At 44.5% G+C, this 57,671-nt stretch carries 49 protein-coding genes; 20 read left to right on the top strand and 29 right to left on the bottom strand.

The window, feature by feature from the left end; all coding sequences use genetic code 11:
* Nucleotides 1-291: 291 nt before the first annotated feature.
* The 3 genes from hpf to ACED45_RS10395 all read left to right on the top strand — a co-directional run bounded on the left by hpf (nucleotide 292) and on the right by ACED45_RS10395 (nucleotide 1,930).
* Entirely contained in the window at nucleotides 292-648 is a 357-nt protein-coding gene (hpf, locus tag ACED45_RS10405; RefSeq protein ID WP_146490352.1) for a ribosome hibernation-promoting factor, HPF/YfiA family, read from the top strand.
* 238 nt (nucleotides 649-886) lie between these two features.
* A complete protein-coding gene (locus ACED45_RS10400) occupies nucleotides 887-1,042 on the top strand; it encodes a DUF3012 domain-containing protein (protein ID WP_081090158.1) in 156 nt (51 codons plus the stop codon).
* A gap of 99 nt (nucleotides 1,043-1,141) precedes the next feature.
* A complete protein-coding gene (locus tag ACED45_RS10395; protein ID WP_146490351.1) occupies nucleotides 1,142-1,930 on the top strand; it encodes an HAD family hydrolase in 789 nt (262 codons plus the stop codon).
* 162 nt (nucleotides 1,931-2,092) lie between these two features.
* On the opposite strand, the gene phnE (ACED45_RS10390) is transcribed toward ACED45_RS10395, so the two are convergent.
* The 12 genes from phnE (ACED45_RS10390) to ACED45_RS10335 form a co-directional block, all read right to left on the bottom strand.
* The gene (gene phnE / locus ACED45_RS10390) at nucleotides 2,093-2,896 is read right to left on the bottom strand and encodes a phosphonate ABC transporter, permease protein PhnE (RefSeq protein ID WP_371713954.1); all 804 of its coding nucleotides are present in this window, start codon (nucleotides 2,894-2,896) and stop codon (nucleotides 2,093-2,095) included.
* The gene (gene phnE / locus ACED45_RS10385) at nucleotides 2,896-3,720 is read right to left on the bottom strand and encodes a phosphonate ABC transporter, permease protein PhnE (protein WP_327784507.1); all 825 of its coding nucleotides are present in this window, start codon (nucleotides 3,718-3,720) and stop codon (nucleotides 2,896-2,898) included. The genes phnE (ACED45_RS10390) and phnE (ACED45_RS10385) overlap by 1 nt, the downstream gene beginning before the upstream one ends.
* Nucleotides 3,708-4,478 (bottom strand): phosphonate ABC transporter ATP-binding protein, encoded by a 771-nt coding sequence (gene phnC, locus ACED45_RS10380; protein WP_146490348.1) that lies wholly within the window; start codon nucleotides 4,476-4,478, stop codon nucleotides 3,708-3,710. Before phnC ends, phnE (ACED45_RS10385) begins: the two co-directional genes overlap by 13 nt.
* Before the next feature lie 129 nt (nucleotides 4,479-4,607).
* Nucleotides 4,608-5,648 (bottom strand): phosphate/phosphite/phosphonate ABC transporter substrate-binding protein, encoded by a 1,041-nt coding sequence (phnD, locus tag ACED45_RS10375; protein WP_008216587.1) that lies wholly within the window; start codon nucleotides 5,646-5,648, stop codon nucleotides 4,608-4,610.
* Nucleotides 5,649-5,903: 255 nt separating this feature from the next.
* Nucleotides 5,904-7,124, bottom strand: coding sequence for a glycerophosphodiester phosphodiesterase family protein (locus ACED45_RS10370; RefSeq protein ID WP_215402906.1), 1,221 nt, complete (start codon nucleotides 7,122-7,124; stop codon nucleotides 5,904-5,906).
* 258 nt (nucleotides 7,125-7,382) lie between these two features.
* Entirely contained in the window at nucleotides 7,383-8,735 is a 1,353-nt protein-coding gene (locus tag ACED45_RS10365) for a sigma-54-dependent transcriptional regulator (RefSeq protein ID WP_285954712.1), read from the bottom strand.
* A complete protein-coding gene (locus ACED45_RS10360) occupies nucleotides 8,732-10,705 on the bottom strand; it encodes an ATP-binding protein (protein ID WP_371713966.1) in 1,974 nt (657 codons plus the stop codon). Before ACED45_RS10360 ends, ACED45_RS10365 begins: the two co-directional genes overlap by 4 nt.
* A 299-nt stretch (nucleotides 10,706-11,004) precedes the next feature.
* A complete protein-coding gene (gene dgcA, locus ACED45_RS10355; protein ID WP_371713953.1) occupies nucleotides 11,005-11,991 on the bottom strand; it encodes an N-acetyl-D-Glu racemase DgcA in 987 nt (328 codons plus the stop codon).
* A gap of 57 nt (nucleotides 11,992-12,048) precedes the next feature.
* Nucleotides 12,049-13,056, bottom strand: a complete 1,008-nt coding sequence (gene dgcN, locus ACED45_RS10350; protein ID WP_371713952.1) for an N-acetyltransferase DgcN — start codon at nucleotides 13,054-13,056, stop codon at nucleotides 12,049-12,051.
* Between the two features lie 91 nt (nucleotides 13,057-13,147).
* Entirely contained in the window at nucleotides 13,148-14,053 is a 906-nt protein-coding gene (locus tag ACED45_RS10345) for a LysR family transcriptional regulator (RefSeq protein WP_371713951.1), read from the bottom strand.
* 96 nt (nucleotides 14,054-14,149) lie between these two features.
* Complete coding sequence (locus tag ACED45_RS10340) at nucleotides 14,150-14,986, bottom strand: SGNH/GDSL hydrolase family protein (RefSeq protein ID WP_371713950.1); 837 nt, start codon at nucleotides 14,984-14,986, stop codon at nucleotides 14,150-14,152.
* 87 nt (nucleotides 14,987-15,073) lie between these two features.
* Nucleotides 15,074-15,586 carry an RNA methyltransferase gene (locus ACED45_RS10335; RefSeq protein WP_371713949.1) on the bottom strand — a complete coding sequence of 171 codons (513 nt, stop codon included), beginning with the start codon at nucleotides 15,584-15,586 and terminating at the stop codon, nucleotides 15,074-15,076.
* Nucleotides 15,587-15,861: 275 nt separating this feature from the next.
* Between ACED45_RS10335 and ACED45_RS10330 the strand changes: the two genes are divergently transcribed.
* Nucleotides 15,862-17,523 carry a methyl-accepting chemotaxis protein gene (locus ACED45_RS10330; RefSeq protein ID WP_146490331.1) on the top strand — a complete coding sequence of 554 codons (1,662 nt, stop codon included), beginning with the start codon at nucleotides 15,862-15,864 and terminating at the stop codon, nucleotides 17,521-17,523.
* 114 nt (nucleotides 17,524-17,637) lie between these two features.
* On the opposite strand, the gene ACED45_RS10325 is transcribed toward ACED45_RS10330, so the two are convergent.
* The gene (locus tag ACED45_RS10325) at nucleotides 17,638-18,507 is read right to left on the bottom strand and encodes a LysR family transcriptional regulator (protein WP_060981068.1); all 870 of its coding nucleotides are present in this window, start codon (nucleotides 18,505-18,507) and stop codon (nucleotides 17,638-17,640) included.
* Between the two features lie 264 nt (nucleotides 18,508-18,771).
* Here ACED45_RS10325 and ACED45_RS10320 point away from each other — a divergent pair, with 264 nt between their 5' ends.
* A complete protein-coding gene (locus ACED45_RS10320; RefSeq protein WP_017111515.1) occupies nucleotides 18,772-19,119 on the top strand; it encodes a DUF3316 domain-containing protein in 348 nt (115 codons plus the stop codon).
* Nucleotides 19,120-19,272: 153 nt separating this feature from the next.
* Here the strand turns inward: ACED45_RS10320 and ACED45_RS10315 are convergent, their stop codons facing one another.
* Nucleotides 19,273-20,910: a methyl-accepting chemotaxis protein gene (locus ACED45_RS10315; protein WP_371713948.1), complete on the bottom strand. Its 1,638-nt coding sequence runs from the start codon at nucleotides 20,908-20,910 to the stop codon at nucleotides 19,273-19,275.
* 259 nt (nucleotides 20,911-21,169) lie between these two features.
* On the opposite strand from ACED45_RS10315, the gene ACED45_RS10310 reads away from it, so the two are divergent.
* Nucleotides 21,170-21,595, top strand: coding sequence for a DUF3010 family protein (locus tag ACED45_RS10310; protein ID WP_017069797.1), 426 nt, complete (start codon nucleotides 21,170-21,172; stop codon nucleotides 21,593-21,595).
* A gap of 103 nt (nucleotides 21,596-21,698) precedes the next feature.
* Here the strand turns inward: ACED45_RS10310 and ACED45_RS10305 are convergent, their stop codons facing one another.
* Nucleotides 21,699-22,598, bottom strand: a complete 900-nt coding sequence (locus tag ACED45_RS10305; RefSeq protein ID WP_371713947.1) for a DMT family transporter — start codon at nucleotides 22,596-22,598, stop codon at nucleotides 21,699-21,701.
* 124 nt (nucleotides 22,599-22,722) lie between these two features.
* Between ACED45_RS10305 and ACED45_RS10300 the strand changes: the two genes are divergently transcribed.
* The 4 genes from ACED45_RS10300 (at nucleotide 22,723) to ACED45_RS10285 (ending at nucleotide 28,068) form a co-directional block, all read left to right on the top strand.
* The gene (locus tag ACED45_RS10300) at nucleotides 22,723-24,150 is read left to right on the top strand and encodes an aminotransferase-like domain-containing protein (protein WP_371713946.1); all 1,428 of its coding nucleotides are present in this window, start codon (nucleotides 22,723-22,725) and stop codon (nucleotides 24,148-24,150) included.
* Between the two features lie 119 nt (nucleotides 24,151-24,269).
* Nucleotides 24,270-25,274: a LacI family DNA-binding transcriptional regulator gene (locus ACED45_RS10295; protein ID WP_019821382.1), complete on the top strand. Its 1,005-nt coding sequence runs from the start codon at nucleotides 24,270-24,272 to the stop codon at nucleotides 25,272-25,274.
* Between the two features lie 145 nt (nucleotides 25,275-25,419).
* Nucleotides 25,420-26,883: a Na+/H+ antiporter NhaC gene (gene nhaC, locus ACED45_RS10290; protein ID WP_146490327.1), complete on the top strand. Its 1,464-nt coding sequence runs from the start codon at nucleotides 25,420-25,422 to the stop codon at nucleotides 26,881-26,883.
* A gap of 12 nt (nucleotides 26,884-26,895) precedes the next feature.
* Nucleotides 26,896-28,068, top strand: a complete 1,173-nt coding sequence (locus ACED45_RS10285; protein ID WP_371713945.1) for a MalY/PatB family protein — start codon at nucleotides 26,896-26,898, stop codon at nucleotides 28,066-28,068.
* Nucleotides 28,069-28,163: 95 nt separating this feature from the next.
* Here ACED45_RS10285 and ACED45_RS10280 read toward each other — a convergent pair whose 3' ends face one another.
* Together ACED45_RS10280 and ACED45_RS10275 are read right to left on the bottom strand one after the other, a co-directional pair.
* The gene (locus ACED45_RS10280; protein ID WP_371713944.1) at nucleotides 28,164-28,733 is read right to left on the bottom strand and encodes a GNAT family N-acetyltransferase; all 570 of its coding nucleotides are present in this window, start codon (nucleotides 28,731-28,733) and stop codon (nucleotides 28,164-28,166) included.
* Nucleotides 28,734-29,966: a MerR family transcriptional regulator gene (locus ACED45_RS10275; protein WP_371713943.1), complete on the bottom strand. Its 1,233-nt coding sequence runs from the start codon at nucleotides 29,964-29,966 to the stop codon at nucleotides 28,734-28,736. It abuts the gene before it with no gap.
* 495 nt (nucleotides 29,967-30,461) lie between these two features.
* Between ACED45_RS10275 and ACED45_RS10270 the strand changes: the two genes are divergently transcribed.
* A complete protein-coding gene (locus ACED45_RS10270) occupies nucleotides 30,462-31,625 on the top strand; it encodes an amino acid permease (protein ID WP_371713965.1) in 1,164 nt (387 codons plus the stop codon).
* A 119-nt stretch (nucleotides 31,626-31,744) separates the two neighbouring features.
* On the opposite strand, the gene ACED45_RS10265 is transcribed toward ACED45_RS10270, so the two are convergent.
* A complete protein-coding gene (locus ACED45_RS10265) occupies nucleotides 31,745-33,724 on the bottom strand; it encodes a methyl-accepting chemotaxis protein (RefSeq protein WP_371713942.1) in 1,980 nt (659 codons plus the stop codon).
* Between the two features lie 392 nt (nucleotides 33,725-34,116).
* Between ACED45_RS10265 and ACED45_RS10260 the strand changes: the two genes are divergently transcribed.
* The gene (locus tag ACED45_RS10260) at nucleotides 34,117-34,290 is read left to right on the top strand and encodes a hypothetical protein (RefSeq protein WP_186728027.1); all 174 of its coding nucleotides are present in this window, start codon (nucleotides 34,117-34,119) and stop codon (nucleotides 34,288-34,290) included.
* 191 nt (nucleotides 34,291-34,481) lie between these two features.
* Nucleotides 34,482-35,066: a TetR/AcrR family transcriptional regulator gene (locus ACED45_RS10255; RefSeq protein WP_371713941.1), complete on the top strand. Its 585-nt coding sequence runs from the start codon at nucleotides 34,482-34,484 to the stop codon at nucleotides 35,064-35,066.
* Nucleotides 35,067-35,186: 120 nt separating this feature from the next.
* Here ACED45_RS10255 and ACED45_RS10250 read toward each other — a convergent pair whose 3' ends face one another.
* On the bottom strand, nucleotides 35,187-37,052 hold the full coding sequence (locus ACED45_RS10250) for a fructose-specific PTS transporter subunit EIIC (RefSeq protein ID WP_371713940.1): 1,866 nt from the start codon (nucleotides 37,050-37,052) through the stop codon (nucleotides 35,187-35,189).
* Between the two features lie 281 nt (nucleotides 37,053-37,333).
* On the opposite strand from ACED45_RS10250, the gene ACED45_RS10245 reads away from it, so the two are divergent.
* A complete protein-coding gene (locus ACED45_RS10245; protein WP_182795518.1) occupies nucleotides 37,334-37,636 on the top strand; it encodes a PTS fructose transporter subunit IIB in 303 nt (100 codons plus the stop codon).
* A gap of 7 nt (nucleotides 37,637-37,643) precedes the next feature.
* Nucleotides 37,644-38,417 (top strand): PTS sugar transporter subunit IIA, encoded by a 774-nt coding sequence (locus ACED45_RS10240; protein WP_123300056.1) that lies wholly within the window; start codon nucleotides 37,644-37,646, stop codon nucleotides 38,415-38,417.
* A 17-nt stretch (nucleotides 38,418-38,434) separates the two neighbouring features.
* On the opposite strand, the gene ACED45_RS10235 is transcribed toward ACED45_RS10240, so the two are convergent.
* On the bottom strand, nucleotides 38,435-39,274 hold the full coding sequence (locus tag ACED45_RS10235; protein WP_371713939.1) for a helix-turn-helix transcriptional regulator: 840 nt from the start codon (nucleotides 39,272-39,274) through the stop codon (nucleotides 38,435-38,437).
* A gap of 377 nt (nucleotides 39,275-39,651) precedes the next feature.
* On the opposite strand from ACED45_RS10235, the gene ACED45_RS10230 reads away from it, so the two are divergent.
* The 4 genes from ACED45_RS10230 to ACED45_RS10215 all read left to right on the top strand — a co-directional run bounded on the left by ACED45_RS10230 (nucleotide 39,652) and on the right by ACED45_RS10215 (nucleotide 45,036).
* Complete coding sequence (locus ACED45_RS10230; RefSeq protein ID WP_371713938.1) at nucleotides 39,652-41,556, top strand: PTS fructose transporter subunit IIABC; 1,905 nt, start codon at nucleotides 39,652-39,654, stop codon at nucleotides 41,554-41,556.
* Nucleotides 41,557-41,652: 96 nt separating this feature from the next.
* The gene (gene manA, locus ACED45_RS10225; protein ID WP_371713937.1) at nucleotides 41,653-42,870 is read left to right on the top strand and encodes a mannose-6-phosphate isomerase, class I; all 1,218 of its coding nucleotides are present in this window, start codon (nucleotides 41,653-41,655) and stop codon (nucleotides 42,868-42,870) included.
* Nucleotides 42,871-43,169: 299 nt separating this feature from the next.
* Nucleotides 43,170-43,610, top strand: a complete 441-nt coding sequence (locus tag ACED45_RS10220) for a PTS sugar transporter subunit IIA (protein WP_371713936.1) — start codon at nucleotides 43,170-43,172, stop codon at nucleotides 43,608-43,610.
* A gap of 13 nt (nucleotides 43,611-43,623) precedes the next feature.
* Nucleotides 43,624-45,036 (top strand): fructose-specific PTS transporter subunit EIIC, encoded by a 1,413-nt coding sequence (locus ACED45_RS10215; RefSeq protein ID WP_285954727.1) that lies wholly within the window; start codon nucleotides 43,624-43,626, stop codon nucleotides 45,034-45,036.
* A 142-nt stretch (nucleotides 45,037-45,178) separates the two neighbouring features.
* On the opposite strand, the gene ACED45_RS10210 is transcribed toward ACED45_RS10215, so the two are convergent.
* From ACED45_RS10210 to ACED45_RS10195, 4 genes are all read right to left on the bottom strand, one after another.
* Nucleotides 45,179-45,595: a cytochrome c3 family protein gene (locus tag ACED45_RS10210; RefSeq protein WP_371713935.1), complete on the bottom strand. Its 417-nt coding sequence runs from the start codon at nucleotides 45,593-45,595 to the stop codon at nucleotides 45,179-45,181.
* 15 nt (nucleotides 45,596-45,610) lie between these two features.
* Nucleotides 45,611-46,099: a cytochrome C gene (locus tag ACED45_RS10205; protein WP_371713934.1), complete on the bottom strand. Its 489-nt coding sequence runs from the start codon at nucleotides 46,097-46,099 to the stop codon at nucleotides 45,611-45,613.
* 190 nt (nucleotides 46,100-46,289) lie between these two features.
* Nucleotides 46,290-47,339, bottom strand: coding sequence for an ethylbenzene dehydrogenase-related protein (locus ACED45_RS10200; protein WP_371713933.1), 1,050 nt, complete (start codon nucleotides 47,337-47,339; stop codon nucleotides 46,290-46,292).
* A gap of 429 nt (nucleotides 47,340-47,768) precedes the next feature.
* Nucleotides 47,769-49,394 (bottom strand): ABC transporter substrate-binding protein, encoded by a 1,626-nt coding sequence (locus tag ACED45_RS10195; protein WP_371713932.1) that lies wholly within the window; start codon nucleotides 49,392-49,394, stop codon nucleotides 47,769-47,771.
* 143 nt (nucleotides 49,395-49,537) lie between these two features.
* Between ACED45_RS10195 and mpaA the strand changes: the two genes are divergently transcribed.
* Nucleotides 49,538-50,248, top strand: coding sequence for a murein tripeptide amidase MpaA (gene mpaA / locus ACED45_RS10190; RefSeq protein ID WP_371713931.1), 711 nt, complete (start codon nucleotides 49,538-49,540; stop codon nucleotides 50,246-50,248).
* 138 nt (nucleotides 50,249-50,386) lie between these two features.
* Here mpaA and ACED45_RS10185 read toward each other — a convergent pair whose 3' ends face one another.
* The 5 genes from ACED45_RS10185 to ACED45_RS10165 all read right to left on the bottom strand — a co-directional run bounded on the left by ACED45_RS10185 (nucleotide 50,387) and on the right by ACED45_RS10165 (nucleotide 57,449).
* Nucleotides 50,387-50,965, bottom strand: a complete 579-nt coding sequence (locus tag ACED45_RS10185; protein ID WP_108155487.1) for a hypothetical protein — start codon at nucleotides 50,963-50,965, stop codon at nucleotides 50,387-50,389.
* Nucleotides 50,958-53,609 (bottom strand): DUF2235 domain-containing protein, encoded by a 2,652-nt coding sequence (locus tag ACED45_RS10180; protein ID WP_108155488.1) that lies wholly within the window; start codon nucleotides 53,607-53,609, stop codon nucleotides 50,958-50,960. Before ACED45_RS10180 ends, ACED45_RS10185 begins: the two co-directional genes overlap by 8 nt.
* Nucleotides 53,610-53,946: 337 nt before the next feature.
* A complete protein-coding gene (locus ACED45_RS10175; RefSeq protein ID WP_371713930.1) occupies nucleotides 53,947-54,552 on the bottom strand; it encodes a hypothetical protein in 606 nt (201 codons plus the stop codon).
* Between the two features lie 486 nt (nucleotides 54,553-55,038).
* Entirely contained in the window at nucleotides 55,039-56,070 is a 1,032-nt protein-coding gene (locus ACED45_RS10170) for an HlyD family secretion protein (RefSeq protein WP_371713929.1), read from the bottom strand.
* Nucleotides 56,071-56,459: 389 nt separating this feature from the next.
* On the bottom strand, nucleotides 56,460-57,449 hold the full coding sequence (locus ACED45_RS10165) for an alpha/beta hydrolase (protein WP_371713928.1): 990 nt from the start codon (nucleotides 57,447-57,449) through the stop codon (nucleotides 56,460-56,462).
* Between the last annotated feature and the right edge of the window lie 222 nt (nucleotides 57,450-57,671).

Raw genomic sequence — 57,671 nt, 5'->3', positions numbered from 1 at the left:
CAAAAACGAAAGAGGTTAGCCAAGTGACAAGTTCGGAATTATAAAACCGATAAAGAGAGATTCACTGGAATTGAGCGCTACGTTAGAGCAAATTATCAAGGATGGAGTATTTTTGAACATGTCTCGAAAACACGAAACATAATATGCGATCAGTTATTCGGACTTTCAAGGGAGGAAGGAGAGATTATTTGATAACACTGAAGTCAATCACACATGTGTACTTTCTCTATTGGTTAATCTATCCGATGTTTGCTACGTTTAAATGACACAGTCATTGGAAAGGTATGATTTATGAAAATAAACGTTCAAACACATCACGTATCAATTAACGACGACTCACGTAAAGACATCGAAGGTAAATTCGAAAAGATATCTAACCATTTTCCATCACTGATTAGCTGCGACATCATCATTACAAAAGAACATGGTCAACATCAGGTTGAAGTATTCACCAACTACGAAGGTGTACGAGTAACAGCAAAATCTACAGACGATGTTATGTACCCAGCTATCGCTTCAGCACTCAAGAAACTTGAAGCAGGCCTAAGTAACCGTAAGGGACAATTGAAAGCCGACCTACACGAGAAACCAACAAGCACCAAGCCAGAGATTGCTTCGGACATCATCCAAGAGATGAAACTGGTATAATTACTCAAGTAGCTCGAGCTTACTAACGAATAGAAGCTTATCAAGAATTGCAAAGCCAGCACACGTTGCTGGCTTTTTCGATCTAAAAGCCAAATAATTATTCCCTCTTTGCTCCTCTCGAACTTAGAGCAAACCCACATCATTTTTGATTCCGTTAAGTTCTTAGCAGCTATAACAATCACTTGTAGTATTTGATACAGTTATAAACTGAAATTTAGACCACAACGGAGTGTTTATTATGAAAAAAATCGCGCTAATTGTATTTCTGGCAACTCAACTAATGGCTTGTACAGAAGTGGGCAGTGAAGCTTGGTGTGCCGATATGAAAGAAAAGCCGAAAGGTGACTGGACAGCCAATGAAGCCGGTGATTTTGCTAAGCATTGTGTTTTCTAAACACTGCTAAGCGTTAATTGACGACACTAAGTGAAAGACGTGCAACGACGAACTGAGCACTCCACGCAACACAATAACCCCGAATAAGTGAGTTTGAGGATGGAACACCAACTAAGTAATGACTGGAAACGTATCGAATGGCTATTAACCGACGTTGACGACACCCTTACTTGGCAAGGCTCATTGCCTCCAGAAACCCTAATTGCATTACAAAAACTACGAGATAATGGAATTAAGGTGGTCGCGGTGACGGGCGCCTGTGCAGGTTGGTGTGATCATATTGCGCAGCTTTGGCCTGTCGATGCAGTACTTGGAGAGAACGGCGCTTTCTTACTAGAGAAACAAGATAATGCATTACAGCTCTCATTTGAAACGCCGCTAGAGCAAGTACGCCAGAATCAAGCCAAACTCAAACAACAAGTTGAAGCTATCTTGCTGAGTTACCCAGACCTATCCCTAACTCTGGATCAATCTTACCGCTTGTGCGAGGTCGCAATTGATATCGGCCAAAACCGTAAGCCTGTTGATCCTGAAATAGTGCAAGCGGTACTCGAAAGAATACACGCTTTAGGTGCGTACGCAACGGCAAGTTCGATTCATATCAACGCTTGGTATGGCGAGCACTCAAAGAAAAACGCAGTGCACCGGTTTCTGACTAATAAAGGCTTATCGCTCGAACAAATCCACAATCAAGCCTGCTATGTCGGCGATTCAATGAATGATCAGCAGATGTTCGAATCACTTCCACTTACCGTTGGCGTGGCAAACATTAAGCATTATTGGGATAAACTAGAGTATCATCCAAGCAAGGTCATGTCGCAGCCTGGTGGCTATGGGTTTGCAGAATTTGTGGATGCGCTACTGGCAGTTAAAAAGCTAACCCCTTAAAAACGAGTTACGCCCTTCTAACAAGGTCTCAGGTCACTCAATAGACATAAAAAAACGACCGCTAGGTAGACCGAAGTACCTAGGGTCGTTTGAGCTTCAAAATGCTAGATAAGCTCTTAACTTTGACGCATCACACAAAACACGCTGCATTGCACCATCTGTCTAAATAAGCTTGTTACGGATGTGGATCACCGCCGCTTCTGCAACGATAACCACTGCAAAAATACTCACCAATACCATCGACACTTTTTGCCACTCGAAAAGGTTCTGCGCATCGTTTAGCACCACACCAATACCACCAGCGCCCACCAAACCTAGTACCGCAGACTCACGCACGTTGATGTCCCAACGGAATAACACGATTGAGTAGAACGCAGGCATCACTTGTGGCCAATACCCTTTCAGCAGAATACTCATCCACGAAGCGCCCGTTGCGCGTAAAGCTTCAACAGGCCCCATGTTCACTTCGGCAATGGCTTCCGCTAACAGCTTCCCTACAAAGCCGATACTGCGAATTGCAATTGCCATGATGCCTGCGAGAACACCGGGGCCAAACAGTGCGATAAACAGTAGTGCCCATACCAATGAATTCACGGAACGTGAAGACACGAGGAAGAATTGAGCAACCCAGTTCAACGCTTTATTTGGAGTAATGTTTGGTGCATTCAACAACGCCAAAGGAATCGCAAACACCAAAGTAAACAGTGTGCCCAACGTCGCGATATGTAAGGTTTCAATCATTGCAGCGTGGATCGATTCTGGGTAGAAGCCGTAGTCCATTGGCACCATTCGCTCGAACATATCCGCAAATTGAGCGGGCGCGTCATAAAGGAACTCAGGAATCACTTCCACCGTCTGCCAAGACCACACGATGGCACACACAAGACTAAGGTAAACGGCAAATCGAGCCACACGTTCGTTGGGTGTAAAGCGCTGCCACTCTCTATCGATAGATGCAGTTGTCATTAGAAGATTCTCCTAACAATGTTGGAAAGAAATTCACCGACCAGAATCAGTGCGATAATGGTGATCAAGATAGCGGCAACGAAGTCGTAATCGAAACGTTGGAAGGCAGAGAAAAGTGTCCCGCCAAGGCCGCCCGCACCTACGATGCCCACCATGGTTGAGTTACGTAAATTCGAGTCCAACTGGTAGCTAGCGAAGCCAATAAAACGAGTAAACACCTGCGGCATCACGGCATACAGAATCACACTGATAAAGCTAGCGCCGGTCGCTTTAATTGCTTCAACCGGTTTAAAAGAAATCTCTTCAATCGCTTCTGCAAACAACTTGGCGATAAAGCCAATCGATGCGAACACCAAGGTCAAGATCCCAGCCAGAGCACCAAAGCCCACCGCTTTCACAAACAAGATGGCGATGATCACTGGGTGAAAAGAACGGCACAATGCAATAAAACCACGGATTGGTGTTGATACAATTGACGGCATCATGTTTCTCGCAGCAAGCAAGCCTAAAAATAGCGAGATAACGATGCCGAAGAAACTTGAGATAATCGCGATCTGTAAGCTCTCTGCTAAACCACTTAACAGCAAACTAGTACGCGAAAAATCAGGCGGAAACATTCTAGATAGTAATCGCTCACTTTCACCAAAGCCGATGATCAAACGATCAAACGTTAGCCCTAATGTCGAAAAGCTGTAGAACAGGTAAGCAATAATGCCAGCGATAATCGCACGGTTCGTCCATGACACCTTGAACGGGTTTTCGTGCTTCGCTGGCGACTGGTTTGACGGTACGCTTGGCGATGAACTTGGGTTTAATCCAGCCATGATTCACCCCCATAGATAATTTTTAGATCTTCCTCAGAAATACCTTCAGGGCTACCGTCATAATGTACCTTACCATTACACATGCCAATGATACGTTTAGCATAACGCTTAGCTAGGTTCACATCGTGGATATTCACCAATACAGGAATGTTTTTCTGTTCTGCAAATGTCTCCATCAACTCCATGATCTCAACCGCGGTTTTCGGGTCAAGTGATGAAGTAGGTTCATCAGCAAGAAGAATATAAGGGTCTTGCATAACTGCGCGCGCAATGCCAACACGCTGTCTTTGACCGCCCGACAAGCTGTCTGCACGTTGATTTGCAAAGTCTTGCAGTCCAACAAACTCCAGTAACTCAAAAGCCTTCGCTAAGTCCTCAGCAGAGTAGTTACGGCGCCACGCACTCCAAGCGGTCATATAGCCTAAACGGCCACTTAACACGTTCTCGATAACCGTTAAACGCTCTACCAAGTTGTACTCTTGAAATACCATGCCGATATGACGGCGCTGTTTACGAAGTGCTTGGCCTTTTAGTTGAGTCAGGTCTGCGCCATCAAAAATGATTTCGCCTTGGCTTGGATCGTTAAGTCGGTTGATACAACGCAGAAGCGTACTTTTACCAGTACCCGATGGACCAATGATCGCGATAATACCCGGCTCATCGATATCTATATTAATGCCTTTAAGGATTGGCTTGCCTGCCACATACTCGTGGAAAAGGTTGTTTATCTTTATTCCTTCATAGCTTGCTACGGCCATACTGCATTTCCTTGTGCGAATTTTAGAATGATCTATGCCCTACCCGCGAGGGCATAGATTTTTAGTTGAGGTAAGTGTTTTTAAAGGACTAAGTCTTTCTAAAACCTAATCTTTTAACAGAGAGAAGAATTAACCGTTGTTTGCTTGTTTCGCTAGCTCAGCGGCTTTTTTCTTTGCGCGTTTAGCGGCGTCTTTTTCAGCCAGTTTTTTCAGACCTGCTTTGGTATAAGCCGTACCTGTCGCATGGGCAATGTCACGAATCACGTCCCACTCTTCTTTGTAGCTGATTGGCGAGAAACGGTCTGCACCTTTGAATGATGCACTCATCTCTGGAGTAAAGCGGTAGCTAAAGAAAGCTTCGTTAATCTTCTCTACTAGCTCTGGCTTTAAATTATAAGCGTAACCGAAAGCAGACGTTGGGAAACGCGGGCTGCGGTAGATGATCTTCAGTTCAGAATCGTCGACACGGCCAGCAGCCACCATACGATCGTATACATCAGATGCCACAGGTGCTGCATCATAGTCTCCGTTGAATACACCGAGAATCGACTGGTCATGCTTACCCGAGTAAAGTACTTTGTAGTCTTCATCTGGCACTAACCCTTTAGCAGGGAATAGTGCACGAGGAGCTAGGTTGCCAGAGTTTGATGATGCAGAAGTGTGTGCAACCTTTTTGCCTTTTAGATCAGCCATAGTATTGATACCGCTGTCTTTGCGCACAATGGTGATCAGGTTGTAGCCTTGGAAGCCAGACTCATCGCCCTTCACAGCAATAGGAACGTAACCCGCTAGGTTAACCGCGTAGCCAGTTGGGCCCGTAGAGAAACCAGCTACGTGCAAACGACCAGAACGCATCGCTTCTACTTGTGCAGAGTTCGAGTGCACCGTGTAGTAAATCACTCGCTTACCTGTGATTTTACTTAGGTGAGCTTGGAAGTCGGCAAACGCATCTTTGTATAGCGCAGGGTCTTCTACTGGTGTGTAGGTGAACACAAGCGTACTTGGGTCATTCCACTCGTCTGGATTTTTTGGTGAATCTGCCACCAAATCTTGGTTTTCATCACAGTATCGATCGTCTAACACACCACGGCTAGAGCAGTCGCTTGCCATAGCCATTGAAGGAAGTAGCAATGAGCTAGCGATTAACAGTCCTTTAACACTGATTTTCATATTCAAACCTTACTTTTACTTATTGTTGAAAGTCGCCTTCACTATTGCAGCCTTTATGCCATATTTTTATTTATTTAAATTCAACAACTTAATGAAGAAGTCAAATTCAACAATCTATTTTGAGTCATTCATGTCCAACCCAAAAGATTACATTTGGGTCATTTCTGTCCCATCAATTTTAACGGTAAAAAAAGAGCCCGGAGGCTCTTTGGTTCACTACTTTTTCTCTTATTATTCTTCAATAATCCAGATAACTTAGGCGTCGCTGTCCATGCAGTTTGCGTAGTAAGTTACCGTTGCAGGCCAGTCACTGAATACGCCCATCACACCTACATCTTGTGCCAGTACATCGAGCATTTTCATCATATCGCCATCATTGTTTATGCCATCTTTCACACTCTTGTAGTACCAACCGCCTCCTTGCGCGAGTGGGCCTGAACGCTCAAGTGTCCATGCGATAATCTCAAGATCTGCATCCTTAGCAAGCTTCGCGTAGTTTGACGCAACCAATTCGTTATTCTTGTCTAGCTCAACCAAAGCAAACAGAGGTGGCGCGATGATATTCACACCCGCATCGTGCAGCTCTTTCATGTTCTCCACAGACGCAACAAAGTCCGCTTGCTCATAAACACGGTCATCAAGATAAACGGCTTGTTTTCCGAACTTCGGTGTTTCTTTGATCCAATACTTCACATCATCCAAGTTGAATGACTGTAGGTAAGTCTCTGAAGGCTCAAAACCTGCCTCTTTCAGTTCATCCACTAGCTTTTGCGCGTACATTTCTTGGCTGAAACCATTGAAAGGCATTTCGACCGCTGCTGATTTCAATTCAGGCGTTACCTTCACGCCGTGCTCTTTAAATAGTGCTGCACTTTCTGCGTGCGTCATCAGTGTCCCTGTTTGGCTGTAAAGGTCAGTTCTCCAACCCGGTGTGCCATTCATGTACTCTTCGACAGTGGTCGCTTTCGGATTCGCGCCATCCATTTTCCCTTTGAGCGTCTTAAACTCTGCCAACGTGAAATCAGAAGTACGACACTCAACCTGAGCATCTTCACCTGTCGCTGGGTTCGCTGGTTTAAATGGAACTGAACATTTCTTAGCGAGATCAGGGTGTGCCAAGACATCTGTTGTGGTGTGCAGATCACTTTGCGAGTGACGGCATACCAACGCTTTATCTTTAGTAAAAGTGACATCACACTCAACGACACCCGCCCCCATCTGAATCGCCGCTAAGTAAGATTCCTTAGTGTGCTCAGGAAACTGCATTGCAGCTCCGCGGTGCCCAATAGAAAAATCGCTACGATGAAAAGGCCCTTCGCTACAACTCAGCAGCTTGGTTTTCAAAGGGCTCTCATCCATATTGTTGACTAAAAAGAGGGGACGAGGTCCTAGGTTTGCTGACTCTGTAGCTGCCCATGCTGTCATTGAGCTAACGCCAATTATCAGAGCAATCGAACCTTTCAGTATTTGCTTCATGTTTATATCTCCTTGCAACAAGCAATTATTTTTCCAATTTCCTGAATCCGGTCATTTCTACTTTCTGTTAGATGACCTCATGTGGGCTGATGCCACAATGTAGGGATTGCACGCTTTGTGCCAAATATTAAAACTCTTTTATTACAATTACTTGAAACCGTTAGTCATTCAACTAAATGATAAATGGGTCATTGTTGTCTTGTGCTTTTTTCTTCTGGTTTTGGCTTTAATTTGCTACTTGATAACCAACTTCGCGAGTTAAGCCTTGAAGCTCTCTTTATCTAATTGATGTTTCTTCATTTTTCGATAAAGCGTTTTACGTGGTAGATTCAGCTTGCTCGATACCTCATTGATATTGCCAGCACTCTCTATCAACGCTTCGGTCAGTACATTTCTCTCGTACTGCTCCATCTGCTTTTCAAAGGCGAAGTCTTCTCCTGTTGATTCACAAATTGGCGATTGAAGATCAAAGCCATCTCCCACAATACCGAGCACAAATCGATCGGCAACATTGCGTAATTCACGTACGTTCCCAGGCCATTCGTGTCGACACAACTGCTGTATCTGCTCAGGGTAAATCGTTGATGGGCGTGTCTTGTATTTATGGCTCGCTTGAATCACAAAATGACGGAACAACACCTGAATGTCCTCCTTGCGTTGGCGCAGCGCCGGAAGATTTAAGCTCGCAATGTTGAGGCGATAGAAGAGATCGGCTCTGAATTGACCGGATTCACTGAGGCTTGCGAGATCTGCTTTACTCGCGGCAACCACCACAATATCGACAGGTATCAATTCATTACCGCCCACACGCTCGATCACTCGTTCTTGAATCACGCGTAGCAACTTAATCTGCACTGCAATCGGCATACTTTCAATTTCATCGAGAAACAGAGTGCCACCATTGGCTTGTTCTATTTTTCCGATGCGTTTCTTATTGGCACTGGTAAACGAGCCCGCTTCATGACCAAACAGCTCACTCTCAATAATGCTCTCTGTCATGCCACCACAGTTTATTGCGACAAACGGCTTTGCCTTGCGACGACTAAACTGATGCAAGGCGCGAGCAATCACCTCTTTGCCAGTTCCAGTTTCACCATTAATGATGGTATCGACGCCAGTATAAGAGAGCGCAAGCACTTGCTTACGTATGGTGTCCATCGCTTGGGATTGCCCGATAACCACAGATTCAATCGGTAGTTCTGTATCCTGATCGTCGTCTAACGTTGCAGGGCTGTTGTGCTGACACTGTGCCAACGCCAAATCGAGCTTTTCCACCAGCTCACTGGCGTTAAGAGGCTTTTCTAGAAAATCGAACGCACCCAACTTCATCGCCTCGATTGCCATCGGAATATCACCATGCCCGCTCATCAGTAATACCGGAATATTGGCTGCGCGATGTTGGATTGAGCTCAACAACGTAAGCCCGTCCACTTGTGGCATCCGCACATCACACAACACCACCGACTGACTGTTTGCTTTGAGGGACTTTAGGCCAAGGTTTGGGTCAGTAAAGCTCGTGACACTAAAACCCTCGAGTTCCAACATTTCACTCACGGCTTCAACGACGTCGGTTTCATCGTCGATAAGAACTATGTGTTTTTCTGAAGTCATGAGTCTGTGCCTTTTGGTAGAGTGACGATAAAAGTGGTGCCTTGGTGTTCAACCGATTCGACGTGAATCGAGCCGCCAAAGTCTTTAATTATGTTGTATGCAATAGACAAACCGAGTCCGAGTCCTTTGCCTGTGGTCTTGCGGGTATAAAACGGATCAAACAGGTAAGGAATATCTTCTTCAGGTATCCCTAATCCATTGTCTTTAACTGATATCTGAATGGTATTCAGGTGCTCTTGAGTGGAGATGTTAAGCTGAGGCAGAGCTCTATGTTCAACGGCATCCAACGCATTACTGATCAAATTCACCAACACCTGCTCCAAGCGAATGCTATTGGCTCGAACCATTTGATCGCTTTGTGGCGTATAATGAATCAACACCCTACTTTGCCGAGTTTCAAAGAGGTCGATCGCATCACCAATAACCGTATCCACCTCGACGTTATCAATTTTGCCGTCACTCTTGCACGAGAATGCCTTCAAGTGACGTGTAATCGCAGCCACTTTATCTAGTAAGATCTCGATCTTTTTCAGGTTCTCTTCTGCTCTGTCTGGCCTTTGCTTACCTAACCATAATTGAGCACTTCGAACGTGACTGTTCACGGCCGTTAATGGTTGATTGATCTCGTGAGTAATACCCACACTTAACTGCCCCAACGCGGCCAGTTTTCCAGCTTGAATGAGCTCGTCTTGAGTAACACGCAGCTTGGCCTCGGCTAAGGTACGCTCTTCCACCTCAGCCTCCAATTTGCGGTTGGTTTGCTTTACGACTTTGGCTGTGGTTTGAAATACCTTTAGGTACTTCGCCATTTGCGTCACTTCATCTTTGCCACGAATCGCGACTTCGGTATCTAAGTGGCCAGTCGAAATCGCGAACATGTTGTCTTTCAGCTGTAATAGCCTTTCTAAAATACTCTTGCGCACGTAGAACCATGAGATAGCTGCGGCAGCTAACACACTAAAAAGAGAGAGAAAAAGTGACAAACGTTGGTTCGATTGCAAAGAGTGTTGCGCCTGCTGAATCGACTGATCAATATTGCGGTTCACTTGGCTGGTGTTACGCTCGATTTGCACTGTTAACTGATTCAAATGCTCACGGCTGTTTTGCAGGAAATACTGCTCTTGGTAAAGATGATCGAGCGCTTTGTTTTTCAGCCCATACAAGCTGCTATCACTTGAGGCTAGGTTGTAAATTACGGTGAGTTGGTGATCTAATTGGGGAAATTTGCTTCTTAAATCACCATTTACCCAAAGCTGCCACCACTCTTCTCCAACCTGCCCTAGTCGTAAGCTGGTGTAATCCAACTCATTAAAGCTAGAGTCGTTATACAGCTTTTCGACCAAGCCTAATTGGTAATACAGCAGGGATTTTAACTGCGTGTATTGGATCTGGTCTTTGGCTGATTCAGGTAAACTATCGAGTGAATCACTGGCTTGTTGCAATAGAGGATAAAAGCCTTCAAGCAAATTACGAAGTTCTTGATTGAGTTGTTCTGACTCAATCTCACTTTGATACAACAGGCTCAGACTATTATTAACTTGGGCGATAAGATCTTTAAAGTAGGCGTGATAATCAGGGAATTGAACCATAACGCTATTCATTACTGATATAGCCTCTTCAATTTTAAGCATCGCCTGTTTGCGCTCTAAATTGGATTCTGCGTCACTGAGTTGTGATGAGGTGGTGATAATCACTCGCACCATGTCGTTCAAGCGAGCAGCGTTATCTAAAGCAGGGATTTCACTCTCTTTTAGCTCAACAAGGCGTTGATTTAGGTTATCAAAAGTGAAACTGGAGACGACCGAAAGGAAGATGGTGGTCATCGATAACATGGCCAACGCCAACACCAAACGCAGCTCTATGCCTTTCCAGCCGAACCACTTACGACGCGGAATCTTGATCGGAAATGGACGTTCAAAACGGTCCTTGTTGTCTATCACCTCTGAGACACGACTACTCACTCGCCCCACCTTCTTCTCATCAAAAACCAACAGTAAAGGTCAATGATTCAATCAGTTAGGTGGTTAGCCCGACTTAAAGCCACTTCAAATAGTTTTAGTGAAACTATGAAAACAAGAGTAATCATTAACATTTCACATAAAACACCATAACAATTATTTTATAAACCCTAGGTTGTCTGTTTTGAGAGAGAAGAAAGTGACTTCGCCGACAGAAACGTGATTACTCTATCAATACAAAAAATCGCATAGGCATTCACCTATGCGATTTCATCAGTATCACTTCAATTTAGTGGTCGAGACTCAACGAGTTAAAGAATGATCATCCCATCTTGATAAGTCAGTGCTGGCGACACGTCTTGACCAAGTAATACAGGGCCATCGAGGTCGACGATTTCCGATTGCACCGCGATAGGCAGCGCTGCACGCATTGCCAGTGAAGTGCCAAGCATACAGCCAGACATCAGAGTAAAGCCAAGCCTTTGCGCTTCTTCGGCCAGTGCTAATGCTTCTGTCAAACCACCGGTTTTATCAAGCTTGATGTTGACCATTTCATACTTACCCAACAACGAAGACAGTTGAGAAGTGGTATGGCAGCTTTCATCAGCACACAGTGGGATAGGATGCTTGATGTGTGCCAGCGAGGCATCATGCTGTTGTGGTAAAGGTTGCTCGATCATCGCGATATCAAACTCAGTCAGCTGATTGAACAACTCTTCGAGGTTCAACCCTGTCCAAGCTTCATTGGCATCCAGTAAAATTTTAACTTCTGGTGCTGCTTCTCGGACAGCGCGTACACGCTCTACTACTTGCTCACCATCAAGCTTAACTTTTAGAAGTTTCGCACCGTTCGCTACATAATCTCGAGCTTGAGTTGCCATCGCTTCTGGTGTGCCAATCGAGACTGTCATTGCGGTAACAATCTGCTTAGGTAACTCGAACAAGCTATTCGGAAAGATCTGGTCGTTCTGCTGCGATTGATAATCCCAAAGCGCACAATCGATAGCATTACGCGCAGCGCCTCCGGTCAATGAAGACTGAAGATGATCTCGTAATTCTTCAGGGTCGCTCATGCCACGCTCAAAGGCCATTTCAAGAGAGCTAGCAGCTTGTTGAATTTGCGCCAGCACAGACTCCGATGACTCGCCATAGCGTGGGTAAGGCGTACACTCACCTTGCGCTTGTTTGCCGCCATGTTCAATGTAAACACGAACAACGTGACACTCAGTACGGCTGCCTCGAGATATTCGGAAAGGCGTTTGCATCGCGATAGTAATGGGTTCTGCTGTAATCTTCATAATTTCACTCGGTTGATGTTCGCTTTAACAAATGGAAACGTAGAAATGATGAAACCGTTAAAGTGAATGTCGCAAATGATCAGTAATATGTTGTACACCAAAACGAACTGGATCCGTCACTGGTACTTGATAAAGTGTGGCCCATTCTTGGCACAATACCTCAGCATCTTCAATGCTAATTGCTGATGTATTTAAACAGATGCCAACCAGTTGTACGTCCGAGTTCGTAAGTCGCGCAGCTTGCAAGTTAGCTTCAATGGTCTGTTCAATCGTTGGCAATTTCGCATGAGGAAGGTTGCGAATATGTGGTCGCCCTACTTCGTGACACAACACCAAAGCATCGGCTTGTGCACCATGCAATAAACCCAAACTCACGCCCGCAAAAGACGGATTGAACAATGAACCTTGGCCTTCAATGATGTCCCAATCGTGATTGGTAAATTCAGGGCTAATCGCTTCGACCGCGCCGGAAATAAAATCCGCAACCACAGCATCAATCGAAATTCCGCTGCCTTCAATCAAGATACCGGTCTGTCCTGTCGCTTTGAACTGAGCAGATGTTCCCGCTTGTTTAAGCGATTTTTCAATGGCCAACGCCGAAAACATTTTACCTACTGAGCAATCTGTTCCTACTGTTAGAAGACGCTTACCTTGGCGAGACTTGCCATTACCAACATTCAGGTCACCATCAAAATGGCGTACATCATGAAGCTTAGTCAATCCTCGCTGTTGCATGTCAGCAAGCGGTGAAAATTCACTCAGTCGTTGGTGCATTCCAGATGCAATCTCAAATCCCATTTCTGCTGCTGCCAATATGGTTGGCTGCCACGAATCAGGAATAACACCGCCAGGGTTTGCTGTACCAATCACTAGCGTTTTCGCTCCCTGCGTTTGTGCCTCTTGTAAGGTCATATCCGTCAAACCAAGAGAAACTGTCTCTACTGTTAAACGCAGTTGGCCGAGACAGATTTCTGGTCGCCATTGGTGAATACCACGGGCTGTTTTTGCGGCTAATGGGTCAGTAACATCCCCAAGAAAAAGAAGGTAAGGTTGAGCGATAGACATGAGCATTCCTAATTAATAAGTCCTTGTATGGAATTACTTTAATTAAGAAGTTAAAGGCTGCCGAATACCTATTTATCGGCACCCTATAACCTTAGGTTATAGGGTAAATATTGCTCTTGAATGAAGTGATGAACTGCTTAACAGAAATAGACTGAGGAGTGTGCTCTGCGCAAAGTATAGAAACCGAGAATTGAATATCAGGTTGCAATGGCAACACACAAATCGACTCATCGTTTTGATAGTGCTCCGCAGTCCAAGGGTCGACAATCGCAAATCCCGCTTGGTGCTTGACGAGCTCTGCCGCTGCGCTATAGCTACGAACTGAAATAGGGTGATGATAACGGCTATCACGAGCAGAAAGATTCTGATGGAGAAGCAAACCAATAGGGTCCCTGCTATCAAGCCCAATGATAGGCAAAGAGTGTTCGATAAGTTCTTCGAGGGTCGGCGCTTCAGATAACGATTCAACCATACCTGCAGGAGCTAGCACCTTAAGAGATTGAACCAACAACACTTCACTTAATATCGCGGGCGGCGTTTCATCGCCAAAAGCAATCGCAATATCAAGTTCATGCTTGAGTAAACCTTCACACAACTCATCTCGGTTTGCGGTCAGCAACTCAAACGAAAGTCTTTGTGTGCCGGACTGTTGATCCCGTGACATCTGGGCTACTACCGGAGTCAGCAATTTGGTGGCAAGGATAGGAGGCGCCCCAATACGTAAGTGCTGTTGCCCTTGTTTAACTTTATTGGTCAAAGAGCGAAATTGACCTAATTGCTGATACACCTTCTCGGCTTCTGGCAGTAGCGCTTTGGCTTCAATGGTAGGAACTAAACGCCCTTTCACCCGTTCGAATAATCCAAACCCAAGCTGCTGCTCAGTATGAGCAAGAATACGAGTAACGTTGGGCTGAGAAACATGCAGATTACGTGCAGCACCAGATACCGTGCCTGTCTGCATAATGGCGTAAAAGACTTCCAGTTGTCTTAGGTTCAAATTAATGTCCTTATAGCTCGCGAAACAAATATAGGAGTTAGATTTTTTGGTATTGGCTAAGCTGTCTATCTGTTTAATTAGCTACTTTACATGAGTTTATTTTAATAACTCTTCTATCGTAGATTGAAGTACCTCAGCCCAAGCTTGATAAGCCTTAGCATTCAAATGCAAATCATCACACGAGTATTCATTAGAAAGAAGTCCATTCGGCGACAATACTGAATTCACATCTAAGAACGCGATACCTTGCTGATCGCAGTACTCGCTTATTTTTCTATTGAGCCGTTCAACCGACGGATTCAACCCTTGCAGTTTAGAGCCAACATAAAGCGTTGATTGCACCAAGATTCGAATATCGTTTTCTTGCCACACTTCAAGCATATCAATGTAGTTCTGGTAGATATGGTCGACATCATAACCTTGCGCTAAATCGTTTATCCCTGCCATAAAACACACTAGCTTTGGATTCACATTCAACGTGGTGTCAATACGTCGCAACATACCTGATGTGGTATCTCCAGCCAAGCCGCGGTTAACCATAGAAATATCACGGAAAATATCAGCCCATGGCGCCCACTCAGTAATCGAATCGCCAAACATCACTAGATCGGCTTGAGGTGAAAAATGGCGATGATTGTCGGATGTCATGATGTAACGACTCATACTATGACCACGCTGTTGGATCTCAGATTGGATAGCGACAGCGCTTAGAATCTCACTATCCGGCGTTGTGTCATCAAATTGAGCTAGCAACCCTTCGATATGTGGCTTTAAAGGGCTAAGACGAGTACTCAGCTGATGGTGTTCTTTAAGGGAAGATAACCTCTCTAGTAATACGTACAGAGAGCTGTTTTGACCAACTTCTTGAAATAACTGATATAGATCGAGGACAGGGTGTTGCTGCAACGCGGCAAGTAATTGCTTGTCTTCCATGGTGTTATCTAACCCTTCAATTATCTAGTGATGAACTCAAGATAATATCCGATTGCGTACGGGATAGATAACACTAGAAGCAGAGATTTACTTTTCTTTGATTAGCAGATGATTACGATTATCACGGCTTTTCTTAATCAGCTCGTTGCTCTCATCCATTTCATCGGATTTCGCAAGGCGATCATAAAGCAACACGTTCACCGTCGCAGCCAAGTTCATGCAACCAACTGTTGGTACGTACACCACGTGATCCGCTCTATCGGCAACATCTTGAGAAATAGAACCATCTTCAGGGCCAAAGATATAGATAGCGTTTTCTGGGTGTTTAAAACGCGGCAGTGGTGTTGCACCTTCTGCTAGTTCCACACAAATGATCTTAGTTTCAGGATCAAGATTGTCTAAAAACGACTCAACACCGGTCAACGGGATGGTTCGCGCAGCACTCTTGGTATCGGTGTGAAATTTAGCGGCTTTTTCGTAGCGTTGCCCTGTGTATTTAACTTCGTCGACTTGGTAACAACCAGCCGCGCGCATAACAGCACCAACGTTTGTCGGGCTCTTTGGGTTAGTTAAACCAATAGTCACATGGCTTTTGTTCATGAATCTTTCTCACTTAACGAATAGACATAGCAGGGTGCTACAAAGCGTCGCATTCTAACAAAGCAGAGTCGAATTCAAAAGCATCGATACAAACTCACTTTTTCGCCCTTAAGCCTCTAGTTGCAAGGCTTCTCACCAAAAAAATCTAACCGTCATCATATTTATAAAACAAAAACACGCTAGGGTAACAATTAAACAACAAGCCCATTTACATTTTGAAACCACATTAATAATGTGTTGAAAATTGCATGAGACAATCACACAGGAAGCGTGACATGACCCTAACCATCAAAAACCGCCTTTATATTCTCTCTTTCATTCCACTGCTATTGATGGCAATCGGGATGATGAGCGTGACGTATATGAAGAGTACCGAGCTAACCGCACAACAAGTAGAATCGACGCGTAGCAATATGATGGCGATGAAAGAAAAGGAACTCAAAGCGTATCTGCAAATGGCTCAATCTTCTATCAGCCCGTTCTTGGAAAGAGGTGCAACATTAGAAGAAGCCTTACCGACATTAAGAACACTCGAATATGGCGAGTCTGGCTACATCTTTGGCTACGACTCTAAAGGCGTTCGAGTGGTTGTTGGACAAAATAACGATGGCATTGGTAAAAACTATTACGACCTACAAGACAAAAAAGGCAATTACCTGATTCGCGACCTAATCAAGAACTCGAAGCTTGGCGAATTCACCACCTACTACTTTCCTAAACTTGGTCAATCTGAAGCCCTACCAAAACTCAGCTACTCGATATTCATTCCGCAGTGGGACTTAATGCTTGGTACGGGGTTTTATACTGACGACATCGATGCGGTCATTGCAGAAATGAAAGAGAGCTCGAACGCTGCACTACAAAGCTCACTGACTGCCATCGCTATTTTCTGTGGATTAATCGCCCTTGTGGTTGCCGTGTTTGCAGTAGCAGTTAACCGAACAATTATGAAGCCACTTGAGCAGTTTGACCGTTCAATCAGCGCATTCGCGAGTGGCGAAGCTGACTTAACCGCTCGAATGGAAACCTTCAAAGCGCCAGAGTTCACTAAACTGAGCGAGAACTTCAATGCCTTTGTAGCAAGCCTGCAAACCATCATTCGCAGCGTAAGTGATGTGGGTCAGCAAGTAGTAGCCGAGACATCTAGCATGTCTTCGCGCGCTGCGCAGGTTGACGAAATTGCCACAGGGCAACGTGAAGAGACAGAACAAGTTGCAACGGCGATGACGGAGATGACCACAACGGCGCAAGAAATCTCAAGCAACGCAAGTCAAGCGGCCGATTCAGCGAAACTTGCAGAGGGCAACGCAAAAGAAGCGCAGCAAATAGTGAACGCAGCTGCCGATTCGGTTGCAGGCCTGGCGAGCGAAGTATCAGAAGCCAACACCGTGGTGTCTCGTTTAGAGGGCGATGTGCAGAATATCTCCTCTTCGTTGGCGGTAATTCAAGACATTGCAGAGCAAACCAATCTACTCGCATTGAATGCAGCAATTGAAGCAGCCCGAGCAGGTGAACAAGGTCGTGGGTTCGCAGTTGTTGCGGATGAGGTTCGTAAGCTTGCAAGCCGAACTCAAGAGAGCACGGGCGACATTCACAAGATGATTGAGCAGCTCAAAGCCGCTTCAGACGCCGCGGTAAAAGCAATGGATTCAAGCCAAAACCGTAGTGCTCAAACGGTGGAAGAAGCAAACGCTGCTGCCGCGGCGCTGGCGAAAATCCAAGAGTCAATCGATACCATCATGGACATGAACTCGCTTATTGCTACAGCAACTGAACAGCAAAATATTGTGGGCCAAGAGATATCTCAACGCATTGTGGTGATTTCAGATCAAAGCTCGCAATCGGCTGCACTAGCAAACCAAAACCGTGCAGGTAGCCAAAACCTCAACAGTCGTGCCAATGAGCTGTACCACTTGGTGGATCGCTTCACAGTCTAATGTCGAGCAGGTGAACACTCCTCAACGTTCAAAGCTATCCTCTCTAAAGTAATCGGGCTTCAGAATCTCTATTCTGAAGCCCGTTTTTTATCGGTGGAGGCTTTAGGTCATAAACTAATCCAACTGCTCAGAAAGGAAGTCCACCAGCAAGCGCACCTTAGAAGATAAGTTACGATTCTGTGGATAAAGTGCCCAAATACCCTCTTTGTCATCACGATAATCAGACAACACTTCAACCAACTCACCAGACTCAAGGTCTTCACTCACATAATATTCTGGTAATTGCACTAAACCGATGCTTTGCTTGGCTGCATCTAGCAAAGCCAAACCACTATTGCACTTGATACGTCCATTAACTCGCACTGCTCGTGGGCGTTTGTTTTCTTTAAAACGCCAATGCTCAAAGCCACCCACTAGACATTGGTGGTTACTCAGCTCCGAGAGTGTATGAGGCTCACCATAGCGTTCGATGTACTCAGGGCTAGCACACACATAAAGTTGTCGTTGAGATAGCTTTTTGGCTACGAGGCTAGAATCTTCTAATCGACCGAGACGAATTGCTACATCAACACCTGAGTCGATAAGATCAAGCTTTTGGTTTGTTAACATAAGTTCTAGTTCAACTTGCGGATACAATTTTAAAAACTTATGCAGAATCGGAGCCAGTTGACGTTCACCATAAGTCACTGGTGCCGTGACTTTCAAAAGCCCTTTTGGGGTGGATTGCATTTGAGTAACAGCAAGCTCAGCAATTTCTAATCCTTCAACCAATAATTTACATTGTTGGTAATAAAGTTGTCCGGCTTCAGTTAGAGAGACTTTACGTGTAGTTCGATTCAATAGTTTGACCGCTAGGCGCTCTTCTAAGTTAGCCACTCTTCGGCTGATTTGAGCAACTGACGTAGCAAGCTTCTGCGCCGCTCCCGTAAAGCTTTCACGCTCCGCCACGGCAACAAACTCACTTACCCCTTCCCAATTGGCCATACTTTTACCCTATGTTTAACGATGGTTACCCATACAGTGTATTGAAGATATATATCAGTGTCACCTTACTTGATATGCGTTACGCATAAATATTCGCTAGCCACAACTGATTAAAATAACGCCAACCAATACCTGACATTTCTCAAAACTCCTTACTGAACACTAACAAAATCGTATTGTCCTCTGACACTCATCCAACCACTTAATTGGTAAGTTGGTTCTGTACCGGAACACAGGTACTTCAATAAAGTAAGGGGTACTCCTATGAAAAAATTAATCATACTTGCGTCAACTCTTGTTCTCAGCACTACAGCGTTTGCAGCAACTAAAACAACGATTCAAGAAACAACGCTAAAATCTGATACATTTGTTACTGAAGCGGAAGCATACGATGCAGGCACGAACCTTATGGATGAGTTAAGCGCAAAAACACCTTTTGAGCTTTCAAGAGAACTGCCACAGTTCCAACAAACAACCAAATACGATTCGTTCAAGATTGATGATGCGAATATGGAAGTGAAGAAAATCACTAACATGAGCGGCGACACCCACTACCAAGCGAACGTAAAAGTTGACTACCGTTACACATATAAAGACGGCCGTAGCAGCTAATACCGAACGATTAATTAGGTCTCAAAACCGACCTAGCATCTAAAAGAAAGCCCGTACTCATTGAGCACGAGCTTTTTTGTCGTTCAGCGCTGATTAATGGAATTCAAACGAACAACCAGTATCAGCTCATATTCGTCTGTTTAGCTTTGAAAATTAAACTTCAAACTGAGAAACAAGGCTATCAAGCGCTTCACACTGTTCTGCCAACGCCATACATGCGTTCTCAGCACTGCTCGCCATCTCTACCATTTGCATTGTGCTTTCTGCGATACGTTGGACGTTTTGATTCACTTCTTCCGACACTTGAGATTGCTGGGAAGCCGCTGTGGCAATCTGCGTGTTCATCTCATTCATCTTGCCAATTGAGTTACGAATCTCACTCAAGGAAGACGCCGCCGTTCCGGCTTGAACAATGGTTTTCTCGCCACTCACTTTGCTTTCAGTCATCACGCCAACCGCATGTTTCGCACCCACTTCTAAGCGTTCAATCATTGATTGGATTTCACCGGTGCTGTCTTGAGTTTTGCTCGCAAGCGCACGAACTTCATCGGCCACAACCGCAAAACCACGACCTTGTTCACCCGCACGTGCCGCTTCAATCGCCGCATTCAATGCCAACAAATTGGTTTGCTCTGCAATGCCTTTGATAACTCCCAAAATAGAAGCGATGTTCTTCACATCGGTATCCAACTCTTGAACCACACCACCCGCATTTTCAATATCTTGCGCTAAACGCTCAATTGAAGTGACAGTTAAACCTAATGTAGTATCCGCAGATTCCACTTCATGGTTTGCTACATTGCTTGCTGTGGCCGCATCCAGTGCGTTACCGCTGACCACTTCACTGGTCGCTTGCATTTCATGTACTGCCGCAGCCACTACTTCACTTTCTTGTTGTTGATTAGCAGAGAAAAGAGCAACACTTTGAGTCAATGATTTGATGTTTTCCATCTCTGAACGAACCGCATTTGACGCTAAGATAACTTGCTCAACTGTCACGTGAATCTTACCGACAAATTGATTAAACGCAGAGCTCAAACGTGCAATTTCGTCATTGCCCTCAACATGCATACGCTGTGATAAATCGCCGTCGCCAGAAGCAATCTCGCTCATCGCTTTTTCGACATTTTGAATTGGACGAATAATAAAACGATTCGACAGCCACATCGCAAACAACGCTGCTAAGATAGCAACCGCCATACCCACTTCAATGATCAACTTACTTGATTCAATCGAATCGTCGGCTTGTTGGCGAAGCTCTTTCTGCTTCAGTTCAATCAGAGTTCGGATATCACGCAGTTGCTTACGAATAGTTGCAAACTCAGCATCTAATGCAGGTGAGTAATCAATATTGTATTGGTCTGCGTTTGCTGGATCAGCGAACATTGGCTCGTGCAGTGCCACCCACTTGCTCATCGCATTAACAAGCTTTGATAACTCATCACGTGAAGATGGATCCAACACGCCCGCTTGATATAAGGTTTCAACACTTTGAAAACGAGGAACCGCTTTGTAAGCGTTGTCTTTAAATTCAAACTTTTGGTACTCGATCGCCGCTTGGTCTTTAGCAAGCAACAGACCTTGTGCCGAAGCGATAATCTGGTAGATATCTCGGTAGCCATCTTCTAGGTTATCTAGGACTGGCTGAACCACATTATTGAGCTCGTTATTAATCGCAGCTTGAGCATTTGATCTGATAACGTTGAGCACAGTAACAGTAGAAAAAACAATCACAATCACAAACAGCGGGATCGCGATTTTACTCTTAATCGAAAGATTATTGATATTCATTGGGATTAATAACCACACTTCAAATAGGGATGCGCGCGCAATATACAGCACACATATGAAGTCTCGCTAAGGATTTGTGAGCCTCATCTCATAGCAAACGATATCGTCAAATTTCGTGGTGATTATTCGACCATAGCTCAACTCCCAAACGTTAAGGCATGCTCTGATTTAGACTTATTTTCCGCTGATACACGCAAATACTGGAGAAGTGTGAGAAATAACACCATAATGTAGGGCTCTAAAATAAGTAGGTAAGAACATGAAAATTTGTGGTGTTGAAATCAAAGGTAACGATGCAGTCATCTGTCTTCTTTCTCTATCAGATGGTGTATTTAACATTCCTGATTGCCGAGTTTCTAAAGTTTCAATTAGCGACGCAAACGACACACAGAATATGAAAGACTTTCAATTCTCTTTTGCAAAGTTAATGGAAGATTACCAAGTAGATAAAGTTGTAATTCGTCAGCGCCAAACTAAAGGCAAATTTGCTGGTGGTGGCTTTGGTTTCAAACTAGAAGCAGCAATTCAACTGATCGACGGCCTAGACGTAACCGTTGTATCACCGGCTGACATCAAAGAGAGCCTTAAACGTAACCCTCTAATGATGAAGTTCAAAGAAACTGGCCTTAAACAATACCAAGAAGCGCCGTTTACTACGGCATACGCTTGCTTGATGAAGCGCTAATAAAAAGTCGCTAGCCAATATTTGATACAGAAAGAGCCTGAATATTCAGGCTCTTTTTTGTTTCTAGTAATCAGCTTTAAGTAGAATTAGTTTGCTATACAGACTACCTCTCTAACGCTGTTCGTCTGCGGACCTTAATTAACTCCGGCTTCCTCACCACCAAATACACAGCTGTTGCTGACAACGCGAAGCCCATTGCCCCGTAGAAGTCGAACGATTCCCCAAAGATGAGCCAGGCTTGAATTGCTGTCGTCGGTGGCACCAAGTAAAACACTGATGCCACACTTGAAGATGCACCGTGCTCTACCATGTAAAGCAGCAAAAGGATTGCAACACAAGACAGAACAACCACCAGCCAGGTTAGAGTCAACGTGAATTCTACAGTCCAGTTCACTTGCATCGTTTCGTAACGCATTGCGAACGGTAGAAACAGCGCAGCAGAAGCCAAGTATTGGACCATCGCACCGCCGACCATATCTGTCCCCTGACAAAAACGCTTCTGATACAGAGTGCCGCAGGTAATACCCACTAAAGAAACCAAACACAATAACGTTGCCAAGCCTTTTTGGTCGTCTGACTGCCATTCAATATTGCCCATCAACACCAAACTGATACCCGCAAAACCAAGCGCTAATCCCAACCACTGTGCAAAATTAAAACGCTGAGAAGTACAGCTGATCATAATCAATGCGGTAAGAATCGGTTGCAAGCCAACAAGTAGAGAACTCAGCCCGGCGGGCATACCCATATCAATCGCCAGATAGGTGCCACCAAGGTAGAAACCATGAATCAAGATGCCGACCACACAAGCGTGGAAGAATGCTCGACCACGAGGGATACGACGCTTAAGGATTGCAATCAAAACCAAGAACAGCGCCACGTTGGCTGCCATCCTCAGTGAAAGTAATGTTGCGGGTTCGGCGTATTCCACACCAAGACGTGCGCCGACAAAGCCTGACGACCACAATATTACAAACACAAACGGAATCATTTTAATCAGCATTACAAACCTCTAGTCAACTCTTCATCAATGCTGCTACCTTAGTTGGGTACAGATAACTAATAAAGACACAGATATAACACTTTAAATGGTTACAGATTAAAAGTGAGCAACGAGGGAGAATAACGTGGAAGCAGAAGTCAGCGGCAATAAATACCTTGCTACCGAACAACATATTAAGGCTCAGATCGATAAAGGACTCTTTCATCCAGACGATCGCCTTCCCTCAATTCGTCAGTTAAGCGAACAGCTTGGCGTGAGTAAAAATACCGTGATTCGTGCCTACCAAGAACTGGAAGCGACAGGCTGGGTTTACTCAGTACCTAAATCTGGCTATCGCGTGAAAGCACCCAACACCACAAGCTGGGATTCGCCAAACCAACCTCAAAAAGTTGACCTGTTGTCGGTCACCAAGTCTGTACTCTCTCGTCCAAAAGGTCGTCTGAAGTTGCTGGCAGGCTCAGCACACCCGAACATCAATAACCCTGCGATTCGTAGCTTGTACGCCGAAATCGGTCGGCATAGCCGTTTGCAAACTCAGCTTCCCGGTTATTACCAACTGCCTCCTGGAGATGAGCAGTTAGTAAAGCAATTGTTAAAGATCACCCATGATCTTGGTGTGCCTGCGGGATCGAAAGAGATTGCGATTACTCATGGTGCTCAACAGGCGATCAGCCTGGCTCTGCGTGCGCTCACCAAGCCCGGCGACATAGTGGCCGTCGAGTCACCATGTTACTTCGGTAATCTACTTTTACTTGAGTCGCTTAGCTTGCAAGCCCTTGAGATTCCAAGCAGTGTTAGCCACGGTATTGATATTCCATCACTACAGAGCGCGTTAGACAAATGGGAAGTGAAAACCTTACTGCTAACGCCAAACTTTACCAATCCGACAGGCTCTAGAATGCCTCTTGCTAATCGAAAAGCCTTGTTGGAGATAACCGGATCTTTGCCTATTATCGAAGATGATGTTTTCGGCAGCTTAGCGTTTGACGCACCAATTGCCAGCCTCAAAGAGCTTGATGATCAAGATAGAGTTATCTACGTCAACTCATTGTCTAAAACCTTAGACTCACGCTTGCGAGTCGGCTGGCTACTATCCGGTCGTTACCAGCCTTTGATCGAAAAGTACCTCTTGTGCGACAACATGGGGAGTTCCAACCTAATGCAATCGGCAGTGGGGCAGTTCCTCACCACAGGCAAATACCGCAGTCACCTTTCGAAAATGAAACGGCTTTACCAAACCAATCAAAAGCAATTCCAAAGCCTTTTAATTCAAGCATTGGATAGTCACCCTCACCTTGTCGAGCGCTACCACTTATCAAGACCTGAAGGCTCTTTTTTAAACTGGATAACACTGCCTGAGTCAGTCGATAGCTACGCGGTCTATCAAGACTGTTTAAAGCATAAGTTGGGGATTTTACCCGGCACAGTGTTTGGGACGAATGACCAATATAAACATTGCCTTCGCTTCACTGTCGCCAATATTGAAGAGAGCAAAGAGTGGAAAGAAGGGGTAGTGACACTAGCGAAGATAATCGCTAAGCATACACACTAGAGAGTGTCAGGCCTGCCCTAGATACCGTGATAATCATGAATAAGGTTTGACCTTATTAACATTTTTAACAGCAAAGATTCGCTACACTCTCAGCCTTTCTATGCCTAGCGGAGTCCGACGTGGCAACTATCAAAGATGTAGCGGCACTTGCCGGAGTTTCAACAGCAACCGTTTCACGAGTAATGAACCGTACCTGCTATGTCGAACCAATCACGTTAGAACGTGTAGAACGAGCAATCAAAGAACTTAATTACCATCGTGATGCACGAGCAACCGCTCTGGCGAATAGAAGTAGCAACACCTTAGGTTTATTAACCGGCAATTTAGCTGACCCTTTCTTTGCACTAGTTGCAAAAAGTGTTGAAGAAGTTGCCCGAACCAACGGCTATCAACTGGTTGTAGTTAGCGGCGGCCACAATGCTCAGCGCGAGAAAGAAGGTCTCGACTTTCTTATCAGCCAAGGCTGCGAGGCGATGGTGGTTCACTCAAAAATGCTCGATGACGCGACGCTATTACGCTACACCGCTCAGTTACCCGCGATGGTACTGCTCAACCGCACCATCGCCCAAGTATCGAACCGCTCAGTATGGGTAGACAATAGACTAGGCACTCAAGTATCAGTGCAACACCTGATCAAGCTTGGGCACAGAAAAATAGCTTATGTGTCCAGCGACCTGCCCATTCAAGACAGAACCGATCGATTGGAAGGCTACCGAGAGGCCATGAAAGCGGCCAATATCGAAATACAACCCAACTGGATCATCAGCCAAAACTTTAGTGAGTCAGGCGGTGAAGCGGCTGGCGACATTTTGGCGAGTCAATGTCCTGAGGTTACCGCAGCTGTCACCTTTAATGATGTGATGGCCGCAGGCTTAATGACCAGCCTGCAAGACCAAGGTATCTCTGTACCCAACGATATTTCGGTGATCGGCTTTGACGACGTCTTACTCGCTCGCTACCTTTATCCTCGATTAACCACAATGCACAATCCTATTGATGAAATGTCGACCTACGCAGCCAACCTCGCAATTAAGTTAAAGTCAGCGGGTTACGTACCGCCAACACAACATAAATTCGAAACAACCTTGGTTGAAAGGCAGACCGTTAAGCCAATCAAGCGCTAAAATTAGACAAAACGTGACCGAAATCTCATGTACGAACCTCATGTAACCGCTTACATGAAAACAGTATTGAAGTCTCACTTTCAATGCTAGAGCCCACTTATTATCCACTCCGAACAAACCCTACATTCACCTGAGGACAACAAATATGAATAACTCAAAGCCTCTACCATCGTTCGGATTAGCACTAGCACCTATAGCCGTTATGTTTGCGTTGCTTGCTATTGGATACGGTGTTTTAGGACTTCGCATTGAAGTGCTACTACTGATTTCTGCAACTTTCACTGCATGCATTGCTTGGAAAATGGGCTATAACTGGGATGACATCATCAACGCCATTGTTGAGAAACTTGCTAAAGCCATGCCCGTCATTTTGATTTTAGTTTCCGTAGGCGGCCTCATTGCCAGTTGGATGATCAGCGGCACCATCCCATACATGGTTTACTGGGGGCTTAAAGTCATCAGTGCTGAATACATCCTGATCGCCGCATTCTTCGTAACTTCTATCGTCTCGGTATGTACTGGTACTTCATGGGGTTCTGCAGGTACGGTTGGTGTTGCATTGATGGGGGTTGCGGCAGGTTTAGACGTGTCACTTGCTGCCGCAGCGGGTGCTGTTGTATCTGGTGCTTACTTTGGCGACAAGATCTCGCCTCTTTCTGATTCCACAAACTTTGCACCTGTCGTTTCAGGCACCACACTGTACGAACACATTCAGCACATGCTTTACACAACACTACCGGGGTTTGTGATTGCTTCTGTTGTCTTCTTCTTTGCAGGACAAAGCGCTGATGTGGCAAACATTGGTCAGCCAGAGAAAGTAACGCAAATCCTTGCGGGGCTAGATAGCCTTTATAACTTCAGTATCTTCCTTATCATCCCACCAGTTATGATCCTATGGGGTGCATTAACTAAGAAACCCGTTCTACCACTAATGTTAGGAGCTTCAGCACTAGCGATTGTACTGGGAATGGTTCTACAAGGATTCTCTCTACAACAAGGCTTCCAAGCTTATGTCGACGGCTTCAATGTTTCATTGTTTGAAGCAAAAGGAACAGTGACTGATGGGCTAATCCCAGACGTATCAAAACTGCTTAACCGTGGTGGCCTGTTCTCAATGATGAGCACCATTCTACTGGTGTTCTGTGCCTTCTCTTTCGCTGGTATTTTAAGCCTGACGGGCGCGTTGAATGTGGTACTGGGTCGATTCCTACATCTCATCCACTCAACAGGCCAACTTATCGCATCAACTGTGATTGCAACCATCACAGTAGTCTTCACGACCTCTGACGGTAAATTAGCACTTCTTATTCCAGGCGAACTGTTCCAAAACGCTTACCGCAAGATGGGGCTCGACACCAAAAACCTATCTAGAACCATCGAAGATGCAGGCACAATCATCGAACCACTGGTTCCTTGGACTGCGGCAGGTATTTACATGGCAAGCACACTAGGTGTTGCGACGCTAGATTACCTACCTTGGGCAATCCAATGTTACACCGGTGTCGTTTTCGCTCTGATTTATGGCTTCACTGGGTTTGGTATTGCACGCGCAAAGCCTGAACAGTCAGAAAACTCCGTAGAAACTTTTCTAGCTCACAGCACTAAATAAGGCTCACATCCTATGAATTCTTTCGACAATACGATTAACCGCCGAAATACAGGGTCGGTAAAGTGGGACTTTATGGAGCAGAAGCTTGGCTTAGAAGGCTCCGAGTTGCTGCCAATGTGGGTGTCTGACTATGATTTCCAAGCACCTCAACAAGTATTAGATCGCTTAGCTCAAGATATTTCGCATGGTATTTTTGGTTACTCAGAACGTCAAGACGACTACTACCAAGCCGCGATTGATTGGTTTAAAAAACAACATCAAACAGAAATCAAACGAGAGTGGATCACCACGGTACACGGCGTTTTGCCCGGTATTGCTATGGCGTTGCAAATGCTCACACAAGTGAATGACCAAATCGTTATTCAAAGCCCGGGCTACGGTTCATTCCGTAAGATCATCGAACTGAATGATCGTAAGGTGCTGAACAACCCATTGATTGAATCAGAAGGTCATTACCAGCTTGATATCGCACATTTGGAAGACTGCTTTGCGAGTGGAGCCAAAGCGTTGATTTTCTGCAACCCACACAACCCAACAGGCCGAGTATGGAGCGAACAAGAGATCCTGCAAGTTGCCGAGCTTTGCCAAAAACACGGTGTATGGCTAATCAGTGATGAAATTTGGAGCGACCTAGCGCTAGCATCCAACATATTCCATTCAACATTGAAACTACCAAGTTCGCTAACCGACAAACTTATTGTGGCGACTGCGGCCAGTAAAACTTTTGGCTTGTCATCATTAAGAATCTCTAACTTCATCATTCCAAATGCAGAATTGAAAGAGCAGTTTGTTCGCCGTTTAGATGCTCATGGCATGGATTGCTTCAACAACCTATCAATGTCCGCTGCGACCACGGCATATCAAGAGTGTGATACTTGGCTAGCGGACTTAAAGCAATATTTGCAAGGCAACATCGAAACGCTGCATGGATTCTTGAAAGCAGAACTACCTCATGTTCGCTTTGTAAAACCTCAAGCGACTTACCTCGCATGGCTTGACTGCCGAGCAATGGAAATAAGTGACACTGAGCTTGAGAAAAAACTCATTGCAGCCGGAATTGTACCGAGTATGGGTTGTGCCTTTGGAGAGGAAGGTTCTGGGTTTATCCGTTTGAACCTAGGGTGTCCTGCTGAAGTATTAAATGATGCATTGGCACGACTTAAGGCAGCATTACACGCCAATTAATAGGCAATCAAATTACTTAATCCGAACAATACAACAAAGCCCAATAGGAAACACCTATTGGGCTTTCTCTACTTCTCAATTTTTATTTCAAGCAACTACCAATATTCAGCATGAGCCAAGCCTTTAACGCAATTCGATTTTTCACTTGTTACTTTAACTTCACCGCCAATCAACGACTGAGCCAACCAACCGTGAGGGAAACTCAATTTAAATGGCGCAGGGATCTGCTCAACGGTAATTTGCCCAAAGCCAACTTTGGAATAGTAACTAGGGTCACCGTATGTCACAGCAAGTTCAACGCCCTGCTCCTTAAGAACCTGTAAACCAAAGTTAATCAGCTTTTGGCCAATACCACGTTTTTGAACCTGAGTACTCACCGCTACTGGTGAAAGCAAATATGCCTTCGTTTCATCGTCAAATGAAAGTGGTGTAAAGATAATCGCGCCTATAATCGTGCTATCCGTATCTGACTCACTAGAATCATCTTCAGCAACAAAGCAAAGTAGCTCTGTCGAATCCGTGATCGTTAAAAGATCGTTGGCAAGCTTACCCACTGTTTTACCTTCGTTCTCGCCTTCTGAATCCGTAAAGGTTTGAGTAAAAAGGCGAGTGATAGTTTCGATCTCGCTTGAATCATATTGTCTAAATTTCATGGTGTTCTTCACTTAATGTACTTTCTTCAACACAAAAAAATGATAATCAAAATCACGCAGCCCAGAGCCTTGAGAACCTTCTGAAAGATCACTCTTAGGTTTACTGTTATTGAAGAATTGTTTAATTTCATTGTCGCAATCTGCGAGCGCTTTAGAATTCGGCATCGTCGCTTTCAAAGCCTCGACTTGCTTTTGTAAAGGCAGGTAATAGGCGAGCCAACCGGCGTCGCTCATCGCGAAGTCATCCAATACTTGATAACCCTCTGCTTTTGCTTGTTTAATTCGCTCAGGTACCGTCGTCATGTCTGGGTATTCTTTCTGCCAGAATGCTTTGACTGGTTCGCTCGGGTTCTCGGTGTTCCACACCAAATCATTCACGACCAATATGCCGTCATCAGTAAGTAACTTTCGCCACTGTTTAAGTGCTTTCTGGACACCCATGATGTAGGCACTGCCTTCTGACCAGATCAGGTCGAACGACTTCGCTTCAAACGGTAAATCCATCATGCTTGCGCACACGGTTTGAACATTACTTTCTAAGCCAGATGCCTGTGCTTGCTGAGTCAGAATATCTAAACTAGGTTGATCGTTGTCTACCGCTGTTATCTGCACATCCGCTTGATGTTCTTTAATGGCTCTCGCTAACACAGTTGTTGCAATGCCTTTGCCACAACCAATCTCAAGTACCTGTTCCGGTGAACTAGGCACTTTGACAAATGCCTCTAAGGTATCTTCAGCCGTTCCAGGTCCTAAGCGATCTAAACCCTCGAAGATGGCGCCAAAATCCGCCATATATTGTTCATGTTCATTCATGTCTTTCGATAACCACTTCAATCGCAGCGCCTGTTTCTCATCAAAACCCTGCTTAATTAACCAATCGAGGTGTGCATCTGGCGCAATCTTGTCCATCGACTCATGCCACTCTTCTAAGCCGCTCTCACCCAGCATTGCTGCTAATAAATCTCGTGAACGTTGTTTTTGCACAAGCTCTTCGTCCAGTTGCTTAAGACGATTTTCCAACAAGCCACGTTCTATCTTTGCATCTAAACAGGCTTGGCACTCTTTAAGCGTTAACCCGCCCGCTTGCAGCTGCTGTAACAAGCGAACACGCTGCAGATCCTTTTCAGAAAAAAGGCGATAACCATTACTCTGGCGTTGAGCTTCAATCAAACCTAGCTTGCCGTAATACAACAATGTGGAGCGACTCAGGCCAACAAGTTCAGCTAATTCAGATATGCGATACATGCACTTCTCCCTCATTTCTATCTATAAGGTAAACTATGAAGCTATAGTCAGGTCAATACGAAATTATACTTCATGCCCCTCTTTTCCTAGTTTCCCGCCCTTAAGCTCAAATTGGAAAGGTCTCTAAGTACCTATTTCAACCATAGAAGGCTAGTTACCAACATTACCCAACCAGACTTAGAAAAAGTAAGATATGAACTTGATGAAATAAAAACAAACCACTCAAAAAACATACTTTTTACTAGCTAAGTGGATCTACTTCTAAATCGTTCAATAATTAACAAATGTTAACCAAGCGCTAAATAAAATCACCAGACGAATACATACAAGGAGCACCAATAACAAGTAAAAATCTCTTCGTAACGTTTTTAGAAAAAATCAAAATTTATTAGAAATTAACCCCTAATTTTACTGAGTAATTTGTTAGGCTTGGCAACAAATATTTACAATCCAAATAAAAACTAATTGGATAGCTAGAGGTTGTTTTTCTTGAATATGAAATTATTCGGCAGTTCCCTAATCCTTTCGGGAACTGCATTAGGGGCTGGTATGTTAGCCATCCCAATGGTGTTGGCCCAATTTGGGTTCATGATCAGCTCGGTGCTGATGCTACTTATCTTTATTGGCACCACATACTCAGCACTGCTACTCGCAGAAGCCTGCACCAAAACCAAAGACAACAGTGGCATGAGCAGTGTTGCTTACCTGACTTTGGGCAGCAAAGGGAAACATTTTATCAATGCACTCTTCTACCTGCTGTTGGTATGCATGCTCATCGCTTATATCTTGGGTGTTGGTGACATCATTCACAAGCTACTACTCGATGTTGGCGTAGACATATCTTCATCTGTTGCCTATACCATTTTCAGCCTATTGATGGGTGTGATTGTAGTATCGGGTAAATCCTACATCGACAAACTGAATCGCGGACTATTCATCTTGATGGTAGTCATGTTGTTTATTGTGATTGCTTCTCTATTTAGCAACATTCGTTTGGATTACCTAACTCAAACTAGCAACTACACAGCCAACGATGTCGTTCAATACAGTGCGGTTATCTTTACCAGTTTTGCCTCTATGGTGGTAATCCCGTCACTGGTTATCTACAACCGAGAAGCCACTCAAAAGCAGATCCGCAATATGATTTTGCTAGGCTCTGTGATCCCGCTAGTGTGCTACCTAACTTGGTTATTCGCGATTATCGGTAACCTTGGCACAGATGCGATCAGCCAGTTCCACAATATATCTGAGTTGATCTCTGCGTTTAGCGGGCAATCTGCTTGGCTAAAAGTAGTTATTGCACTGTTCTCAGCTCTAGCGTTAGTGACCTCTTTCCTTGGTGTATCTATGGCGCTTTACGACCAAAACAAAGATGCCGTCACCAACAATAAAGCGTTGGCTTATGCTCTAACCTTCATCTTACCTTTGGTATTAGCCGAGCTGTTCGCTAGCCAATTTGTAAGCATGTTGGACTACGCAGGTATGGTGCTGGTGTTCCTAGCTATCTGGGGCCCACTCGCAATGGTAGTTAAAGTTCGTAGACCTGACTTCCCTCATCTACAAACTGAAGGCAGCTATACCGCAGCCGGTGGCGACACGGCATTGATGGCAACATTCGGCTTTGGGGCGTTGATTTTTATCTCTTGGTTTATGGGGTAGAGCTTATGGGTTAGCCCAAACATTGCTGATAAAAAAGCCCGTGAATCCTAAGATTCACGGGCTTTTTAGTTTTTACTAAGGCGGCTCTAATCGAACCGCCGTTGGCTGTTTTTAAAAGGTTAACTCTTAAACGTATTCGAGAGCTCTTTCAGCGATGTTGCCAATTCAGCTTGTTCTTTCGCTGTCGCAGCAATTTGCGTTGCACCGGTCGTAGATTCTGTAGACTTCTGCTCTACTGCCATGACGTTTTGAGCAATATCTTGAGTCACTACCGCTTGCTCTTCGGTTGCAGTCGCAATCTGCTCTGTCATACTGAATATCTCGCTCACAGCGCCTGAAATATCTTGCAGCGTCTGCTCTACGCCTCGAGAATCCTCCACCGCTCTTGAAGACATCTTCTTGCTATTATCAATTACATTAAACGCAGTTTGTACATCTGATTGTAGAGAACTAATGAAGCCTTCAATCTCCAAGGTAGATTCTTGGGTACGTTGTGCCAAAGTACGTACTTCATCTGCAACCACGGCAAAACCACGGCCTTGTTCACCAGCACGTGCTGCTTCAATCGCTGCGTTTAGTGCGAGTAAGTTGGTTTGGTCAGCAACCGACTTAATCACATCAATCACGCTGTTAATGTTATTGCTACTTTCGTGTAGATGAGTGATTTTTTCAGCGAGGCCGTTAATCTCAGAAGCCAAGATCTCAATCGAGTGGTAAGAGTGCTGAACCGTGCTCAAACCTGCTTGTGATTGTTCATCAGCCAATTTAGCTGAGCTTGCTGTTTGCTGAGTTTTAGCCGCGACCTCGTTCACCGTTGCCGATAGCTCCTCTGTTGCTGTCGCAATCAAACCAATTTGGTCTTGCTGCTCAACCAAGGTGTTGGAGTTGTATTGGCAAGTTTGCGCCGTCTCTTCAGCTGCAGAAGCAAGTGTCAAGCTAGACTGAGACAAGTTATCTATTACCTGAGAGAATTTCTCTAACGTTTCGTTGAGAGACGAAGAGATATGCCCTAGCTCACTCTCTCCTAAATACTTAGCTCTCACCGTTAGGTCATTATCATCACGAACAACAGAAAGTACTGAGGTTAGATTTTTTACTCGGAGCGTTAGGTCTGTAATCACTTTAAAGCTAACAAAGGTCGCAAAGAAAGTAATTGCAACAAATACCGCAATACTTGCAAACATCGCAGATTGAGCTTCACTCGCCTTGTTTTCAGTCAACGCGATAAGTGATTCAGCCAGTTGATTCTCCGTTTTCTTTAACTGAACAATACGAGCAGTTGATTGCGCGAACCAATACACAGGGTCTACATCAAAACCTCTCATTTTTGATTCAGCCACATCACGAAGCTTCTCGACTTCCGCGACCGAACGGTCATTTAATTGTTGTTGAAAGAAGCGAACGTTGTCTGGGTTACCCAGAACTTCAAAGTTCGAGAAATACGTGTTTTGCTGTGTCACCAAAGAGATGAACTTAACCAGCATACCTGGACCAAACTCATTTTTAGAAAAAGTGTTATTTAGGACAGCACGCTCGATACCAGCTCGCTCTTTGCCTTGCAAGAAGTTGTAATAAGCGATGGTTTCCGTAGTGATGGTAGCATCGGAGCTTAACTCAGCAATTAAAGCTGATACGCTGAGCAGTTTTGCATTCAGTTTAGTGTAGTAACCTAAAGCCTCTGAAAGTGGGATCGACTGAGAATCAACACGATTACGAATAGACGTAATTTGATTTAGGCTTTGGCTGATTTCAGTGTTCAGACGGGAGATCTGGGGTAAGTCGATTTCTGCAGACTGCCAGTACTCAGCTCTCTGATTGCGTCTGTTATCCGCACTTGTTCTTTGCGCTCGCAGCTCACTAACAAACTTCGTACCTTGTGAGCCGATAAAACCTGCCGTCATACCGCGTTCTTTTTGTAGCTCATGTACAAGTTCGCTGTACACAACCGACAAACGAGTCAGTTGGTTTAATGACGACATTTCGCTGGTCGTTTCTACGCTTTTAGAAATCGTAGAAGCACTCAGCCATAGAAACCCTAAGATCGGTAAAATAAGCAAAGCGATGATTTTTTGCTTAAAAGACATATCGGTTAATTTCATTGTTATTTCCTAGCAGCTAACGAATCTTTATCTGTAATGTAATTAGACACACTTCTAAAACGGTGTACTTTTACTAAGATCATATAATCTTTAGTTTTATCAATTACCGTGCCATGTTATCGGCAATCGATAACGCTAGCATTTAACCTTATAAAATTCATTGGTTTATTTATAAATCTGTTAGCTATGCAACCTTATCGAACACAAAAACCGTGCAACAACATATTCCCGACGCAAGTAACTGAAAAATTACGCTTTTTATTAATACTAAAGGGGTAGGGAAACACTCAGGTTCGGCTGATTACTCACTACATATTGAGCAGCAACTATGTATAATGCCGCCCCGAAAAGTTAACAATTCAATCAACTAAAAAGCATAACCTGAGGTATTTATGGACTGTCCAGCTTGCGAAGAACACATTGGATGGGAGTGGGTAGAAGAGGAAGCCATCGAGCCCAATGAAGAGTTCGACTGCCCTGAATGTGAAGCAACTTTGATGTACACCATCGACGAAGGCACCTATTACGGTGCGCAACATAAAACCGTCGAAGTTGTCGACGACTAGCCTTCATCAGACATTGAGAAATATTTCACCGTAGAAGCTGTCAAAGCTCGTCATAAATTGCATTCAATCAAGCGCCTTATGCACCAGTAAGGTGCAAGACCGGCAATTAAGTCGAGCAAAACATACCTTTACTGGAACGAGCGTTCAGCATAAAATATTGAACATATGTTCAGATTAATGAAGTAGATGTTATGGCCAAGACCGCGAAATTCGATAGACAGGATGTAGTAGATAAAGCAACGAACCTGTATTGGGAAAAAGGCTTTCATGCGACTTCTATGCGTAATCTGCAAGACGTGATTGATATGCGTCCGGGTAGCATCTACGCGACTTTTGGCAGCAAAGAAGGTTTGTTTAAAGAGACGCTAGCTCGCTATACCGAACTTGGTATCCTCAATCTGAACCGTTTCCGCAGCGAAACAGACTCGCCTATCAAAGCGCTGGAAAACTTCGTAAAACGTGCCGTTGTCGAATCAAAACAGAGTGCGCCAAACGGCATGTGTATGCTGGCAAAAACGGTCGCAGAGCTGACTAATGAACACGCAGAGCTATTAGCAGAAGCGAAGAAATCACTAAAGGTAATGGAAAGTGAGTTCGCTAAGTTGATTGCAGAAGCGCAAGAGCTAGGTGAGATCAGAAAAGATCGAGAACCTGCTCAGCTTGCTCGTCATGTTCAAGTTCAGATCGCAGGTCTACGTACCTACGCAAAAACCTGTGACGACATCGATTTACTTAACTCAATGGTTGAAGACGTATTTAAGTATCATCCTTTCTAAAAGCTGAGCTTGTTTTAGAAGCCATACAAAAAGACTCCACTGTTAGCCAAATGCTAGAGCGGAGTCTTTTTAGTTTTGATCTACTTAACTTTATAGATGATTAACTTTAGTGTTTAAGGGTTATACCTTTCTCATGATCAGCGCCTGTGCATTAAGCATCGCCTCTTTGGTGCTGACATCTAAGGTTTTCACATTTGCAAAGCGCTCGACTTCCTTAATCGCCACGTCATGAGCAAAGATCACCAACCTCGCCCTTTCAATATCTTTAGGTGTGATGCGATTGCCTATCCCGCTGGCGCCCTGCGTTTCAACTTTTATTCTAACCCCGAGATGATGTGCCGCCTTTTCCAAAGATTTAGCCGCTAGGAAAGTGTGAGCAACACCAGACGGACAAGAAGTAATCGCGAGTACATCCGCTTGCCCTTCTTCCGTCACCGAACCACCCGCAAACTGATTAGAGCGAGCCTCACCTTCGACCACATTCTTTTTCAGCAATATTACGATTAAAGCCGTGGTAAGAGCCCCCGCGAGTGTTCCAATGATGTAGCCAATCTTGCCATCAACCACAGGCAGAACAATCCAGCCTCCCCATGGCGCATGGTTTACCACATGAAACATAAAGCCAACTACGTTACCGACAATGCCACCAGCCACGACAGCAGGCAGAACACGTGCAGGATCGGCAGCAGCAAATGGAATAGCACCTTCGCTAATGCCGATCATTCCCATGATGCCCGCCGCTTTGCCCGCTTCGCGTTCGTCTCTTTTAAACTTCTTCGGCGATATAAAAGTCGCGAGAGCCATGCCCAGTGGTGGCGTACAAATCGCAATGCCAACGCCACCCATCAACCAAGGCTGAGTATTTACCTGCGTTTGAGCAAACAGCGTTGCGACCTTGTTGATTGGGCCGCCCATATCAAAGGCCGTCATCGCACCTAAAATACTGCCGAGCACCATTTTTCCAGAACCTGCCATACCTGTTAGCATTTGGTTCATCTCAAGCATTACTTGAGCTATCGGAGAGCCAATCACCCACATCACAGCACCACAGGTTACAAAGGTGCCGACAAGCGGATAGATAAAGATAGAACTCAGCGAGATCATGCTATCTGGTAATTTGATCTTCTTGAGTAGATTAACCACAAAGCCAGCGAAGAAGCCGACTACAATAGCGCCAAGGAAACCGGTGTTGTATTGATTCACCGCAACCCAAGAACCGATCATGCCCGGTGCTAAACCCGGTTTGTCGGCCATTGAATACGCGATGTAACCACCTAGTACGGCAGTAAACAGGGTTAAGCCTGCGATACCCATCTGTGCGATGTCTGCCAGCACGCCACTCTCAGGTACTGCGCCATGACCCGACATCATCACCGACAAAGACAACAACACGCCACCCGCAACCACGAATGGGATCATGTGCGAAGTGCCGTATAACAGGTGTTCTTTGAGGCGATTGAGAGATTGAGCCCAAGGACTGAGCGGCTCAACATACACTTCATGATGGCTAGAGGCATAGCTGTCGAAGGAATCTGAATTGGCTTCGAGAAACAGCTCTTGAGCTTCCTCGACCGACTCAACAGCCTTTAATTTTGTAACAAAGTCATCTTCAATCAGTTTGGTCGAGATCTGAGCCAACACCTCGATATGATGGTCATCATTGTTGTCAGGCGAAGCGAGCATGAAGAACACATCAGACAGTTCACCGCCATCAGCGCCATAATCAATACCCGTACGGCTAATCCCAACCGCAACGGCAGGCTTAGTAACGGCGGTACTTTTCGCGTGTGGAATGGCGATACCATCATCAAAGCCCGTGTTACCTATGGCTTCGCGCTTCCAAATGTCATCAAGGAATTCACTTTTATTGGAAAGCTTACCAGCACGGTCGAGCAGTTCGACAAGCTCTTCAAATACCGCCTGTTTTGAGTCTGCTTTTAATTCCAAGCAGATAATCTCGGGCTCGATAATGTCAGTGATATCCATGTGCTGCCTCGTCCGAGTACCAATTTGAGTGAATGAGATAAAGAGGTCAATAAGATGAAAAGATTAACGGTGTGGGGGAACTCAATATATAGGACGAAAGGTGCATTAACTGGATTATTGTAACCAAGAACTCAGAGTGTGACGTCCACCTTAGAATAAAAAACGCCAATCCATAAAATCCACAGAGTCCATAAACGTATCGCCCCTACTGTATGCTCCCGGTCTATACTGGGTTTTCCCATACGAGAGAGTAAAGTGGCGAGATTAAGCCGAGAATAATAATGAAAATTGTAGCGGTAACTGCGTGCCCTACAGGCATTGCGCACACCTATATGGCAGCTGATGCATTAAATAAAACAGCCCCTAAATTCAACGTTTCAATCAAGGTTGAAACACAAGGCGCTATGGGTATTGAAAACTTACTGACTGCACAGGATATTACCCTCGCAGACAAGGTATTGATCGTCTCTGACATCGACATTGAACAGCCAAGCCGCTTCGACCCAGCAAAAACCTTATTCATCCCTATGGAAGAAGTATTGTTGAGTGTCGATAAAGTCTTTATTAAGCATTGTCGCACCTAGACCTTTCATGAACGAATATCAAATCACCTTCTTCGTTGACGATCCTGCCGCGAACTCACACGTCGCGCAGCCACTTAGCCGCTTGGCAAAGAAATTCAAAAGTACCATCCGTATTATCAACATCACTCAAAACCGAACCGCTGATCTATCCAAATCCGTCGCGATGCTGCAAGTAGGTTTACTTCGTGGTGATTTGTGTCAGATAACCGCAGTAGGGATTGATGCAGAGCTGGCCTGTTTCGTTCTTAAAGACGTCATTGCTGAGCATTACGCCATGGTTGGCTCACAAGTGAACCATGAGTTCTCAAACGATTTAATCCAGCGCATGCCGCAGATATGCCCACCTTGCGACATCAAGTGGCACCATGCCAAAGCACAAACCCAACTGACCAAGTTTGAATGCCTAAAAGGGCTCGCTCATTTGGTGTATCCAGAAGATCCGGATGAACTGATTCTGGCGTTTATTAAACGAGAGGAACGCTCGTCTACGTGTGTATCTCCAGGGATCGCCCTGCCGCATGTGATGTTTGAATCGACCCAAGACCTCTCGATCGCGGTTATCGTCAGTGACGACCCAATTGACTGGGCCTCACGCATTGGCGAAGTACACGTTGCCATTGCTTTGGTACTGCCTACCAAGCCACAGCGAGAGCATATTGTGGCGGCTACCAACCTAACCAGAAATCTGCTTCACGACCAAGTCAATGAGCGTTTACAAAAGACTCGAAGCAGTGTCGATCTACAAGCTCTGCTCATGTACATCTCTTCACGTCTTATTTAGTTACCAGCTCGTTAGAGCTAGATTGAGCCTCGATACTCGGTCGGTGTTCTTCCGGTGCGGTTTTTGAAAACTCGACAGAAGTAGTTCACATCCTTAAAGCCGCAACGTAATGCCACTTCATTGAGCTTGAAGTTGTACTTCTTAAGCATGAACTTAGCACGATCGACTCGCACGCGCGTGATGTACTCGGCCAGCGTCATATGGCCTTGTTGGCGGAACATTCGTGACAAATGGTTCGATGAAATGCTAAAGCGCGAGGCGATGCTGTCTCGGGTGATTTGGCGGTGGAAGTTCTCTTGAATGTAGATACAAATCCCCTGATACACATCCTGAACTCGGCTGTGAGATTTTTCGACAGGCGCTTCCAACATCGCCTTGCTGTATTGCAGCAGAGCTTGCAGCAATAACTCGTCCATTGGCTGCTTGTTGCTCTCTCTCGCTAACGAGCTGAGCGCCTCCAAAATATTATCAATCGCGAATCCAGAACGAGTCTGAATACTGTGCTTTTGAATATCGTAAAAACTCTCCTCACCTTTGCGTTTGCTCACCAAACTTAAACCCAGCTGACGACGACCAAACAACATACTCAACACCGAACAGTCAGTGTCCCAATTGGGTTTATTCCAACAGTTGGGTGGGATGAAAATCGCGTCTCCGGCTTTGGCTATAACGTTGGTGATCTTGCGGTCATGGCTTTCCATTTCATTAATATACTCTCCGTCTAGCACCAGCTCTAAGCGCGAAAAGTTCACCTGATAGCTGCACGCTGAAGGTGTATGAAAATCTCCAGCAAACCAGATGTTATGAAACGGTTCTCGCTCATTTAACACGGACGAGATTAAGTCATGAAATATCATTATACGAACTCTAGTGGGCAGCAATAAGGCTACGGGAATAGATATACCCCTTAGTGAAACATAGCGCTATTGAGCAAAATCACAATTTGAGATCTAGGTTACAAAAATCCAGTCGTGGAAATAAATCTCCAGCCACAAACCTGATATAGCACGTAATCCCCCTGAGAACCCAACACGCTGCAGCCCTTATAAATAAAAGCCTAAGCTCCTCAAAATCGCTGTCAACAGTAACCGAAAAACGCACCACTAACCGATCAAAATCACACTCCATTTAGAACGCATCAATCATCCAGTAAATGCATTTTTTCTTCACTACAGAAGGTAAGCAGTAGATTCCAGAATACCCCTAACAAAATAAAAAAGAGTAGGGGTTCATTATGATCACAACATTGATCAATCAAGATTTGATTAAACTTTCGCTTAGCGCTGATTCAAAAGAAGAAGTATTCAAAGAGCTGATAGACGTGCTTTATGCACAAGGTCGAATTTCAGACAAAGCACAGTTCCTTGCCGACATTAAAGCGCGAGAAGAGCAAGGTAATACCGGGTTTGAAGAAGGCATTGCTCTACCACACGCGAAAAGCAGCGCGGTGATCAAACCCGCCGTTGTTATCGGCGTCCACAAGCAGGGCATAGAGTACGGTGCCGATGACGGTCAGCCATCAAAACTGTTCTTCATGATCGCTTCTCCTGATGGCGGCGATAATCACCACATCGAAGTACTGGCAGAGCTTTCTTCAAAACTGATTGAAGAAGGCTTTATCGAAAGCTTCATGAATGCTCAATCTGAAGAAGAAGCACTAGAATTACTGCTTAGCAAACCTGAGCCTTCGGAAGCGGAAAACAACGTTGAGAAACAAGGCTTCATCATTGGTGTGACAGGCTGCCCAGCCGGCGTTGCACACACTTATTTGGCAGCTGAAGCGCTAGAGAAAGGCGCAGCGGCTCTTGGTTACGACATCAAGGTCGAAACTAACGGTTCTATTGGTGTTAAAAACAGCCCTACTCAAGACGAAATCGAACGTGCAGACGCGATTGTCGTGGCTTGTGACAAACAGGTCGACATGGCTCGCTTTGCCGGAAAATGCGTTATCAGCACCAACGTAAAAGCGCCAATCAAAGATGCGCAAGGCTTGATTAAACAAGCACTCAACGCACCTAGCTACCAAGCCGAACAAACGCCGACCAATCAATCTGTTGTAGAGAAAGCATCACAAGCGCGTTCTGACCTTTATCGTTACTTGATGAATGGCGTATCACACATGATTCCATTCGTGGTGACTGGCGGCCTATTGATTGCCCTTGCACTGGCGATTGGCGGCGAACCAAGTGAATCTGGCATGGCAATTCCTGCTGGCAGCATGTGGAACCAAATTCTAGAAGTGGGTGTGGTTGCCTTCACCCTGATGATTCCAATCTTGGCTGGCTACATTGCTTACGCGATTGCAGACCGCCCTGCCTTAACTCCAGGTTTAATTGGCGGTTGGATTGCCAACAACGGTTCTTTCTACGGTGCTGACGCAGGTACAGGCTTCATTGGCGCAATCATCGCAGGTCTATTAGTGGGTTACTTTGTTAAGTGGATTACCTCGTTTAACTACCACAAATTCGTTCAACCGCTTGTGCCTATCATGATCGCTCCGATCACTGGTTCTCTATTCATCGCAGGTCTATTCATCTTTGTTATCGGCGCGCCAATCGCTGGGTTGATGGATGCTCTTACTGCGCTGCTAACCAGCATGAGCACAGGCAACGTGGTTCTGCTTGGTATTGTCCTTGGTGGTATGGCCGGCTTTGATATGGGCGGTCCATTCAACAAGGTGGCGTTCCTATTCTCGGTCGGCATGATTGCCAGCGGTCAAACTCAATTCATGGGTGCGATGGCGTGTGCAATCCCTGTGGCTCCACTAGGCATGGCTATCGCAACCAGACTTGGCCGTAAGTTCGACCTGTTCGAATCTTCTGCAATCGAAGCGGGTAAAGCAGCAGGTGCGATGGGCTTGGTGGGTATCTCTGAAGGTGCGATTCCTTTCGCGGCTCAAGACCCTATGTCAGTAATCCCAGCCAACGTACTTGGTTCAATGACTGCAGCGGTTATGGCGTTCTCATTTGGTATCACCAACAGCGTTGCTCACGGTGGTCCAGTTGTTGCTCTACTAGGCGCAATGAACTACCCATTGCTGGCACTTCTGTGCATGGCATCAGGTGCGGGTGTGACTGCGGTGACTTGTATCGCGCTTAAAAATCTACGTAAAGCCAAGCTAACAACAGCAGCGGCTTAAGCCATTTCAACTCCAATGGCTTGAGCCCCTATTCTACTCAGACATTTCAGTAGGTCGAGTAGAGCTCAAGCCATGTTTCCCTTCATGGTGATTTCGATGTCTGATTTTTCTTTAGCGAATGATTCGTTCGTACAACGCTTTTTCTACCCTATGACCAACGTGATTCAAAACTACGCATGGGGTAGTCCTTCCTCGTTTAGCCAACTGTTTGGTATTGATAACCAGTCTGGTGAGCCGCAAGCAGAGATATGGATGGGCGCTCACCCGAATGGTTGCTCAATGGTGAACGACAACGGGCAGCAAACCACATTATCGAGCTTGATTTCCAATAACCTCAACCTATTTTTAAGCGAGAAAGTGGCAAGTCGCTTTGGTGAATTGCCATATCTATTCAAGGTGTTAGCGGCTGAGAAAGCGCTGTCTGTACAAGTACACCCAAACAAACAACAAGCTGAATCTGGCTATGCTCTAGAAGAGCAGCAAGGTATTCCGATGACAGCTGGCAATCGTAACTACAAGGATGCCAACCACAAACCAGAACTGGTGTATGCCCTAACCGACTACACGGCGATGAATGGTTTTAGATCGATTAGCGAGATCCTTGAGCACTTCCATTACCTCGATATTCCAGAGCTTCATTCGATGGTCAACGATCTCACGGGCGATCAAACTCCCAATGGATTAGCCTGCTTTTTTGCGAGCTTATTGTCTTTAGAGGGCGAGCAAAAAGGAATGGCGCTTACTATGTTGATCATGAAGGCCAAGCTTTCTGATAAACGTGTATTCCAATTGATTTCAGAACTGGAAGATCAATATCCAGGTGATGTCGGCCTATTTGCACCGTTACTATTGAACGTAATTACCTTAAAGCCGGGGCAAGCCATGTATCTGGATGCCGAGACTCCCCATGCTTACATCAAAGGGACAGGGCTAGAGATCATGGCGAACTCAGACAATGTGTTACGTGCCGGGCTGACGCCTAAATACATGGACGTGAATGAACTGGTTTCTTGTACTCGATTTAATGAAAAGCCCGCGGATAGATTACTGCTAAGCCCGATAGAGCAAGGTGATGTGATGGAATACGAAATTCCAGTCGAGGATTTTAAGTTCTCTATCGTGCAAAACTCACATCAACGCAAGATAACTACCGAAGGCGCAGAGATCCTACTGCCACTCGACGAATCCATGGTGCTCACTCACCAATGCGGTGAAACCTGCGTGATAGAGAAAGGCCAGTCGGTATTCATTCCTGCTTATGCTGAGAGTTACAAACTGGACTGCGTTGGCCGAGTAGCGCGCGCTTACAGCTAGCTCTCTAACAACTCAGAACACACTCTTCATGCCCTGCTTTTGCGGGGCATTTTTGTTCCCAGTACTTTTTTGTTCCTAGAGCTTTTTTGTCCCTACAGCTCTTTTATTCCTAACGAAAATTATTTCAGCATCGAAATACACTATCAAATATGCCCCATCTCACACTGGATGAATGATGCAAATCACACTTAATTTTGCTTGATACAAATGTACAGTGAAGGGCTTTTATTTGCTATTTCGCGAATCGGGTTAATCCATTAATTTTAATTCAAGAACTTCAATAGTGAATGAGTTAATAAATGATCACACAGCTAACTAACGTCAACTTAATTAATAACAACCTTCAAGCGAATAATAAAAAAGAACTGTTTGAAGAGTTGGCAGGCATGTTATTTGAGAACAACCGAATCAGCAATAAAGAAGCCTTCTTGGCAGACATCGAAATTCGTGAATCTCAAAGCATCACTTCAATGGACGGCATCGCTTACCCACACTCAAAAAGCAAGGCTGTAACTGAGCCGGCAATCGCTGTTGGTGTTAAGCGTGAAGGTATCGAGTATGGCGATGAAGACGGCATCAATCCAACCGTGTTTTTTATGATTGCCTCACCCGATAACGGTGCTGACCATCATATTTATGTACTACAAGAACTATTTGGAAAATTCAGCGATGAATTTATTAAAGATATCCATAACGCAAAAGACGAACAGCAAATCCTTAATATTTTAATTAATTCATAAGGCGTAGAAAATTATGAGCACCCTAACAACTCAAGCTACGAATACCAATAATAAAAACAGTAGTAGCGACTTTAAAAAAATCCTTAGTACCATGAAAGGCCACCTGCTTTTCGGAACCTCACACATGCTGCCTTTCATTGTAGCCGGTGGCGTTCTATTGGCTTTAGCGGTCATGGCATCTGGCAAAGGTGCGGTACCAGCAGACGGCTTGCTGGCAGACATCTCTAATATCGGTATCAAAGGCCTTGTTCTTTTCCCAATCATTCTTGGCGGCTTTATTGGTTACTCCATTGCAGATAAACCAGCACTAGCGCCAGCGATGATATCTTCTGGCATCATGGCTGACATGGGCGGCGGCTTCCTTGGTTGTATCGTAGCAGGCTTTATCGCCGGTGGCGTGGTGTTCCAACTTAAGAAGATCCCACTTTCTGCGAACATGACGGCGCTAGGTGCGTACTTCATCTACCCGCTTCTAGGCACGTTAATCTCTGCAGGTATCGTACTGTGGGGCATCGGCGAGCCAATCAAACTGTTCATGTCTTCAATGAACGAGTTCCTAGCTTCAATGGCGGGCGCGTCTAAGATGGTTCTGGGCACAATCCTTGGCGGTATGACAGCGTTTGATATGGGCGGCCCTATCAACAAAGTCGCGACCCTATTTGCTCAAACTCAAGTAGACACGCAACCTTGGCTAATGGGCGGTGTAGGCATCGCGATTTGTACTCCACCTCTAGGTATGGCTCTGGCGACGTTCCTATTCAAAAACAAGTTCTCTAAACAAGAGCAAGAAGCAGGTAAAGCAGCAGCAATCATGGGTTCTATCGGTATCTCTGAGGGTGCTATCCCGTTCGCAGCAAATGACCCAATGCGCGTACTTCCTTCAATCGTTGCCGGTGGTATCGTGGGCTGTGTATTCGGCTTCATGACAGACGTTCTACTGCACGCTCCGTGGGGCGGCCTAATCACTGCGCCGGTATCAAGCAACATTCCAATGTACGTCGTCGGTATTGCACTTGGCTCGCTAACCACAGCCGTTATCGTAGGCTTCTGGAAACCGGTAGCGGTAGAAACAGAAGAAGACATGGTTGAAGCACCAGTACAAGCTCAAGCAGCTCCTGTAGCAGGCGAAGGCGAGTACGACATCGTAGCAGTTACATGTTGCCCTTCTGGTGTTGCACACACCTTCATGGCAGCGAAAGCACTAGAGAAAGCAGGCTTAGCCGCAGGCCTTAAGATTAAGGTAGAAACTCAAGGTCAAAACGGTATTCAGAACCGCATCACTGACCTAGATGTAGCGAACGCAAGACTGGTTATCTTGGCTCACGATATTCAAGTGAAAGACGCACACCGATTTGCCAATGCGAACGTGATTGAGTGTTCAACGAAGGAAGCAATGAAGAGAGCTGCAACTATGGTGGCTATCTAAAGCCAAAAGCTATCTAAAAGAATCAATAAATTAGTGAATGCTCACTATTGATAAAGTAACTAACCCCTACTAAGAAAAATCCCCATTCGTTTTGTCAACGAATGGGGATTTTTATTTTTACTAGCTCAAACCTTCCGTCATTTTACGGCCTAATATCAAGGCTAAACGTATTTAAATAGCGCTCTAGCCTAACTGAATAAAAGTCTGATAATTCTTCGTCTTCTTCATCATGACAGTCGGTACAAGTGTCCTTAGGATCAAATTCTTCATGGGGAAGATGACACTCGACGCACTCCATCTCTTCGCTCTCTTTGTGCTTTAAATTATGCTGGCGCCCTTCGAGGTGACCAAAATCATCATGACACTCCACGCAGCTGTTATATTCAAACTCAAGATCGTCAGAAGGCTCTTCGTCTAGATGGCACTGACCCGCACATGTTTCATCCTTTAGGTGAATATTCGCAAGGTTATGCTCATCTGGATTAGGTAAATCTTCAGCGACCACCAGTGCGCATACTCCAGCAAGTAACACACTAATTAAATATCTAGTCGTACTCATAAAACTGGCTCCTTCTTACCGATGCGACTTAAGCTCTTTCTCACGCAGAATAGCTTCATGGCAGGTTGCACATAACCCAATACGGAACTTCTTACTGATACCGATAATCGGGTCTGAATCGCGATGTAAATTATGACAATTGGAACATGTCAATTTGGTGGCATGTACATCGTGAGTCCACTCACTGACCCTCAAGCTTTCAGGAGAATGACAAGCGATACACTTTTGGTTTTGCTCGAAAATTGGCAAGTCGATATGATCATCGAATGGAATCACACTTACCACATCAGAATCTTTGGGATGAGAACCTTTTCTGCCATGACAAGCCGTGCAGTTGTTGTAAAACTCAGTACTGGCATGTGCGCCTACAGAAGCGATGGCATCAATATTTTTAAGCAGACGCTTTTTTTGATGGCACCGTATACAACGCTTATTTTCCTTTATTAAATTCTGCATTTCCGCTTCATTGGTAATTTGGCTAGAAAACGGTTTGACATTATGCACAGCGGGATTCTGAACTGTTGACTCAGAACAGAGTGGTAGCGGCATAAAGAATATGCTCAACGTGGTCAACACAAATAAATAAGAAACATATTGAGTAACTGTTTTGACCATAATAGTACTCTTCTGTGAAGAAATGATTTGAGCCGATTACTTCGACACAAATCATTTCAGTTAGTTACGAGTGTTATACTTATTTAAACTCAAGGTTCAACACACCACGATGGTATATGTGATTAATTTGAGAGTTATCAAAAACCGCAACACCAAATGGATATAATTGGCTCAAATCGTCAAATTGCACATCTTGCGTTTCTGCATTTTCACCCGTAGTTACAAGCTTACGCTTCATTTCCAGAGTCCAAATACCCTCTTTCCAAACGGCACCGACTTCGATATCACCACGAGAACCGGTAAATGGCTTACCTGTTAGCCCTGGAATTCGGTCTAACTTATTGTAGTCAGTTGTAAACGGCTTCTTCTCTGAGTCTAAAATAAGTAATGTTTCATTGGTTAAGTTATCTGATACATATGCTGGCTGGCCGTCTTTTACGTTATTAACGTAGCCCCCCCCCGTTTTGCTGTCTCCTTTACGTCCCCAACCTTTGTTTTGTTTTGGATCGGTATTACTATCAACATATTGGTCATCGAGCTGATTATGTACCGCAGTTCTCACACCTTTCCAGTGCCACATATCAATAAACTCGCCTTCCTGCTTGGTGTATTTACGTGCTGGGTTCTTATCATCACGCCCTGCGTTTTTACCCTTTTTAGCTCTGTGACATGCAGCATTACACCCTTTCTCAGAAAAGCCTTCAGCATTGATGTCCCAATAGACCGCAAATTTATCTTCGTAGTAAGTATTGTCGTGCCCAGTATCATCTTTATTTTTCAACTGCTTCCATGACCCATCCTCTTGCTTAATCCAAGGAAAGCGGTCAATACTTTTGGTCGGATCGGCATAACTAAACAAGAAATAAATGTATTCATCGTCATACATTGATTTCATTTCCACGCTGGTTTTTTTAATACCCTCATAGCCATTATTTGGCTTATACGGTAATTTATTCACCTTCTGAGTCAGCGGTTTAGCTTGATCCCAAACGGCATCAACGCTGCCATCGATAACTATATTTGAGGCAAGCTTACTGCTCTCTAGTATCTTATCTTTTGCGTGAACAGCACTGACTGGAATGATCATAAGTACAGCCACGGCTGATAGCGTCATCATTGAGTACTTCATTATTACCCTCCTAAATCCCATTGCTCTATTTATATAACTAAGCGTAGGAATGAATTAGGCTTTTTCAATTGATCGATATCAACTTAAATACAAATAGAAAAAATATAAAAATAGATATTTATAACTTAATAAATAGATAATGATTTTTACAGAAACCTCAAATATTATAAATATCAATAGCTTTAGAGTGGCTCTCCGTAACGAATTCACAAATAATAATGGTTAGTATCGAATTCGAGCCTCAACGTTCATTTATAGGCAGCTAAAGTTGCCTATAAATAGCCTTGTCTAAAAAAGAGATATAATAAAGGGACGTTAATCATATATTTATGTTCAACGTCCCTCTTCTTCTTTTTTTGATCTTTATGCGCTATTTCTTAGATCCGTCATGTCTTCAAACCGCCATATCAGATCTCACAGTTAATCTATCTATTCTTTGATATAAAGATCCTTAGAATAGATGCGCCCTTCAACATTGTTCTTAGCAAAACCACCGACACTTGGTCGCACTAGGCGAGCCTGCATGTAGTAATAGATTGGCGCGATAGGCATATCTGCAGCCAGTAACTGCTCCGCTTGATCATAGAAACCTTGGCGATCTTGCTCATTGGTTGCGGCTAATGCGCTGTCCATCGCTGAGTCGTACTTGTCGTTGTTGTAACGCGCAAAGTTACCCGAAGACTCAGAGCGCAGTAGGCTCAAGAAGGTCGACGCTTCATTGTAGTCACCACACCAAGACGCTCGCATTACATCAAAATCACCTTGGCGACGTGATACTAGGTAAGACTTCCACTCTTGGTTTTCTAACTCAACTTGCGCGTCTAGATTGCCTTTCAGCATGGAAGCAATCGCCACCGCAATCGACTTGTTCGACTCACTGGTGTTGTAGAGCAATTTGAAATCCAATGGATTAGCTGCATCGTACCCCGCTTCTTTCAGTAGCTCTTTTGCTTTTTGGTCACGTTCCTTTTGAGTCCATGTGCTGTATTCAGGCTGAGTCGCATCAAAGCCTGCTGTATATTCATGAGCAAAGGTATAAGCCGGCAAGTTACCCACCTGAGTGACGCCATTGGTAATCACATCACGCATCATTGAGTAAGACACAGCTTTACGCACTCTCGCGTCATCAAACGGAGGTCGTGTGGTATTGAATGCGTAGTAATAAGTACACAGTAGAGGGACGGCGGTATAAGCATCTTGATACTTTGTTTTCAGCTGTTGCGCCATATGTGTTGGTACATCAGACGTGATATCAACCTCACCCACCGCATAACGGTTAATCGAAGAATTTTGGTTCTCAAACGGAATGTATGTCACTTGAGTTAGGTTCGTATCTGAACTGTCCCAATAGTTAGAGTTCTTCTTCAGTTCAATCCGTTCGTTAACCACCCACTCGTCTAAAACAAAAGCGCCATTCCCCACAAACTGCTTAGGATCGCTCCACGGCTTGTCGCTGTTTTCTAGCGTTGTCTTGTGAACTGGCATCATTGAGGTGTGGCCTGTCATCGCCACAAAGTAAGGCACTTTACTATCAAGCTCGAACTTCACCGTGTGTTTATCGACAGCAGAGACACCTAACTCTTCAGCGGGCTTCTTACCTTCCGCCACGTCAGCAATATTGCTGATTTGAGTAAGTTTAAGATACCAAACATTCGGCGAAGCCAGTTTCGGGTCGACCGCTCGTCTTATCGCATACACGAAATCATCGGCCGTCACTGGATCACCATTCGACCATTTAGCATCTTTACGCAGGTGGAATACAAACGTCTGGTTGTCTTCGGTTTCCCAAGATTCCGCGACACCCGGGGTGATATTGCCATCGCGATCTTGGATCACTAAACCTTCAAATAGGTCACGTAGAATGTGCATTTCAGGCAAGCCTTCTGCCTTCGCCGGATCGAGTGTCGCAGCTTCTGCATCATTGGCACGCACCAGGTGTTGCTCTTTCGCCAGAGAAGTTCCGGCAGGCAATGTGTCAGCAACGGCAGTCACTGATATAAAAGGGGTCAATAAAAATGAAATGAGTAAAGCCGTTGAATGTTTTTTAAAATCCATGTTTGTTTGCTCTCCTAGCCTATCTTTGAAGCAAGTAATAAAATTAACAATGCGACTGTTGACGAGTTTTAATGCTTTCGTTTATCTAAGTAGTTTTTGTAATCGTTAATACTTGATAGTACTTGATCAATCAGGAGATAAAGGTGAGTTTAATTCCAAGAACGGAAAGAGCTGCATTTTCAATAAAGCCGCTGCCATATGGAAAGTCGGTATTGGGCGCACCCTTGCTCTACTTCCCCGCGCAAGTAGAAAGTGAGTCTCGCGGGCTGCTTTTAGCAGGCACACACGGCGATGAAACTGCTTCTATCGCAGGTTTGTCTTGCGCGCTAAGAAGTTTGCCTGCCCCCAACTTACGACACGATGTAATTTTATCGATGAACCCAGACGGCAATCAACTCGGCACTCGCGCCAACGCCAACCAAGTTGATTTAAACCGCGCTTTTCCGACTCAAAACTGGACAGAAAACGGTACCGTCTATCGCTGGAGTTCACATACACCAGTCAGAGATGTAAAAGTAAAAACGGGGCAAACCGACCAGCTAGAACCTGAAGTACAATCACTGATCGACCTCATCGAGCAGCGCCAGCCTAAGTTCGTCATATCTTTCCACGAGCCACTCGCCATGGTCGACGACCCAACTCAATCAGAGCTCGCCATTTGGCTAGGCAAGCAATTCAACCTACCGATCGTCGAAGACGTCGACTACGAAACCCCAGGCTCATTCGGTACCTGGTGCCAAGAAAGAAACCTACCGTGCATTACCGTAGAGCTGCCACCCGTTTCTGCGGATTTAACTATAGAACAGTATTTGGATGCGTTTGTGGCTGTGTTGGGGTGTGAGGGAGTTGTTTAAAAATTGCTAACTCATTTTTGGACAAAAGCTTGTTAGCGATTCTTCTGAATTATAAAACCATTAGGAACTAAAAGTATCTCAAACCACTAAACTTAGAGCACTGTCTTGCCAGTGCGTAGCCGTTGAGTATTATAATCATCACTCAAACGGTACAGGCGACGATTCACCTTTACCATCAAACAAAACAACCACTTCAGTTGTACTCGATGGGTTCATCACTACCCATCCATTTGGATCCGCATCTTCACTTGGTGAACAATCCATCCGGTAAGAATAACAGCCAACAGTAAACATAACTTGGATACGCTCTTCATCTACGATGACCTGCATTGAAGCTCGAGTAGGCTGGTAGTCTTTATAATAATTCTGCAAAGTACGTATTTTCTTCTCAGCTAATTCAGCGTCAATCGGCGCATCAATACGGTAGTAGACCAGTTCATCATCATAACTCCAGCCTTTACTCCACACCCCTTTGATATGTGCGGGGACGCCCATTTTTCCGATGTCGGCACTCTTTCCAGGATAACCATTGACTGCCCCATAACTAAAGCCGGTCCAACCGCCTCCTGTAGTTTGAATAGATACGTCACTCATAATATAGAAATCACTAAGGCTTCCTGCGTTACCAATGGTCGCTTTTATTAACGGCTGCTCTTCTTGACAGCCACTCAAGGCGACCATTGTAATGAGGATTGTCGCTATTACGTACTTAGGCATTGTCCCAAATTCTCCGCTCTGGTATTTTCTCTGTTTGTTTATCGGTTGTAATGCTGTTTACAAGCGTTTCCTTGACCGTCTTATATGGGAGGTTTATCACCGTATCATGGGATCGGTGGATATAGTTGTCAAAAATAAGCGTTGGTTGAAGCGTTGTCTTCCAGTCTTCACTGGTTAACTCCCCCAATGGCTTGGTTGATAATTTTGCCCACAAAGATTGGCAGAGCTCATCGTTCACGTAGTCAGGAGTTAGATTTTCAACATACGCACGATCGATCCATTTTACTCCTGCGTTTTGAGCTTGTTGCTTCATGCGCTCGAGGGCTAGCCCTGCTATCGCATTACTCACTGGTTTAAAGTGATAAAAATAGAGCGTGCTATCTTTCTCTTTTACCTCTCCGTAATGGCCAAACCTTTGTCGGCATACCTTTTTCCATTCGGCGTCTTTTACTTGGCGAGTGCGCTCTATCATCGCAGCCTTATCTAGACTTCCTCCTGGATATGCAAAATTAGCGTGCACGATATCAAGGGTTTCTGATTTTATTTCGTTACGGTTATAGGTACTCCTCACCGGAAAGCCCACATAGTCAGGGAGTCCCTTTTTCTCATATTGCTCAATCGAAGGGTAACCTCCACCCACATCGGTATGGCATCCAGGGAAGTGTTCTTGGTGAAAATTATCGGGTAACCAATTATCACGACTCAGTGACGTTAATGGGAAGTTTTTCCGATACTCATGTTCAGCAACCAACTGCAAGACCGTGTTGGCCATGGTCGGCTCTAGGCCCAAATGAAAATTACCTTCATCGTTATTGCCCGCTAAGTAAAACGACCCTACGGTATCAAATAACCCTAAGAACCTTACACTGACGCCTTTCGTATCATCGCGCTCATAACCACCTTCCTCTGAAAACTTTTTGTTGGTTTCATTACCCAATAGATGAGGGTAAACCTTAACATCCGCCTGCTTGCCCGCAACTGGTCGATGGTAATCCGGTAATCCTTGGTACAGTGCATTGACAAAGTGACGAGATAATGCCGCACCTCGGCTAAAACCGATAACATCAAAAACGATATGGGTGATGTCATTATAATAGTCGGATTGCTCCAATTCATCGATAGTGCGCTGCAACTGACTAAGCAAACTCTGCCATTTGTAAAACGCACCATTCTCACCATCGACATAGTTAAGCAAGACTTTGCCACTAATACCCGCGATAGCATCAGCAAGGTTTCCATCAAACGCCTGTTGTGCACTCACCCCAAACGCCTGCTCTGGTCCTGTTTCATCTTCTTCTGCATCGATGGTGGAGGGGCGCTGACTGTCATCTTCAATGTCGACGGTGCCCACACCAGATACATAGATTGCTGTTGATTCCCCTTGAATTTGCGGATAAGCCGCAAACAAACGCGCCACATTACTGCGAGACTTATTGCCACGTTGCTCTTTGTAAGCGTCATTCTTATCGTTAGCCCCCGTCCCATCAAAAAACACGCCGATACGAAAGAGTTTTTCAGGGCGAAGATTGACGACCGGAATACCTTTGGAAACGAGACTGGGGCTATTGATGGCGACAATCTCTGTCCCATGCAGTAAACGGCCAGGATGTGGGTAATGGCAATCCAGTGGGGCATGATATCGTTCGTTCGGGGTTTCCTTACCTTGTCCTGTATCCACAAGTTCTGAAATATTCAACGCAAGTCCTTGCTCATTGAGCCACGCTGGGTTCACCGTAGAAAATTCATCTTGTGTCAACTTACGAGGTAGATAGAGTAAGTGCTGGTTGTCCAATACCTGATTATCGATACGCCATTGAATCGGTATCGCACTTTGCCAAGCGGTAGGACGAAGCTCATCGCTAAGAGTGAGTTCATCCGAATAGGTCAGGCAGAACCGACAATTACCATTACTGATGATTTTGTACTCTTGAACGAGCTTGCCTTCATTAAAGTGGTAATAATACCCTTGAGTGGCAAGCCCTAGTCGTTCACCAAATTGTACAGTAGGCATCACTGCGAGGAAGGCTTCACTGAGTGCGTTCGTCCCTTTAGGCTTGGCTAAGACGTCAGGGATTGATAGGGGTACTGAAGAGCCTCTCGATGAGAATGCAAGCGTCCTTGGCGCATCCTCTTTTATGTTGGCCACCAATTGCGTGCTGTGCTCGTTTTCTTGTTCACTCCAACGAGAATGCATCGGTGACGTACTCGTTTTAGCTAACGCCACATCCCATCCAACATGTGCTTTAAAAGACGACTGAGAGCAAGAGAGCTCAAAAGCGTATTCAAGCTCCGGTCTTTGGTCTTCTTCTGTATTAGTGACGGTGGTTTGGACGCTTGCGATTTTAGGCTCTTGTTGCACCGGAGGGTAGAATGCACTTTTATAAGAAGAGGCAGGCACGGAGGGTGCTGCGTTGACTGCCGCCCACCTTTCTGATTTTAATTGAGATTTTAATGCGTTGAGGTAAGCATTGGGGCTTTTTCCCACAAAAGGAGCCAGTATTCGTTGCAACTCATCAGGCAGCGCATTATGAAATTTAGATATTGAACCACTGTCAATCAAGTAGCTTGTTAGTTCATCGGCAGCGACAGACTGACCACCTTGCTTTTGATGAAACTCTACTACTTTTATATCCGATATACTCATGGCACTTATTCCTATACAAGTCCGACTAATTACTGGCGAATAAATAATCGTATCTTACTGAACAATAAGGTGCGTGTGTGCCGTTCTTCCCTGTCATTTTGACTGAATTACCAGATAGTCAATATCGACTGATGAAGCTGTTATAAAAAATCAGTTAAATGATGTGCTAATTGAGCAATTGGTTATTTGCTGAAAGAAGGAATGGGGCATTTTCGAGCTAGGAAGTGCCACGGATAAAAAATCTACCTGAGAAGCTTTTGGACAGAAGCAATTTAGGAAATCACCTTAAATCGTGACTATCAGATTATTAAAAGTATCTTGAGACCCCAAGCTCTTGTTATATTTTGGAGCCAAATGGTACTAAATACGGAGCATAATCGAAGTATTCAGGGTGCGTGACCTTAAGGGTATCACCGTTATACATAGAGGATGCCCTTTCACTTGATACGCTTTTGAACACTTTCCCCTTATAAAAATAGAGAAGGCGGTAATCTGCTTTAACAAGTAATATATCTTTATCCTTTGCATATCTGTAAGGGGTTGCGTCGTAACGTTCATTGCGAACATCTATCCGCCTAGGGCTTTTTCCATTCTCACATTTCCAATAAATCATGCCATTTTTATATACTGAGTATTGGGGATTATATTCGGTTGATGTCGGAACAGCACCCCGAGAGATCTGAGCGTTCGTAAGGGTACGACATTTGCTTATATCTTTGGTATTCATATCGCCAATTTCAATTTCAGTATGATAAAAAGCACAGTATGATTGTGGTTTTTCATTGTATAACTCAACGATACCATCCTTAGACTCTTGGTAACTAAATGACCTCTCTATAGAGCCTTGAATAGCATGGCAAACGCTCAGTTTTTCTTGCTTAGACAGCTCATAAGCAACAACTTGATCAAATCGTAGAGCTTCTCTTTCTTCCTTTTTTTGCATCTGCCCAATAATTAGGAGCACAATGAAAAATAAAAGGTAATTCAACCATTTTTTGATAGTCCCACTCCTTCTGCTCGGTAAAAGTATCAACAATTCAACCTAAATATACCACGTAAGACTTAAGTTCCATGTAGCAAATATGTAGCCTTTGAATTTTGCTTACTCGTTCCCCTTTTTGCTTTCAAGCTCGCTTTTGGACAAAACCTTGTTACGAACCTCAGAGCACTTAAAGTTTCGGATAACTTCTGCTATTGAAATAGTAATCAATTTGCTTACATTCTAAATGAAGAGAACAATAGATTATTTAACCCCAATAACTTTATCTAGCAACTCTTGTAGGCTTAATAGTAATTGGTACATCGATCTCTGGTGTAATGATAAATCATCAAGACCTCGCTATTCACTAATAATAGAAATAAAAACAGCCCAACTTATTACAGTGGACTGTTTCATGGAGAGACAATAAAGGTAAATTGTCGAGTTATATTATAAAGCAAAAAGTATGGATTTTACGGATTGTAATCTTACATGTGCGGCGCCAATGATATCCATGAAGCCTAATATGCTATGAGGTTTTTTAGCACTAATCCATGCTGTGCCAGTACTTCCTATAGGGAGCATATCCATAGTTTTACTATCAACTTCTAATATTACTGTCCGTCCAATTGGAGCAGCCCCTCTTTGTATGTGGCCAGATACCATTTGCTCAACCGGCATCAAGTTCCCCTGAGCTTCTCCAGTAGCCTCTACAATGCTATGAACTCGCGCTCTAAATACCTGAGCTGGGTAAGCATCTACATAGAATTCGCTAAACTGCCCCCTTTTAATGTTTTGGTAAGCTTGTTCTGGTATTCGCATTTCGATGAACTTATTTTCAATATCCCATAAATGCAAACCGCCAACACGAGAACCATTAGCAATGTAGACATGAGTAACCATGCCTTTAAATGGTGCTCGTACCGTCAACCTATCCAATTCAAATTCGACATCCCCTAACTTCGCTTCTAATCCTTCATGCTTTGCGTAAAGCACGTTTATATCGGCTTTAGTTGTAGCTATCATATCCGAAGATAATTCCACATCCCTTGCTGTCGCATGATGTTCCAACCCCAAATTTCTCTTATGGTCTCTCATAGCCTGTGCAAGCTTGATTTCTTGCGCTTCTATCGAACGAGCTAACTCTAATTTACTCGCATTCAACCCTGTTTTAATCGAGGTTAATTTGTCGTCTCTTTGGGTATAAAGAATCTCTCCCTTTTCTACCACCTGATTGTGCTCAACATAGATAGTATCTATCTGCTGACCGAACGGAGGCGCAACAATCGCATGTGGCGCTTTGACTGTTGTTGAGTTAGTCAAATCGGCAGGAGAATAGAAGCGGTGAGATACAAATAAAATCAGTAGTAATACAACCCCTACAAACGTGGTCCAAAAATAATTTTTCGGTGTTCGTTTTAGTATCTTAAATTTAAACAGTAACCACACTAACAAAAGGTAAGGAACCATAATCTCTTTCATGACCTAGCCTCCTTTATCCAAAGTTGAAATTTATCCCAATCAATGACTATCGTTAATACGGCAACAACCCATAATGGCTTCCAGATCAACCCCAAAAGACATAACCAAATTACAAACTTAGCTTGTGACAGGTTCTTTTCTTTAGCTAACTTCTTAGGGATTGAATGGATATGCCATAACTTCGCTGCGATCCAAACAAATAGTAAAACAGTAGCAGTGGTTACGACCCACATAAATATTTCAGATTCTAACAAGGCATAGACGCTAGGGATCTGTTCATATGTCAACGTTGTTTGATGAATTTTGATATTGCATACCTCTAAGATTATGGGAAGCTACTCCCACTGCTTGCATCCTGCCTGCTTTTTTAATCTATCAATGGGAAAGTTCTAGTTACTTCTTTGGTCAATGTTACTTACGAAGTTCATAATGCGTTGCTCTACTGACATTCTCATTCCGTCACCAGATAAGCTAACAGCCTCCGCAGGATAGAAATGTCCAAACCCTGGTACCCAAGCAAACGTGTTTTCAATTTGTTCTTGTTTATAGTGTTCAAGCAGAGGTGGATTGATCGAGAATGCAGCATGCAAATCATTCTGCCCTTGAAAGAGTAATACAGGGCTAGATGCTTCAAAATTGGTAGTGTTCTTTATGATGTCAAAGCCAGCAGGACCACCAGAAAGCATGAACGTACCAGCAACAGGTAACTTCATTCCATGAGCAACATTCAAGCTAGTTACAGCGCCAGCAGAGAATCCTCCCAATACTACCTTTGATGAATTGAATCCATATTCATTCGAGTTTTCTTTGATATAACCAACCGCATTACGTAAGTCTTCAGCAGCAGATAAAATCGCTTTATCAATGATCGATTTCTCAGAAGGGTTATTGAAGTCTAGCTGGTCATATCCTAATTGGTGTCTAACTAGGTTAATTTGCTGAGACATTGAACTAATACTTTCAAGGTCCAAATCTTCAGCCGTGTAACCAATGCCTGTCGGTAATGGATTTTCGGGAGCTAATCGATAATCTATTGCAAAACAAACATACCCTTGTTTTGCAAACCTTTGGCAATAGTCATTCATAGAAGTATCTTGCGCACCGCCAACATTGAAGCTTAAATCGGGCGAACCTTGATGAAACGCACCGCCAAATGTCATCACAATAGCTGTCTCTTTAATATGACTCTTGTCTGTAGGCTCAAATACGTTCATCCACAACTCTCTTGAATGAACTATCTCATCGGTTGTGACATTACCAAACCCATACGTTACCTTAGGCGTCATTTTGAAACCCAAGTCGGAACTAGCTTGGGAAGAGAATACAATTACCGCACTACTTAGGATAGCAATCGGTAGTCCTGCTTTAAATTTTGACATAGTTGACCTCGCATAAAAGTTTATGATTTTCGATATAAAGCTTATTACGAGAGTGCTATAGTAAAAAGACGCACTTGAGGGGGAATCCCCCCCTGTGTATAGATTATTTAAATGGGACTACATATGTTCACGAAAGATCAAATAGTTAGTTTTTGTGCAGTTTTCGAGGCTTTGTTTCCTAAATCAGGGAACTAATGCTTAAAGCTACGATCAGATCATCTA

The sequence above is a fragment of the Vibrio crassostreae genome (assembly GCF_041439375.1).
GTDB classification, from domain to species: Bacteria; Pseudomonadota; Gammaproteobacteria; order Enterobacterales; family Vibrionaceae; genus Vibrio; species Vibrio crassostreae_D.
Note: the sequence above shows the minus strand (reverse complement) of the source record. Positions and strands in the feature narration are given on the sequence as shown.

What these genes read in the sequence shown, in the direction of transcription:
- hpf (WP_146490352.1), top strand. Translation starts at nt 292, where the DNA reads ATGAAAATAAACGTTCAAACACATCACGTATCAATTAACGACGACTCA.
- ACED45_RS10400 (WP_081090158.1), top strand. Translation starts at nt 887, where the DNA reads ATGAAAAAAATCGCGCTAATTGTATTTCTGGCAACTCAACTAATGGCT.
- ACED45_RS10395 (WP_146490351.1), top strand. Translation starts at nt 1,142, where the DNA reads ATGGAACACCAACTAAGTAATGACTGGAAACGTATCGAATGGCTATTA.
- phnE (WP_371713954.1), bottom strand. Translation starts at nt 2,896, where the DNA reads ATGACAACTGCATCTATCGATAGAGAGTGGCAGCGCTTTACACCCAAC.
- phnE (WP_327784507.1), bottom strand. Translation starts at nt 3,720, where the DNA reads ATGGCTGGATTAAACCCAAGTTCATCGCCAAGCGTACCGTCAAACCAG.
- phnC (WP_146490348.1), bottom strand. Translation starts at nt 4,478, where the DNA reads ATGGCCGTAGCAAGCTATGAAGGAATAAAGATAAACAACCTTTTCCAC.
- phnD (WP_008216587.1), bottom strand. Translation starts at nt 5,648, where the DNA reads ATGAAAATCAGTGTTAAAGGACTGTTAATCGCTAGCTCATTGCTACTT.
- ACED45_RS10370 (WP_215402906.1), bottom strand. Translation starts at nt 7,124, where the DNA reads ATGAAGCAAATACTGAAAGGTTCGATTGCTCTGATAATTGGCGTTAGC.
- ACED45_RS10365 (WP_285954712.1), bottom strand. Translation starts at nt 8,735, where the DNA reads ATGACTTCAGAAAAACACATAGTTCTTATCGACGATGAAACCGACGTC.
- dgcA (WP_371713953.1), bottom strand. Translation starts at nt 11,991, where the DNA reads ATGAAGATTACAGCAGAACCCATTACTATCGCGATGCAAACGCCTTTC.
- dgcN (WP_371713952.1), bottom strand. Translation starts at nt 13,056, where the DNA reads ATGTCTATCGCTCAACCTTACCTTCTTTTTCTTGGGGATGTTACTGAC.
- ACED45_RS10340 (WP_371713950.1), bottom strand. Translation starts at nt 14,986, where the DNA reads ATGGAAGACAAGCAATTACTTGCCGCGTTGCAGCAACACCCTGTCCTC.
- ACED45_RS10335 (WP_371713949.1), bottom strand. Translation starts at nt 15,586, where the DNA reads ATGAACAAAAGCCATGTGACTATTGGTTTAACTAACCCAAAGAGCCCG.
- ACED45_RS10330 (WP_146490331.1), top strand. Translation starts at nt 15,862, where the DNA reads ATGACCCTAACCATCAAAAACCGCCTTTATATTCTCTCTTTCATTCCA.
- ACED45_RS10325 (WP_060981068.1), bottom strand. Translation starts at nt 18,507, where the DNA reads ATGGCCAATTGGGAAGGGGTAAGTGAGTTTGTTGCCGTGGCGGAGCGT.
- ACED45_RS10320 (WP_017111515.1), top strand. Translation starts at nt 18,772, where the DNA reads ATGAAAAAATTAATCATACTTGCGTCAACTCTTGTTCTCAGCACTACA.
- ACED45_RS10315 (WP_371713948.1), bottom strand. Translation starts at nt 20,910, where the DNA reads ATGAATATCAATAATCTTTCGATTAAGAGTAAAATCGCGATCCCGCTG.
- ACED45_RS10310 (WP_017069797.1), top strand. Translation starts at nt 21,170, where the DNA reads ATGAAAATTTGTGGTGTTGAAATCAAAGGTAACGATGCAGTCATCTGT.
- ACED45_RS10305 (WP_371713947.1), bottom strand. Translation starts at nt 22,598, where the DNA reads ATGCTGATTAAAATGATTCCGTTTGTGTTTGTAATATTGTGGTCGTCA.
- nhaC (WP_146490327.1), top strand. Translation starts at nt 25,420, where the DNA reads ATGAATAACTCAAAGCCTCTACCATCGTTCGGATTAGCACTAGCACCT.
- ACED45_RS10285 (WP_371713945.1), top strand. Translation starts at nt 26,896, where the DNA reads ATGAATTCTTTCGACAATACGATTAACCGCCGAAATACAGGGTCGGTA.
- ACED45_RS10275 (WP_371713943.1), bottom strand. Translation starts at nt 29,966, where the DNA reads ATGTATCGCATATCTGAATTAGCTGAACTTGTTGGCCTGAGTCGCTCC.
- ACED45_RS10270 (WP_371713965.1), top strand. Translation starts at nt 30,462, where the DNA reads ATGAAATTATTCGGCAGTTCCCTAATCCTTTCGGGAACTGCATTAGGG.
- ACED45_RS10265 (WP_371713942.1), bottom strand. Translation starts at nt 33,724, where the DNA reads ATGAAATTAACCGATATGTCTTTTAAGCAAAAAATCATCGCTTTGCTT.
- ACED45_RS10260 (WP_186728027.1), top strand. Translation starts at nt 34,117, where the DNA reads ATGGACTGTCCAGCTTGCGAAGAACACATTGGATGGGAGTGGGTAGAA.
- ACED45_RS10255 (WP_371713941.1), top strand. Translation starts at nt 34,482, where the DNA reads ATGGCCAAGACCGCGAAATTCGATAGACAGGATGTAGTAGATAAAGCA.
- ACED45_RS10250 (WP_371713940.1), bottom strand. Translation starts at nt 37,052, where the DNA reads ATGGATATCACTGACATTATCGAGCCCGAGATTATCTGCTTGGAATTA.
- ACED45_RS10245 (WP_182795518.1), top strand. Translation starts at nt 37,334, where the DNA reads ATGAAAATTGTAGCGGTAACTGCGTGCCCTACAGGCATTGCGCACACC.
- ACED45_RS10240 (WP_123300056.1), top strand. Translation starts at nt 37,644, where the DNA reads ATGAACGAATATCAAATCACCTTCTTCGTTGACGATCCTGCCGCGAAC.
- ACED45_RS10235 (WP_371713939.1), bottom strand. Translation starts at nt 39,274, where the DNA reads ATGATATTTCATGACTTAATCTCGTCCGTGTTAAATGAGCGAGAACCG.
- ACED45_RS10230 (WP_371713938.1), top strand. Translation starts at nt 39,652, where the DNA reads ATGATCACAACATTGATCAATCAAGATTTGATTAAACTTTCGCTTAGC.
- manA (WP_371713937.1), top strand. Translation starts at nt 41,653, where the DNA reads ATGTCTGATTTTTCTTTAGCGAATGATTCGTTCGTACAACGCTTTTTC.
- ACED45_RS10220 (WP_371713936.1), top strand. Translation starts at nt 43,170, where the DNA reads ATGATCACACAGCTAACTAACGTCAACTTAATTAATAACAACCTTCAA.
- ACED45_RS10215 (WP_285954727.1), top strand. Translation starts at nt 43,624, where the DNA reads ATGAGCACCCTAACAACTCAAGCTACGAATACCAATAATAAAAACAGT.
- ACED45_RS10210 (WP_371713935.1), bottom strand. Translation starts at nt 45,595, where the DNA reads ATGAGTACGACTAGATATTTAATTAGTGTGTTACTTGCTGGAGTATGC.
- ACED45_RS10200 (WP_371713933.1), bottom strand. Translation starts at nt 47,339, where the DNA reads ATGAAGTACTCAATGATGACGCTATCAGCCGTGGCTGTACTTATGATC.
- ACED45_RS10195 (WP_371713932.1), bottom strand. Translation starts at nt 49,394, where the DNA reads ATGGATTTTAAAAAACATTCAACGGCTTTACTCATTTCATTTTTATTG.
- ACED45_RS10185 (WP_108155487.1), bottom strand. Translation starts at nt 50,965, where the DNA reads ATGCCTAAGTACGTAATAGCGACAATCCTCATTACAATGGTCGCCTTG.
- ACED45_RS10180 (WP_108155488.1), bottom strand. Translation starts at nt 53,609, where the DNA reads ATGAGTATATCGGATATAAAAGTAGTAGAGTTTCATCAAAAGCAAGGT.
- ACED45_RS10175 (WP_371713930.1), bottom strand. Translation starts at nt 54,552, where the DNA reads ATGCAAAAAAAGGAAGAAAGAGAAGCTCTACGATTTGATCAAGTTGTT.
- ACED45_RS10170 (WP_371713929.1), bottom strand. Translation starts at nt 56,070, where the DNA reads ATGAAAGAGATTATGGTTCCTTACCTTTTGTTAGTGTGGTTACTGTTT.
- ACED45_RS10165 (WP_371713928.1), bottom strand. Translation starts at nt 57,449, where the DNA reads ATGTCAAAATTTAAAGCAGGACTACCGATTGCTATCCTAAGTAGTGCG.